The organism is Streptomyces sp. NPDC004539, from assembly GCF_040610055.1.
Taxonomy (GTDB): domain Bacteria; phylum Actinomycetota; class Actinomycetes; order Streptomycetales; family Streptomycetaceae; genus Streptomyces.
In genome coordinates, this window is record NZ_JBEXLS010000010.1 from 57672 (window position 1) to 108267 (window position 50596).

The 50596-nt window shown below is 72.6% G+C and carries 44 protein-coding genes and 1 riboswitch (1 of these 45 running past the window's edge); of the genes, 17 read left to right on the plus strand and 27 right to left on the minus strand.

Annotated elements, in window-relative coordinates; genetic code table 11:
- The 5 genes from ABZX85_RS21635 to ABZX85_RS21655 all read right to left on the minus strand — a co-directional run.
- On the minus strand, positions 1 to 306 hold the start of the coding sequence (locus ABZX85_RS21635; RefSeq protein ID WP_355870846.1) for a DUF3533 domain-containing protein. 957 nt of this gene lie to the left of the window's left edge; the window shows 306 of its 1263 coding nt (coding positions 1-306); it begins with the start codon at positions 304 to 306; the stop codon falls past the left edge of the window.
- Positions 307 to 619: 313 nt separating this feature from the next.
- Positions 620 to 1741, minus strand: a complete 1122-nt coding sequence (locus tag ABZX85_RS21640) for an extracellular solute-binding protein (RefSeq protein ID WP_355870849.1) — start codon at positions 1739 to 1741, stop codon at positions 620 to 622.
- Between the two features lie 170 nt (positions 1742 to 1911).
- Entirely contained in the window at positions 1912 to 2406 is a 495-nt protein-coding gene (locus tag ABZX85_RS21645) for a MarR family transcriptional regulator (protein ID WP_355870851.1), read from the minus strand.
- Between the two features lie 56 nt (positions 2407 to 2462).
- The gene (locus ABZX85_RS21650; RefSeq protein WP_355870853.1) at positions 2463 to 3440 is read right to left on the minus strand and encodes a winged helix-turn-helix transcriptional regulator; all 978 of its coding nucleotides are present in this window, start codon (positions 3438 to 3440) and stop codon (positions 2463 to 2465) included.
- Positions 3441 to 3778: 338 nt separating this feature from the next.
- The gene (locus ABZX85_RS21655; protein ID WP_355871435.1) at positions 3779 to 5317 is read right to left on the minus strand and encodes an MFS transporter; all 1539 of its coding nucleotides are present in this window, start codon (positions 5315 to 5317) and stop codon (positions 3779 to 3781) included.
- A 247-nt stretch (positions 5318 to 5564) separates the two neighbouring features.
- Here ABZX85_RS21655 and ABZX85_RS21660 point away from each other — a divergent pair, with 247 nt between their 5' ends.
- On the plus strand, positions 5565 to 8441 hold the full coding sequence (locus tag ABZX85_RS21660; RefSeq protein WP_355870856.1) for an FG-GAP-like repeat-containing protein: 2877 nt from the start codon (positions 5565 to 5567) through the stop codon (positions 8439 to 8441).
- A 43-nt stretch (positions 8442 to 8484) separates the two neighbouring features.
- On the opposite strand, the gene ABZX85_RS21665 is transcribed toward ABZX85_RS21660, so the two are convergent.
- Positions 8485 to 9864 (minus strand): glycoside hydrolase family 43 protein, encoded by a 1380-nt coding sequence (locus ABZX85_RS21665; protein ID WP_355870858.1) that lies wholly within the window; start codon positions 9862 to 9864, stop codon positions 8485 to 8487.
- A 304-nt stretch (positions 9865 to 10168) separates the two neighbouring features.
- Between ABZX85_RS21665 and ABZX85_RS21670 the strand changes: the two genes are divergently transcribed.
- Entirely contained in the window at positions 10169 to 10732 is a 564-nt protein-coding gene (locus tag ABZX85_RS21670) for an EF-hand domain-containing protein (protein WP_355870861.1), read from the plus strand.
- Between the two features lie 663 nt (positions 10733 to 11395).
- Here ABZX85_RS21670 and ABZX85_RS21675 read toward each other — a convergent pair.
- Both ABZX85_RS21675 and ABZX85_RS21680 read right to left on the minus strand, forming a co-directional pair.
- Positions 11396 to 11977, minus strand: a complete 582-nt coding sequence (locus ABZX85_RS21675; protein ID WP_355870864.1) for a hypothetical protein — start codon at positions 11975 to 11977, stop codon at positions 11396 to 11398.
- Between the two features lie 82 nt (positions 11978 to 12059).
- Positions 12060 to 12470: a MarR family winged helix-turn-helix transcriptional regulator gene (locus ABZX85_RS21680; protein WP_355871438.1), complete on the minus strand. Its 411-nt coding sequence runs from the start codon at positions 12468 to 12470 to the stop codon at positions 12060 to 12062.
- A gap of 275 nt (positions 12471 to 12745) precedes the next feature.
- Between ABZX85_RS21680 and ABZX85_RS21685 the strand changes: the two genes are divergently transcribed.
- Complete coding sequence (locus ABZX85_RS21685) at positions 12746 to 13543, plus strand: putative protein N(5)-glutamine methyltransferase (RefSeq protein WP_355870866.1); 798 nt, start codon at positions 12746 to 12748, stop codon at positions 13541 to 13543.
- On the opposite strand, the gene ABZX85_RS21690 is transcribed toward ABZX85_RS21685, so the two are convergent.
- Positions 13526 to 14161, minus strand: coding sequence for a hypothetical protein (locus tag ABZX85_RS21690; RefSeq protein WP_355870869.1), 636 nt, complete (start codon positions 14159 to 14161; stop codon positions 13526 to 13528). The genes ABZX85_RS21685 and ABZX85_RS21690 overlap by 18 nt on opposite strands.
- Before the next feature lie 182 nt (positions 14162 to 14343).
- Here ABZX85_RS21690 and ABZX85_RS21695 point away from each other — a divergent pair, with 182 nt between their 5' ends.
- Entirely contained in the window at positions 14344 to 15216 is an 873-nt protein-coding gene (locus tag ABZX85_RS21695; protein WP_355870872.1) for a hypothetical protein, read from the plus strand.
- Positions 15217 to 15254: 38 nt separating this feature from the next.
- A complete protein-coding gene (locus ABZX85_RS21700; protein ID WP_355870875.1) occupies positions 15255 to 18317 on the plus strand; it encodes a BTAD domain-containing putative transcriptional regulator in 3063 nt (1020 codons plus the stop codon).
- On the opposite strand, the gene ABZX85_RS21705 is transcribed toward ABZX85_RS21700, so the two are convergent.
- Positions 18298 to 19113, minus strand: a complete 816-nt coding sequence (locus tag ABZX85_RS21705; RefSeq protein WP_355870878.1) for an ABC transporter permease — start codon at positions 19111 to 19113, stop codon at positions 18298 to 18300. The two genes, ABZX85_RS21700 and ABZX85_RS21705, sit on opposite strands and share 20 nt — an antisense overlap.
- Positions 19110 to 20135, minus strand: a complete 1026-nt coding sequence (locus ABZX85_RS21710; protein WP_355870881.1) for an ATP-binding cassette domain-containing protein — start codon at positions 20133 to 20135, stop codon at positions 19110 to 19112. The genes ABZX85_RS21705 and ABZX85_RS21710 overlap by 4 nt, the downstream gene beginning before the upstream one ends.
- A 175-nt stretch (positions 20136 to 20310) precedes the next feature.
- On the opposite strand from ABZX85_RS21710, the gene ABZX85_RS21715 reads away from it, so the two are divergent.
- From ABZX85_RS21715 to ABZX85_RS21745, 7 genes are all read left to right on the plus strand, one after another.
- The gene (locus ABZX85_RS21715; RefSeq protein ID WP_355870884.1) at positions 20311 to 20784 is read left to right on the plus strand and encodes a MarR family winged helix-turn-helix transcriptional regulator; all 474 of its coding nucleotides are present in this window, start codon (positions 20311 to 20313) and stop codon (positions 20782 to 20784) included.
- A gap of 203 nt (positions 20785 to 20987) precedes the next feature.
- A complete protein-coding gene (locus tag ABZX85_RS21720; RefSeq protein WP_355870887.1) occupies positions 20988 to 21959 on the plus strand; it encodes a pirin family protein in 972 nt (323 codons plus the stop codon).
- Between the two features lie 167 nt (positions 21960 to 22126).
- A complete protein-coding gene (locus tag ABZX85_RS21725; protein ID WP_355870890.1) occupies positions 22127 to 23203 on the plus strand; it encodes an LLM class flavin-dependent oxidoreductase in 1077 nt (358 codons plus the stop codon).
- Between the two features lie 14 nt (positions 23204 to 23217).
- Positions 23218 to 23634, plus strand: coding sequence for a tetratricopeptide repeat protein (locus ABZX85_RS21730; protein WP_355870893.1), 417 nt, complete (start codon positions 23218 to 23220; stop codon positions 23632 to 23634).
- A 150-nt stretch (positions 23635 to 23784) separates the two neighbouring features.
- A complete protein-coding gene (locus ABZX85_RS21735; protein WP_355870896.1) occupies positions 23785 to 24351 on the plus strand; it encodes a hypothetical protein in 567 nt (188 codons plus the stop codon).
- 136 nt (positions 24352 to 24487) lie between these two features.
- A complete protein-coding gene (locus tag ABZX85_RS21740) occupies positions 24488 to 25645 on the plus strand; it encodes an MFS transporter (RefSeq protein WP_355871440.1) in 1158 nt (385 codons plus the stop codon).
- Positions 25646 to 25983: 338 nt separating this feature from the next.
- Positions 25984 to 26646 (plus strand): DUF1986 domain-containing protein, encoded by a 663-nt coding sequence (locus ABZX85_RS21745; protein WP_355870899.1) that lies wholly within the window; start codon positions 25984 to 25986, stop codon positions 26644 to 26646.
- 51 nt (positions 26647 to 26697) lie between these two features.
- Here ABZX85_RS21745 and ABZX85_RS21750 read toward each other — a convergent pair whose 3' ends face one another.
- The gene (locus ABZX85_RS21750) at positions 26698 to 27453 is read right to left on the minus strand and encodes a class I SAM-dependent methyltransferase (RefSeq protein WP_355870902.1); all 756 of its coding nucleotides are present in this window, start codon (positions 27451 to 27453) and stop codon (positions 26698 to 26700) included.
- Positions 27454 to 27618: 165 nt separating this feature from the next.
- Here ABZX85_RS21750 and ABZX85_RS21755 point away from each other — a divergent pair, with 165 nt between their 5' ends.
- A complete protein-coding gene (locus tag ABZX85_RS21755) occupies positions 27619 to 28338 on the plus strand; it encodes a TetR/AcrR family transcriptional regulator C-terminal domain-containing protein (RefSeq protein WP_355870904.1) in 720 nt (239 codons plus the stop codon).
- A gap of 138 nt (positions 28339 to 28476) precedes the next feature.
- Here ABZX85_RS21755 and ABZX85_RS21760 read toward each other — a convergent pair whose 3' ends face one another.
- The 3 genes from ABZX85_RS21760 to ABZX85_RS21770 all read right to left on the minus strand — a co-directional run bounded on the left by ABZX85_RS21760 (position 28477) and on the right by ABZX85_RS21770 (position 31894).
- Positions 28477 to 28695 carry a hypothetical protein gene (locus ABZX85_RS21760; RefSeq protein ID WP_355870907.1) on the minus strand — a complete coding sequence of 73 codons (219 nt, stop codon included), beginning with the start codon at positions 28693 to 28695 and terminating at the stop codon, positions 28477 to 28479.
- A gap of 32 nt (positions 28696 to 28727) precedes the next feature.
- Complete coding sequence (dacB, locus tag ABZX85_RS21765) at positions 28728 to 30065, minus strand: D-alanyl-D-alanine carboxypeptidase/D-alanyl-D-alanine-endopeptidase (protein WP_355870909.1); 1338 nt, start codon at positions 30063 to 30065, stop codon at positions 28728 to 28730.
- Positions 30066 to 30382: 317 nt separating this feature from the next.
- Positions 30383 to 31894 (minus strand): alpha/beta fold hydrolase, encoded by a 1512-nt coding sequence (locus tag ABZX85_RS21770; protein ID WP_355870912.1) that lies wholly within the window; start codon positions 31892 to 31894, stop codon positions 30383 to 30385.
- Positions 31895 to 32007: 113 nt separating this feature from the next.
- On the opposite strand from ABZX85_RS21770, the gene ABZX85_RS21775 reads away from it, so the two are divergent.
- Positions 32008 to 32493: a hypothetical protein gene (locus ABZX85_RS21775; protein WP_355870914.1), complete on the plus strand. Its 486-nt coding sequence runs from the start codon at positions 32008 to 32010 to the stop codon at positions 32491 to 32493.
- A 134-nt stretch (positions 32494 to 32627) separates the two neighbouring features.
- Here the strand turns inward: ABZX85_RS21775 and ABZX85_RS21780 are convergent, their stop codons facing one another.
- Positions 32628 to 32960, minus strand: a complete 333-nt coding sequence (locus tag ABZX85_RS21780) for an antibiotic biosynthesis monooxygenase (protein WP_355870916.1) — start codon at positions 32958 to 32960, stop codon at positions 32628 to 32630.
- 122 nt (positions 32961 to 33082) lie between these two features.
- Here ABZX85_RS21780 and ABZX85_RS21785 point away from each other — a divergent pair, with 122 nt between their 5' ends.
- Positions 33083 to 35281 (plus strand): MMPL family transporter, encoded by a 2199-nt coding sequence (locus ABZX85_RS21785; RefSeq protein ID WP_355870919.1) that lies wholly within the window; start codon positions 33083 to 33085, stop codon positions 35279 to 35281.
- Here ABZX85_RS21785 and ABZX85_RS21790 read toward each other — a convergent pair.
- Both ABZX85_RS21790 and ABZX85_RS21795 read right to left on the minus strand, forming a co-directional pair.
- Positions 35278 to 36414, minus strand: a complete 1137-nt coding sequence (locus ABZX85_RS21790; protein ID WP_355870921.1) for a hypothetical protein — start codon at positions 36412 to 36414, stop codon at positions 35278 to 35280. The genes ABZX85_RS21785 and ABZX85_RS21790 overlap by 4 nt on opposite strands.
- A 91-nt stretch (positions 36415 to 36505) precedes the next feature.
- Positions 36506 to 37531 (minus strand): ketoacyl-ACP synthase III, encoded by a 1026-nt coding sequence (locus ABZX85_RS21795; RefSeq protein ID WP_355870924.1) that lies wholly within the window; start codon positions 37529 to 37531, stop codon positions 36506 to 36508.
- A gap of 516 nt (positions 37532 to 38047) precedes the next feature.
- On the opposite strand from ABZX85_RS21795, the gene ABZX85_RS21800 reads away from it, so the two are divergent.
- Complete coding sequence (locus tag ABZX85_RS21800) at positions 38048 to 39418, plus strand: AMP-binding protein (protein WP_355870926.1); 1371 nt, start codon at positions 38048 to 38050, stop codon at positions 39416 to 39418.
- On the opposite strand, the gene ABZX85_RS21805 is transcribed toward ABZX85_RS21800, so the two are convergent.
- From ABZX85_RS21805 to ABZX85_RS21845, 9 genes are all read right to left on the minus strand, one after another.
- Complete coding sequence (locus tag ABZX85_RS21805) at positions 39394 to 40992, minus strand: acyl-CoA oxidase (RefSeq protein WP_355870928.1); 1599 nt, start codon at positions 40990 to 40992, stop codon at positions 39394 to 39396. The genes ABZX85_RS21800 and ABZX85_RS21805 overlap by 25 nt on opposite strands.
- Positions 40993 to 41017: 25 nt before the next feature.
- Positions 41018 to 42004: an acyltransferase domain-containing protein gene (locus ABZX85_RS21810; protein ID WP_355870930.1), complete on the minus strand. Its 987-nt coding sequence runs from the start codon at positions 42002 to 42004 to the stop codon at positions 41018 to 41020.
- A gap of 382 nt (positions 42005 to 42386) precedes the next feature.
- Complete coding sequence (locus tag ABZX85_RS21815; RefSeq protein WP_355870933.1) at positions 42387 to 43163, minus strand: ABC transporter ATP-binding protein; 777 nt, start codon at positions 43161 to 43163, stop codon at positions 42387 to 42389.
- A complete protein-coding gene (locus ABZX85_RS21820; protein WP_355870935.1) occupies positions 43160 to 44182 on the minus strand; it encodes an iron chelate uptake ABC transporter family permease subunit in 1023 nt (340 codons plus the stop codon). Before ABZX85_RS21820 ends, ABZX85_RS21815 begins: the two co-directional genes overlap by 4 nt.
- Complete coding sequence (locus tag ABZX85_RS21825; RefSeq protein WP_355870937.1) at positions 44179 to 45195, minus strand: ABC transporter substrate-binding protein; 1017 nt, start codon at positions 45193 to 45195, stop codon at positions 44179 to 44181. Before ABZX85_RS21825 ends, ABZX85_RS21820 begins: the two co-directional genes overlap by 4 nt.
- A gap of 88 nt (positions 45196 to 45283) precedes the next feature.
- Positions 45284 to 45411: riboswitch (cobalamin riboswitch) on the minus strand.
- A gap of 52 nt (positions 45412 to 45463) precedes the next feature.
- Positions 45464 to 46024 (minus strand): GNAT family N-acetyltransferase, encoded by a 561-nt coding sequence (locus ABZX85_RS21830; protein ID WP_355870940.1) that lies wholly within the window; start codon positions 46022 to 46024, stop codon positions 45464 to 45466.
- 35 nt (positions 46025 to 46059) lie between these two features.
- Entirely contained in the window at positions 46060 to 46569 is a 510-nt protein-coding gene (locus ABZX85_RS21835) for a GNAT family N-acetyltransferase (protein WP_355871442.1), read from the minus strand.
- Between the two features lie 17 nt (positions 46570 to 46586).
- The gene (locus ABZX85_RS21840; RefSeq protein WP_355870942.1) at positions 46587 to 47144 is read right to left on the minus strand and encodes a hypothetical protein; all 558 of its coding nucleotides are present in this window, start codon (positions 47142 to 47144) and stop codon (positions 46587 to 46589) included.
- A 17-nt stretch (positions 47145 to 47161) separates the two neighbouring features.
- On the minus strand, positions 47162 to 48280 hold the full coding sequence (locus tag ABZX85_RS21845; RefSeq protein ID WP_355870944.1) for a helix-turn-helix domain-containing protein: 1119 nt from the start codon (positions 48278 to 48280) through the stop codon (positions 47162 to 47164).
- 329 nt (positions 48281 to 48609) lie between these two features.
- Here ABZX85_RS21845 and ABZX85_RS21850 point away from each other — a divergent pair, with 329 nt between their 5' ends.
- On the plus strand, positions 48610 to 50349 hold the full coding sequence (locus tag ABZX85_RS21850) for an FAD-binding dehydrogenase (protein WP_355871444.1): 1740 nt from the start codon (positions 48610 to 48612) through the stop codon (positions 50347 to 50349).
- Positions 50350 to 50596 lie beyond the last annotated feature (247 nt).

Sequence of the window (50596 nt, forward strand, 5' to 3'; positions counted from 1 at the left end):
CAGCTCGTCCTGGGCCTGCGCGCGGGTCAGGACACGCCAGTCGGCCTGGTCGCCGGGGGCCTTCTTGAGCGCGTCGGTGATCTGGGGGCCCAGATCGCCCCGGTCGGAGTCGACCAGGGCGATGGGGAGGTGGTGCAGGTGTTTGTTCGGGCTGACGATGCCGCCCATGTAGAGCAGGGAGAGCAGGAACGCGAGGACCACGGCGAGGAGCGTCGGCAGCAGCCACAGTCTGGGGTGGCGGATCAGGGAGAGGGCGCGGACCTGGGCGGCCGGGGTCGGGGCCGGGGCCGGGGACTCGGGGGTCATGGTTCTCCGTCCGCTCTGCCACGGGGGCCGGCGCGGGCCGCCGGACGCGGCGCGCTGCTACCAGGTCAGCACGGGGGAGGGGACGGCGCACGCCGGGAGGTGGGGACGGGGGATGGGGGTCGGTGGGGGTGCGGGTGAGGCGGGACGGAGAGAGGGCGGGGGCGCGGACGGAGCTGGGCCGGCTGGGCTGGGTGGGGCTGGGCTGGGCTGGGCTGGGTGAGCGTCCCGGCCCCGGCCCGTTCCGGCCCCGCCCCGTCCCGGCTCCCCGCTCCAGTCCGGCCCGTCCCCCAACCCAGCCCGTGTCCCCCCGCCGTCAGCCCTGCGTGCCGCTCTGGCTCACTGGATACAGGCCGAGGACGCCCTTCGGGTCGGAGGGGTTCACGCCCTGGACGTCGCCGACGTACAGGTTGATGCGTGCCTTGTAGCGGTCCAGTGCCGTGCGGTCGCTCATGAACTCACCGAGGCCGAGGGGGTTCATGTTCCGGTACTCGAAGATGCCCTTGCGGCCGGCCGGTGCGGGCACGTCCGTGCGGGCGCTCCAGGTGCCGATGTCGTGGGTCTGGGCGTCCTTCGAGAGCAGCCAGCTCAGGTACAGCTTGGCCGCCGCCTTGTGCGGGGCGTTCTTGAGGATCGCGCCGGTCTGCGGCCACGCCACCCACGGCGACTTCTTCGGGAACGTCATCTGCGAGAGGCCGCTCTCACTGCCGCCGCTGCCGAAGTTGGCGACGTAGTTCCCGGTGCCGACCAGGTCGGAGGAGTCCTGGGTGCCGCGCACGAACTTCGGGTTCTGGGCCATCAGCTTCTTCAGGTAGCCGTAGCCGTACCTGTCGGTCAGCTCCTTGAAGTAGTACAGGACGGCGTCGTCGTCGTTCGGGTAGGTGAAGACCAGCTTGTTCTTGAACTCCGGCTTCAGGAAGTCGGCGGCCTCCACGGGCGCCTTGCCGCCCAGCTTCGTCGCGGTGACGTTGGCGAAGGCGAAGTAGAACAGGCCGGTGTAGTAGCCGTCCTTGTCCTTGATCCGGCTGTCGACCTTGTTCCAGCCGACGGGCCGGTACTTCTCCAGCACACCCTCCTTCTTCCAGCGCGGGAAGTCGTCGACGGTCTGGAGGTGGACGACGTCGGCGACGACGTGCCGTTCGTCGACCTGGTTGTCGACGCGGGCGTCGTGGTTCTTGCTGAAGTCGACGACGACGTCGACCTTCATCTTCGGGAACTTCTTGACGAACGCGTCCTTGAGGTAGTCCGCCTGTCCCGGCTTGTCGCCCCCGGCGTACACGACCAGCCGTCCGCCCTCCGCGACCGCCTCCTTGTACAGCTTCTGCAACGCCGCGTCCTCGGTCGGGTGGTCCGTGGACGCGGTGGCGACGGTCGCGCCGCTCGCGGCGAGGACGCCGAGCGCGAGCGCGCCGGCCCAGGCCGTGCGGGTGAACCTCATGACAGCTCCTTCGAGGGGGGTGGTTGAGCGTTCAACGGTCCCGACTGTAGACGCAAGTATTGCAAAACTGCAAGGTTGGTCGATGGCTCGGCCCCACGAAGACCGAAACACGAAGATCGAAAGGGAACCGAAGAGGGGTTACGACGCCGGCGAGCCCGCCTCCGACGAGGTCAGCGGCGCCAGGGCAGGTCCACCGGCAGCGCCGGCCGCTCCGGACCGGTCAGCCCCGCGAGGACGATCGCGCACGCCTCGCCGAACGCCTGCGCCTGCTCCGGCGTCAGCCGGTCGAACACCGCCGAGCGCACCAGCTCCACATGGCCCGGAGCCGCCTCGGTCAGCGCCGCCGTCCCCGCCTCGGTCAGCACCGCGAGCTGCGCCCGCTTGTCGCCGGGCGAGTCCTCACGCCTCACCCAGCCCTCCTCCTCCATCCGGGCGATGGTGTAGGACAGCCGGGTCCGGGAGATGCGGAGCTTCTCGGCGAGGTCCGTCATCCGCAGCCGCTGCTCTGGCAGCTCGGAGAGGAACACCAGCACCGAGTAGGTGAGGTGACTCATCCCCGAGTCGTGCCGCAACTGCTGGTCGAGGGTGTCCTCCATGACGAGACTCAGATCGGAGAACGAGCGCCAGGTGCGCATCTCCTGCGCGGACAGCCAGCGGGGTTGCATGGGGGGCACCCTAGCAGCGCCGTCCTGCGCCCCTGTTACCGGACTGACCAGCGGGTTCAGCGCATCGGTTCGTAGTTGAGCTGCTTGACCTGGCGCAGCGTCAGCGCCGTCTCCACCGAGTAGACGCCCTCCAGGGCGCCGATCCGCTCGCTCAGGTAGGAGTACAGCGAGGCGCCGCTGCGGTGCTGGGTCGCGGCGACGAGGTTCGCGGAGCCGGTGGTGGCCGCCGCGAAGCTGACCTCGGGGTGTCCGGCGAGGGCCCGGCCCGCCGCGGCGAGGGCGGAGGGGGCGACGGTCAGCCAGAGCATCGCCTCGACGTGGGTGCCGAGCGGCTCGGAGTCGTACTGGACGTCGTAGTAGAGGATGCCCCGGGAGCGGAGCTGGTCCAGGCGGTGCCGGACCACGGACTCGGACTGGGCCGTCGCCGACTGGAGTTCGCCGAGGGAGGCCCGGCCGTCCTTGTACAGGACCGCGAGGAGACGTTCGTCCACGTCGTCGAGTTCGACCGGTTCCGGGGACGGGTCCACCGGCGGCGGGCGCAGCGCGGACTCCTCCTCCGGGGTCAGCGCCTGGATCTTGCTGAGCCAGCCGGAGGCGCCGCCGTAGAACATGTGCAGGATGCAGTGCGCGCTGACCGACAGGATGCGGGGGGTGCGCTGGAGCTGGTGCAGGAGGAGTTCGTCGCGGGCCTCCCGGCTACGCGGGCGCATCGACGTCACGACCTCCGTGCCGCCCGACTCCAGCGCGACGTAACTCGTGTCGGGGCGCCGGGCGAGGGCCTCCGCGAGCCGCTCCGCCGCGTCCGGGGTGCAGCGCAGGCGCACGATCCAGCTCGTACGGCCCACCCGGTTCTGGTCCACCATCCCCAGCACCCGCAGCCGGGTGCCGCCGCCGCACAGCCGGCGGTAGCGGCGGGCCACCGTCTGGTCCGACACCCCGAGGACCTCCGCGATCCGCCGGAAGGGGGCCCGGCCGTCGAGCTGGAGCGCCTGCATCACCTTCCGGTCGAGCGCGTCGAACTCGGTCGGTGCCATGGGGGGTCTCCTGGGGGCGGACGTGCGCGGCCTCATGCCGGGAGCGTACGGGGCTCCGGCACGAGGCCGCGGATGCTGGATCGGGGCGGGTGCGCTGGGGTGGGCCGGGGCTCTCGGGGCGGGCCGAGGCTCTCGGCGTGAGCCGTTCTGGGCCGAGCCGCGTCTCGTGGGGTGGGACGGGACTTCAGAGGTGGGCCGGGGTTCTCGGGGCGGGCCGAGGCTGCTGGTGTGAGCCGAGACGCTTGGAGCGAGCCTGGCCTTTTGGCGTGAGCCGTTCTGGGCCGAGCCGGGGCTCCCGGGGTGAGCCCCGGCACTTCGGGTGAGCCCCGGCCCTCGGGTCAGGCCGGTGTGGAGGATTCCGCCGGTTCGCGGTCCGGGGAGCCCGCGACCTTCGTCGAGGCCGGGCCCGGCCGCGGGCGGCGCAGGAGGACCGCCGCGACCAGCGCCGCGAGCGTCGTCAGGATCGCCGCGATGATCAGGCACAGGTGCAGCCCGTCGAGGAACGCCTCCGACAGCGCGCCCAGCGCCCGCCCCCGCTCGGCCCCCAGGTCCAGGCGGGCGACGGCGCCGAGCCCGCCCTCGTCCACGGCCGCGCCGATCCGCCGCGCGGCGGCCTCGGAGACACCGGCGTCCGCGAGGTGGCCCGGCAGCGCGTTCGCCGCCTTCGTGCTGAGCACCGCCCCCAGCACCGCCGGCCCGAGCGCCCCGCCGACCTGCCGGAACGCGTTGTTGCCGGCCGCCGCCATCCCGGCGAGCCGATGCGGCACCGACGCCACCGCCGTCGCCGTCATCGGCGTGATGACGAACCCGAGACCGGCGCCCAGCAGGAGCAGCCGCCAGGACAGGGAGCCGTACGAGGTGTGCGCGTCGACCGACGTCAGCGTCAGCAGCGAGGCCGCCGTCAGCAGCAGACCGCCCGTGATCAGGACACGCGGCGACCAGCGGTGCATCAGGCGCGACGCCGGCTGGGAGACGAGGATCGCCGCCAGCGTCACCAGGATCATGCGGCCCGCCGACTCCAGCGTCGTCAGCTGCTGGACCATCCCGAAGTACAGGCTCAGTGCGAAGAAGAAGCCGATCAGACCGAGGAAGCTGATCATCGCGACGAGCGTGGTCGCCGTGAACGCCGGGGAGCGGAACAGCTTCAGGTCCAGCATCGGGCTCGCGCTGCGCCGCTCCGAGAACACGAAGACGACCGCGCCGAGCGCCGCCAGCACCAGCGCGACGACCACCTTCGCGTCGGTGAACGAGCCCGCGCCGCCCTCGATGACGCCGTACACCAGCGCCGTGATCGCCACCGCCGCGCTGATCTGGCCCGGCCAGTCCAGCCGCCGGGAGCCGGGGGCCTTCGAGTCGGAGACGAAACGGGCCACCAGGACGAGCGCCAGCAGCGAGGCCGGGACCGGCAGCAGGTAGATCCAGCGCCACGCGAAGTGCTCCAGGATCAGCCCGGCGATCACCGGGCCGAGCGCGAGCGCCCCCATCAGGGACGTCGCCCACAGACCGACGAACTTGCCGCGCTCCCGGTGGTCCGGCACCGCGTGACTGATCAGCGCGAGCGTGGTCGGCAGCAGGGCCGCCGCGCCGGTGCCCGACACCGCCTGTCCCACCCACAGCATCTCTATCGACCGCGCCGACAGTGCGATCGCCGCGCCCGCCGCACTGAACAGCAGACCCGCGAGGAACACCTTCTTGCGGCCGTGCACATCGCCGAACACCCCCGCCGTGAGGATCAGCGCCGCCATCGGCAGGACGAACGCGTCGCTCACCCACGACAGTTCGGCGGTCGACGCGTGCAGCGCCCGCTGGATCGCCGGGAGACTCACCGACACGGTGGTCACCGGCAGATAGGCGACGAACACCCCCACACAAGCCATCACGAGCGTCGCCGCCCGCCGCTCGCGCGGGGTGTCCGTCGTGGTCGAGACGTTCACGGAATCTCTCCTTGCCCTGTTGTCGCTGGGGGCAACTTTCCGCCACGGGAGCGGGAGAGACCGGGTCACAGCGGGCCCGGCGCCGGAAATCCGACATCCGAGGGGGGCTCCGTACGGATCTGCGACACGAACCGGCATGCGGGTCGACATTTCGGTGGACCGTGTCCCCGCACTCGCCTAGCTTCCCCCCATGAAACTCTCAGCCGTCGTCCGCGGTCTGCTGCTGCCGCTGATCGCCGCCGCCGCACTGGTGGCCCCGCCACCCGCCGCCGCGGCGCCCGTCATCACCGCGCAGCCACCCCAACTGCCCAGCCAGACGACCCTGTTCACCTCCAACACGGCCATCAGTGGCCGGACCTACACCTGCTACCGGGTCCCCTCGGTGGTCCGCACCGGAAACGGGACGCTGCTCGCCTTCGCCGAAGCCCGGCTGGGCTCCACCTGCCTGGACACCCAGGAGATGGACATCGTGAGCCGCGCCTCGACGGACGGCGGCGCCACCTGGACCGCGCCCCGGATCATCGCCCGCGGTCTGACCAGCGACCCCGCGAACCCGGGTGTGGCGGCCATCAACGCTCAACCCACCCCGATCGTCGACGCCACCTACAAGAACCCGGCCACGGGACAGGTCGAAGGCCAGGTGGTCCTGCTCTACAGCGTGCGGCTGGTCACCAACGGGGGCATCACGGGCCCGGACGGCCAGCCGAACCGTATCCAGACGTTCGCCATGTACAGCCGTGACAACGGCCAGACCTGGGTGGACCGGACGGACATCACCAGCCAGGTGAACCCCCGGCAGAACAACCAGCCCGCCACCGAGTTGCAGGGCATGCGCTTCCTCCAGCCCGGACCGGGACACGGCATCCAGTTGATGCCGACCTCGGCCGTCCCCGACGGCCGGCTGCTGGCGCCCGCGTACCAGAACGGCAGCATCGCGGACAACGGGACGTGGGCGAACGACGGCCACCACGCCTCCGCCATCTACACCGACGACCACGGAACCACCTGGCATCGAGGAGCCAGAACCAGCAACAGCCTCGTCATCACCGAGAGCAACCCCACACCCCTGTCCGTGGGCGAGGCCAGCATCGCGCAACTGGCCAACGGCAAGCTCTACATGACCTCCCGCGACAACAACGCCGACACCGACGCCGCCGCCACGGCGGGCACCAACCGCACCACGGCCATCAGCGATGACGGCGGCGTGACCTGGAACCCGGCGACCAAGGCCAACCTGCCCGGCGCGACGCTCTTCGCCCCGGTGCTGTCCCTCAACAGCGTCCTGCGCGGGGACAGCTTCAACCAGCTGGTGATCACCGAACCCGTCTACCACGACCCCGCGAAGCCGAGGCTCCACGGCACCCTCAAACTCCGCTCCTCCTTCGACGACGGCGTCACCTGGCAGACACCCGCCCAGGGCCTGACCATCGCCAAGGCGGGAGCCGGCTACTCCGACCTCACCCGCACCGCGTCCGGCGGTCTCGGAGTGATCTACGAGGCCGGGCCCGACCCGTGGCAGAACCCCGCCACCCTGTACGACCGCACCTCGGTCCGCTTCACCGTCGTCTCCGCCGGCCAGACCGTCATCACCGGACCGGTCACCGGCGCCCGCACCCCGGACATCGCCGGAGGCAACGCGGCCGTCCTGCGCGGCAGCGCCCGGCTGACCGCCGGCAAGTTCGGCCGCGCGCTGACCCTCGCCCCGGACACCTCGGCGGGCTTCGTCGACGTCACACCGAGCCCCGCGTACGCCGGTCTCGGCGGGGACTTCACGGCCGCCGCCGACTTCAAGTACAACTCCACCACCGGGCTGCGGGCCATCCTCTGGGGCTTCGGCGTCGGCGCGGGCCTGCCACAGCTCTGGATACGGGCGGAACCCGAACAGAACCGGATCGTGGCCAACGCCACCACGGCCTCCGGCAGCAGGAACCTGACCTCGACGTCCAGTTACAACGACAACGCCTGGCACCACGTGGCCCTCGTCCGGTCCGGCCAGGAGCTGAGCCTGTGGATCGACGGCGCCAAGGTCGACACCGACACCGCGCCGGCAGGCGCCGTCTCCCCGGCCCGCCCCCAGCCGCTGGAGGTCGGCAACCGACTCGACGGCGCGCAGCCCTTCGCCGGTTCGATCGACAGCGTGGTGCTCTACAACCGGGCGCTCAGCTCCCAGGAGATCTCCGCGGCGGCCACCAGCGACACCTACTCCGGCACCGCCCCGCTGCTCCGCCTGCCCTTCGAGACCGGCGAGGCCGACACCCGCGCCTGGGACGACACCGACGGCGACGGGCAGATGGACGTCTTCAACCGCACCAGTGACGGCAACCTCTGGTACTTCGGGGGCTTCGGCGACGCCACCACCGGTGAACGGCGCCTGGAGAACCGCACTTTGATCGGCGGTACCTTCGGCTCGTCCTTCCACCCAGCCCGGGGCGACTTCAACAACGACGGCCTGGGCGACCTCATCGCCATCAACGACCAGGGACAGCTGAACTTCTGGCTCGGGCAGGGCGACGGCATCCTGTCCGCCCCCACGGTCCTGATGTCCGGCACCTCGTTCAGCACCGTCAAGGCGGTCTCCGGCGGCGACTTCAACGCCGACGGCCTCACCGACGTCGTCGGCCTCGGCTTCGACGGCCACCTGTGGTGGTGGCCCGGCAACGGCGACCGGACCTTCGGCGCCCGTCAGGAACTGTTCCCCGGCACGGCGTTCTCCGGCTACTCCGGTGTCCCCACCGGCGACTTCGACAACGACGGCAACACGGATGTCTCCGCCGTCGACGCCAACGGCACCCTGTGGTGGTGGAAGGGCGACGGCAAGGGCGGCCTGGCCGCCGCCCAGCAGTTGGCGTCCGGTACGTCCTTCGCCGCGTACAGCCGCTACTTCACGGGTGACGTGGACTCCGACGGCCGCACCGACTTCGCGGCCGTCGACTCCTCCGGCGCCGCCCGCTGGTGGCCCGGCGACGGCGCCGGCCACGTCTCCGGCACGTCCCGCACGCTGACCGTGCTCTCGCCGCTCGCGGGGACGGCCCCCGCCCCGCTGGACGGAGGCGTCTACACCTGGTGACCTGACCGGTCGGTGAGGCCGCGCGGCCTCACCGACCCGGCTCCTAGTAGCCCACGCGGAACGTCGCGTCCTGCTGTTCCGTCGCCGTCGTGATCGGGTCGATGCGCAGGGCGTAGCTGTAGTGGCGGATGTAGCGGGTGGGGTTGTTGTAGGAACGGAACGACGCCCAGCTCGCGTCGGCGAGGCCGGCCGTGCGGTAGAAGGTGGCGTCCCCGGCGAACGCGGAGGTGCCGTCGTTCACGTCGAGCTGGAGGACGTAGTTGGAGTGGCGCAGGTAGCGGTCCGGGTAGTTGACCGAGCGCAGGGAGACGCCGGAGCTGTCCGCGAGACCCGGGACCAGGGTCCACAGCGAGTCCTTGTACGGCTCGATCGGGTACTCGTCGATCCGGCCCGCGTAGTTCGAGTGGCGCACGTAACGCGCCGGGAAGTTGTACGACTTGAGCCGGTTCCAGGCGGGGGCGCCCCACTTGGCGAGGAGGTTGTCGTACTCGGCCGTCGTGATCGGGACGATGCCGCAGTGCTTGGAGTTGACCGGCTGCGTGTACGTCTTCTGGTCGAGGGCGGTCCAGGTGCCGGTGGCGGGGCTGGTGGACTGCCAGGCGTAGAAGACGCCGTTCGGGGTGTACGTGTCTCCCCAGAGCCACCACAGGCTGCTGCTGGTGAGGGACTTGACGATCGTCGGGGCCTCGGTGCCGCCGTGGGCGACGCCCGCGCTGTACTCGGTGAAGCTGCCCGGGTCCAGGCTGGTCGAGCGGGCGCTCACCAGGGTCTGGTTCTTCTTGAAGTACAGGTAGTTGTAGCCGTTCACGCCGACGGCCATGTCCCCGTCGATCACGTCGTAGCCCGGATCGAAGAAGACCTGCGGGGCGGACGCAGTCACGAAGTCGGTCGTGTAGTTGACCATGATGACGTTGTGGCCGCTGGAGTTGACGGCCGAGTAGATCACCGCGTATTGCTGGCGTCCCGCGTCCCAGAACGCCTCGGGGGCCCAGCTGTGCGTCGTCATGTCGTGCAGCTTCAGCCGCCGGTACCCGGTGAACGTCCGCAGGTCGGGCGAGTCCCAGACGTGGATGTACTGGCTGTTGTAGCTCCAGTCCGTCCCCTTGAGGTCCGTCGCCAGCACCACGAACGCGCCGTTCTGCTTGCGCATGACGAACGGGTCCCGCAGCCCGAGCGCCCCCGCCGTGGGCGTGACGAGGGGGTTGTTCTGGTTGAGCGGCGTCCAGTTCAGCCCGTCCGGGCTGACCGCGAGATGCAGCCCGTAGTCCGTGCCGTCCCCGAGGTTCGTCGACTCGGTGAAGTAGCACATCGCGTACGCCGAGTCCGCGGCGTGTGCCGTACCGCCGCCCAGCATCAGCGCGGCGGGCACGGCCGCTCCCATCGCGAGCAGACCGCGGCGCGAGAGGTGGGGGAGTTCGCTCATCTTTGATCTCCGTGCGGGGGTAGGAGCGTGCGGGAATGGTGCGTTCAGGCAGGGTGATGTCCGAAATCCCGGACATAGTTCGGGAAATCGATCAGAAGGTAGGCCGCACGGCAACGGAGGTCAATGCTTCTGACAGGAACGGGAGTCGCCTGTGGGGGAGTTGTGAGGCGACCCGGGCGTGCGGGCCCGTCGTACACCTGTGTCCCGGGGGTGAAAGTGGGCCGGGGCCCGCGCGCGGAGGGTGCCGGGCGCGTGATCCTGGCAGGGCTCAGCCGCAACGACCGCGTACAGCAAGGGGACTTCGTTGAACGACGACCTGCTCACCGTGAAGATCGCCCGCGGATTCGACCAACTCGACGCCGACGGCGACGGCCGGCTCACCGAACACGACCACGTCCTCATGGGGCGCAGGTCGGCGCGGGCGCTCGGGCACGAGGAGGGGAGCGACGCCGAGCGGGTGATCGTCGACGCGTACGTCGGGATCTGGCGCGACCTCCACCAGCCGTTCGCGGGCGGCGCCGACGCCGTGAGCCGGGACGACTTCATCGCCTCCACCCGCGGCCTCGCCGACGATCCCGAGGCCGCCGCCGCGACCGTGGGCCGGCTCGCCGAGGTGTTCCTCTCGGTGGCCGACGCCGACGGCAACGGCGTCGTCGACCCCGACGAGTTCTTCGCCTTCCACACCGGTCACTTCCCCGGCCTCGACCGCGCCACCGCCGACAACGCCTTCCGCCACCTCGACCGCGACGCCGACGGCACCCTCTCCCCCGAGGAGTTCACCACCGCGGTCCTCGAATACTGGACCAGCCGCGACCCCGAGGCCCCGGGCAACTGGTGGACGGGGGTGCATCCCCTGGACCGGGGGTAGCCGCAGGGGGCCGCCGAGCGCGAGTCCGGCAGAAGGGCCGGGCGCGGGAGGGCGGGGCCGGAGGGGACGTCAGGCACGAGCCCCCGGCACCGGACGGACGGCTGCCCGAGGCGGCCCAGGCCGACGACCGGGGCTCCCGAGCCCCGCCCCGGCGAACACCGGCCACCCGGCCGCGCCGACCCGCGAACAGACCCGCCCGCACCGTTCGAGGAAGCCCCGAGCGAAGCAGCCCGGCCTCCCCGAGCCAGACCCACCCGCCCTGGGCGAAGCTGCCTGGTCTCCCCGGGCCGAGCCCGCCCGCTCTGGGCGAAGCCGCCCGGCCTTCCCGGGCCGAGCCCGTCCGCTCTGGGTGAAGCCGCCCGGCCTTCCCGGGCCGAGCCCGTCCGCTCTGGGTGAAGCTGCCTGGTCTCCCCGAGCCGGACCCGTCCGCTCTGGGTGAAGCCGTCCGGCCTTCCCGGGCCGGGCTCGCCCGCTCTGGGTGAAGCTGCCTGGTCTCCCCGGGCCGAGCCCGTCCGCTCTGGGTGAAGCCGTCCGGCCTTCCCGGGCCGGGCTCGCCCGCTCTGGGTGAAGCCGCCTGGCCTTCCCGAGCCGGGCTCGCCCGCTCTGGGCGAAAAGCTGCCCGGTCTCCCCGTGCCGAGCCCCCGTCCAGGGCCCGTTCTCCCCCTACGTCCGCCACAGATAATGCGACGTCAGCCTCCGGGCCCTCTCCGCGTCCAGGCCCAGTGCCACCCCGACCGTCTCCCAGTCGGGCTCGTCGTCCTTGATGGAGTAGGCGGCCTCGCGGGCGACGGCGTGGGTGAGGCGTTCGAGGTCGCCGATGGCGCGGAGGGCGGCGACGGGGGCCTGGTCGGCGAGGCCCGCGAGCCGGAGATGGAGGCGGTCGATGGCGTCGGAGAGATCGTCGGGGACGGGGATGGCCCGGCGCTCGACGGCGTCGATGTGCTCGCCCCAGTCCTCGTACGCGGCCAGCACGTCCACCTCGGACAGCTCGTCGTAGGACATGCCCGCCCGGTCGACGGGGTACGGCGTCCCGCGCCACCCGCACATGCAGGCGGCCCGGAAACCCGCCGCGAGCGGACGGGACAGCCGCCCGTCGTACGCCCACCACTCCCGGGTCTCGACGATGCTCGCCGCGCTGGAGCCGAAGTCGAGGTAGACCGGCTTGGGCTCACTCCCGTCCGCGAGCACCGCCCCCGCGTACCCTCCGTGGGACTCCCCGAACTCGTCCTGCGTCCACAGGTCCATCTCCGTTCCCCTTCGCTGCGCCGGCCGGGTGCACGTCCTCCGAGCATGCCCCACCCGCCCGCGCGCCGAACGGCACTCCGCGCTACTGCCCCGCCCCGGCCTGATCGTCGGCCTCCGCGGTCGCGTTGTACCGCACCAGATACCCCGCGAACCGCTCCAGATCGGCCTCCTCCCACCCCACGAGCCGTTCCCGGAACGCCCCGCGCCGGCTCTCCGTGACCTGCGCGAGAATCCGCCGCCCGGCGTCGGTGAGATGCAGCCCGTGGACCCGCAGGTCCGCGGGGTCGGGCCGGCGCTCGATCAGCCCGGCCCGCTCCAGCGCCGTCACCTGCCGGCTGATCGTCGACTTGTCGAGCCCGTAGTGCGCGGCGAGATCCGTCGCCCGCCCCCCGTCGCTCTCCTCCAGATGCCCGAGCAGCGTGTACGACACGAGCGTCAGCTCGGGATGCAGCCGCCCGGCACTCGCCCGCGCCCGCCGGGCGAACGCGGTCATCTCCCGCTGGATGGTCTCCACGGCCTCGGAATCCACTGCCGGACCTCCCTCACACCTCTGGTTGCAGAGTACAACCGGATGCCCGGGGCCCGCCCGCGAGGCCCGTGGGGTAGGGTGACGCCCGATCGAGACGGACCCGATCACGAGACCCCGAGGAGGTGGGACCCATCACCGCAGTGTCAGCACGGGTGCTCCCCCTCCGTACCGGCGCGGACCGCCGGCCGTAGGGAACCGTACGAGCGCCCTTCGCCGCCCCGAAAGGCCCTCGGTCCGCCATGACCTCCCCGGATTCCGCCCGCCCCTCCGTCGTCTCCGCGCTGCGCGCCGCCGGCTGCGTCTTCGCCGAGGACGAGGCGGAGCTGATCCTCTCCGCCGCCCGCACCCCCGCCCACCTCACCGCCCTCGTCGCGCGCCGCGCGGCCGGTGAACCCCTCGAAGTCGTCGTCGGCTGGGCCGGTTTCGCCGGACTGCGGATAGCCGTCGCCCCCGGCGTCTTCGTCCCCCGCCGCCGCACCGAGTACCTCGTCGACCGCGCCCTCGACGCCGTCCCGCGCGCCGCGGTCGTCGTCGACCTGTGCTGCGGCTCCGGCGCGGTCGGCGCCGCCCTCGCCGCCGCCCTGTCACCCGCCGAACTGCACGCCGCCGACGTCGACCCGGCCGCCGTGGACTGCGCGCGCGCCAACCTCGCGCCGTACGGCGGACAGGTCCACGCCGGCGACCTGTTCACCGCGCTGCCGGACACGCTGCGCGGGCGCGTCGACATCCTCGCCGCGAACGTGCCGTACGTCCCGAGCGGCGAGGTCGGGCTGCTGCCCGCCGAGGCCCGCGACCACGAACCCCTCGTCGCGCTCGACGGCGGCACCGACGGGCTCGACGTCCTGCGCCGGGTCGCCGCCGAGGCCCGGGAGTGGCTCGCGCCCGGCGGCTGCCTCCTCGTCGAGACCAGCGAACGGCAGGCCCCCGCGGCCGTCGACGCCTTCCGGACCGGCGGCCTCACGACCCGCCTGGAGTACGACGACGACCTGTACGCGCACGTCGTGACCGGGGTACGGCCGTCAGGCGGCGGAGTCTGACCGCACGGGCCCGCCGGACCGGGCGGGGTCCGGGGTGCCGTGGTCCCGGGGCCCGCCGAAGCGGTGCTCCCACTTCTGCGTGAACGAACCCGTCAGCACCCGGTCCGCGGTGCGGGTGTCGCCGTCGCGGGTGCCGACGACGGAGACCGTGTCGCCCTTCTTCGCGCCGTCGGCGTCCTTGACGTCCTTGCCGAGCGTCCACGTCCACGACGTGCCGTCGTCGCTCTTCACCGTCAGTCTGCCGCCGTCCGCCTGCTCGACCGTGCCGCGCTGCCAGACGCGGACGACCCAGTCGGAGCCGTCCTTGACGGTCGCCTCGCCGTGCACGGCGCCGCCGAGGCCGAACCAGCCGAAGCGGAGCCCGTCCCGGTCCTTCGGCGCACCGGAGGGAGCACCGGACGGGGCCGCGCTCGGGGCCGCCGGACGCGAGGAGTCGCCGTTCGTCGCGGCATAGGCGACGGTGCCGCCCAGCGCCAGGACCGCCACCGTCGTACCGGCGATGACCGCCCGGCCGCGGGTCGAGCGGCGGCGCCAGACGCCCGCCAGCCGTGAAGGGGCGCGCTCGGGTCCGCTGCCGAGGATCTCCGGGGGCTGTTCCTGCTCGGGGTCGTGCGTCACGGTCCACCCTCCTCGTACGGAGCCTTGCCGCGATTGTCCGGCGGCGGGCGTAAGGCGCCGGTAACGCGAACCTGTGAGTCGGCCGGAATTCCCCAACTCGCCCTCGTGGATGGGGTGTACACGCCCTTCGCCGTTCGCCACACTGTTCCGCCGAACCCCTCCCTACCCAGGAGTAGCCCCTCATGCCCCTTCGCCCTGCCCGCCGCGTCCGCGCCGCCCTGGTCACCCTCGCCACCGCCGCGGCCGTCGCCCTCTCTGCCGCGCCGCCCGCGTCGGCCGCCGACACCTGGACCGAGGTCGGCTCCGACCGCGCCGACCCGCTGACCGAGAGCCAGGGGCTGACCTCCGTCGAGGTTCCCGCGAACAGCCCCTTCCGCTACACCGGCATCGGCACCATCCCGATCGGCGTCAGCATCCGCGGCTGGAACCACGTCGGTGACCCCGACGCCGCCTACGACGGCACCTACATCGAGCCCTACCAGCAGGACTCGGGCAGCTCCAAGATGTTCCGCGTGCAGTCCCCGAACGGCACCTGGTCCGAGTACGTCCACGCGCTGGGCGCCGGCGAGGCCCTCAACAACTCGTGGGTCGCGATCTCCCCGGACGGGCAGTGGATGCTCGCGGGCGAGTGGGGCACGATGACCCGCTTCCTCGTCTTCCCCACCCCCGGCATCAACCCCGCCACCGCCCCGGGCACGAACCTCCCCTGGGTCACGACCGTCACCCTCGACCGCCCCGTCCGCGACGTCCAGGGCTGCGACTTCTCCGGCCCCACGACCCTCCTGTGCTCCTCGGACGACCCCGCCGGCACCCTCTTCGGCATCACGAAACCCCTCCTCCAGGTCGACCTCGCCGCCAAGCCCAACGGCACCTCCAACGTCTCCGGCCGGGTCACCGCCCTGCGCCAGCTTCCCCTGCGCAGCGGCTGCTCCGGCAGCTTCGAGACCGAGGGCATCGACTACGACCGCCGCACCGGCACCCTCCGCGTGATCGTCATCTCGCCCGGCTTCTGCGTGCTGACCGACAGCAAGACGTACCGCTTCACCAGGAGCTGACCCGCGCGGGCACCCCGGCGGGGCCGTAACCTGCCGGGGTGAGCACCGAGTTGACCCTGCTGAGCCGAGTCTCCTGCCGGGGCCGGGAGATCACCGCGCCCCGGCTGCGCGGACTGCTCGCGCTGCTCGCCGAGGAGCTGTCCGCCGGCTGCGGCACGGGACGGATCGTCGAGGGGCTGTGGCCCGAGGAGCTGCCGGAGCACCCCGCGAAGGCCGTACAGATCCTCGTCTCGCGGCTGCGGGCGCAGGTCGGCGCCGGCACCGTCGTCAGCACCCCGCGCGGCTACCGGCTCGCCTTCGAGGCCGGCCAGGTCGACAGCTCCGTCCTGCTGCTGCACGAGGCGGCGAGCGCGCGGTGCGCGCGGGCCGGGGACCACACGGGGGCGCTGGCGCGGGCCGAGGCGGGGCTCGCGCTGTGGGACGGGGCGGTGGGGGAGAGCGCGGACGATCCGCTGGGCGCCCTGCGCGCCGACCGCGCCCACACCCGCCGGGCCCTGGTCCGCGCACGCGCTCTCGCCCTGGCCCGGCTCGGCCGCCGCGAGGAGGCCCTCGCCCCTCTCGCCGAGGTGCTGCGCGAGGCACCCCGCGACGAGGAGGCGCTCGCCGCCCTCCTGCGCTGCGAGGGCGGCGCCGCCGCGCTCGGCCGCTACGCCACCTACCGGCGCGGCCTGCGCGAGACCCTCGGCACCGAACCCGGCCCCGAACTGCGGGCCGTGCACGAGGAGTTGCTGCGCGCCGACGCGCCCCGCGTCCGGCACGGCGTACCCCACGAACCCAACCCCCTGCTCGGCCGGGACGCCGACGTCACCGCCGTCGCCGGACTGCTGCGCACCGCACGGGTCGTCACCGTCGTAGGACCCGGCGGGCTCGGCAAGACGCGGCTGTCGCACGCCGTGAGCCATGCCGCCGAGCAGCCCGTCGTCCACTTCGTCCCGCTGGCCGGCGTCACCACGGACGACGACGTCGCCGCCGAGGTCGCCACCGTCGTCGGGACGAGCACCGCGGACGGGCTGTACGCGGCGCTCGGGGCGCGGCCCGCGCTGCTCGTGCTCGACAACTGCGAGCACGTCGTCGACGGGGTGGCCGACCTCGTCCGCACGCTCGTCGCGCGCTGCCGGGAGCTGCGGATTCTCGCCACCAGCCGGGCCCCGCTCGGGCTGACCTCGGAGTCCGTGTACGCGCTGCCCGAGCTGACACCGCAGGTCGCCGCCGAACTGTTCGCGCAGCGGGCACGCGCCGCGCGCCCCGGGGTGGAGCTGCCCGCCGCGACGGTCGCCGAGATCTGCGCGCACCTCGACGGACTGCCGCTCGCCGTCGAACTCGCCGCCGCCCGCGTCCGTGTGCTGTCCGTCGCCGACGTCTCCCGCAGGCTGCGCGACCGGTTCGCCCTGCTCTCCGGCGGCGCCCGCGACGCCCCCGAACGCCACCGCACCCTGCGCGCCGTCGTCGACTGGAGCTGGAACCTCCTCGGACCGGACGGCCGCACCGCCCTGCGCGCCCTGTCGGTGTTCCCCGGCGGCTTCGACGCCGAGGCCGCCGGATACCTCCTCGACGGCGCCGACCCCCTCGACCTCCTCGAACAGCTCACCGGACAGTCCTTGCTGAAGGTCGCGGACGGGCCGCTCGGCACCCGGTTCCGGATGCTGGAGACCCTCCGCGAGTTCGGCGCGGGCCGGCGCGCGGAGGCCGGCGAGGAGGCCGCCGTCACCGACCGGTTCCTGCGCTGGGCACGGGACTTCGGCCGCGCCCACCACGACGTCCTGTTCGCCGACGCCCCCGTACCCGCCTGGGACCGCATCCGCGCCGAGCAGGACAACCTCCTCCTCGCCCTGCGCCACGCCCTGGCCCGCTCCGACGGCGCGACGACCGCCGCCACCACCGCCGTCCTGTGCTCCCTGTGGGCCACCGAGTCCCACTACGCCCGCCTCGCCGCCCTCATCGAGGAGACCTCCGGACCCCTCTCCCACCACCACCCCGAAGACCCCGCGGACATCGAGACCCTCCGCAGCGCCTCCGTCGTCGCCACCGGCACCCTCTTCATGGCCCACGGACCGCACGCCGTACGGCAGTTGGTGACCCTGCGCCGGCTGCCGCCCGCCCCGCCGGACAGCGTGCCGCGCGCCCTCGCCGTCGTGCTGCGCGCCGTGCCGGAGATCCACCCGCCCGGCTACGAACGGCTCACGGAGCTGTGCGCCTCGGACGAACCGCTGCTCGCCGGGACCGCGTCGGTGTTCGCCAGCTATGTCTGGGACGCCGCGCAGGACACCTCGCGCGCCCTGCACCACGCCCGCCGCATGCTCGCCGCGTTCGGCCGCTACGCCAACCCCGCCCTCCAGGTCCTCGCCCACGGCCGCATCAGCGAACTCTGCCTGCGCACCGAACGCGGCGCGGAGGCGTACGAGCATCTGCGCGCCGCCCACGACACGCTCGGCGAGTACGGCACCCACAACGACTGGTCCGACCCCGTCGGCGTGCGCTGGGCCCTCGTCCTCGCCTGCCTCCAGCTCGGGCGGGTCGACGAGGCCGAGTACTGGTACGGGCTCGCCGCGCTCGACCGGCAGCCCGAGACCGTCGAGGCGTTCGGCTCCGACCTCGGCGCCCGCGCGGAGATCCTGCTCGCGCGGGGGCGCGTCGAGGCGGGGCTGCGGCTGTGGCGGCGGACGGCCGAGCAGATCCGGACGGCCGATCTCGACGACCCCTTCCTGCTGAAGTGGTCCCTGGAGGTGCGCGCCGGGGCGGTCGCCGCGCACGCCCTGCACGGCCGGCTCGACCAAGTGACCGAGCTGGTCGCGGAGTTGCGCGGACTGCTGGGCGGCCTCGCGCCGGGTGCCTCGTACGGGGCCGTCGTGCTCGCCCTCGCGCTGGCCGGGCTCGCGGAGGGGGACGCCGGGGCGGTGCGGGTGGTGGCGCTCAGCGAACTCGTGCCGGTGGCCCGGGATTTCCCCGCGCTGTCCGCCGCGCGGGCCCGGGAGGCGGCCGAGCGGGTGGACGCGGAGGGGTACGCGGCGGCGCGGGCGGAGTGTGCGGGGTGGGGGCGGGAGGAGGCGCTTCAGCGCTTGGACTCCCTGCTGCTCGGACTCCCTAGTGCTTGGGTTCCCTGACGAACAGCGCCTTCGACCAGAAGTAGCCCAGCACCGACAGGCCCACGCACCACGCCAGTGCCAGCACCGCGTTCGTCGTCCCGATCCGTGTGCCCAGGAGCAGGCCGCGCAGGGTCTCGATGGCCGGGGAGAACGGCTGGTACTCCGCGAACCAGCGGAACCAGCCCGGCATCGAGTCCACCGGGACGAACGCGCTCGACAGCAGCGGCAGCATCATCAGGGGCAGGCCGAGGTTGCTCGCGCCCTCCGGGTTGGGGGAGGCCAGGCCGATGCCGACCGCGAACCAGATCAGCGCGAGGCTCACCAGGGCCAGCAGACCGGCCGCCGCCAGCCACTCCAGGGGGCTCGCGTTCGGGCGGAAGCCGATGGCCACGCCGATCAGCAGCAGGACCGTCAGCGCCGCGAGGGTCTGGAGGACGCTGCCGAGGACGTGTCCGACGAGGACGGAGGCGCGGGAGATCGCCATCGTGCGGAATCTCGCCATGATGCCCTCCGTCATGTCCATCGACACGGAGACCGCCGTGCCGAGCGCGGTGCCGCCGATGGCCATCAGGAGGATGCCGGGGACGATGTAGGCGACGTACGCGGAGCGGTCGGCCGGGCCGCCGGTGATGCCCGCGCTCATCACGTCGCCGAAGAGGTAGACGAAGAGGAGCAGGAGGATGACCGGGGTGAGGAGGATGTTGAGGGTGAGGGAGGGGTAGCGGCGGGCGTGGAGGAGGTTGCGGCGGAGCATGGTGAGGTTGTCGCGGAGGGGGTGGGCGGGGGAGGGGACTGGGGAGGGGGCGGTGGTCATCGGGCGTGCTCCTTGGGGGTGTTCGTGCTCTTGGCGGTGGCGGTGGCGGTGGCGGTGGTGGCCGTGGCGGGGGTCGTGGCGGGGGTCGTGGCCGTAGTCAGGGCGAAGAAGACGTCGTCCAGGTCCGGCGTGTGGACGGAGAGCTCGTCCGCCTCGACGCCGGCGGAGTCCAGCCAGTCCAGGACCGCCCGGAGTTCGCGCTGACTGCCGTCGCTGGGGATCTGGAGGGTGAGCGTGTCGTCGTCGCGGGTGGTCTCGCGCAGGGCGGTCGCGGCGCGCTCGTAGGCCGCCGGATCGGTGAAGCGCAGGCGTACGTGGCCCCCGGGGACCCGGCGTTTCAGCTCCGCCGGGGTGCCCTCGGCGACGATCCGGCCGCCGTCCAGGACGGCGATGCGGTCGGCGAGTTCGTCGGCCTCCTCCAGGTACTGGGTGGTGAGGAAGACGGTCGTACCGTCGGAGACCAGCTCGCGGACGATGCCCCACATGGTGTGCCGGGAGCGGGGGTCGAGGCCGGTCGTCGGCTCGTCGAGGAAGATGATCCGGGGGCCGCCGACCAGGGTCATCGCGAGGTCGAGGCGGCGTTTCATGCCGCCGGAGTAGGTGGAGGCGGGTTTCCTCGCGGCGTCCGTGAGGTCGAAGCGGGCGAGGAGGTCGGCGGCGGCCCTGCGCCCCTCTTGCCTGGGGAGGTGGTGCAGGTCGGCCATCAGGAGCATGTTCTCCTCGCCGGTGATCAGGCCGTCCACCGCCGAGAACTGGCCGGTGACACCGATCGTGGTGCGGACGGCGTGGGCGGCGGCGCGGACGTCGTGACCACCGACCCGCGCGTGGCCGGCGTCCGCCGTGAGGAGGGTGGAGAGGATGCCGACCGCCGTGGTCTTGCCGGCGCCGTTCGGGCCGAGGAGGGAGAACACGGTGCCGGTGGGGACGCGGAGGTCGATGCCGGTCAGGACCTGCTTCTCGCCGTACGCCTTGTGGAGGCCCTCGGCTTCGATCGCGAGGGCGGGGGTGTCGGTCGTCGTCATGGGGAGAGCGTGGGGTGGGGGCGGTTCACCGTGGTTTCAGCGCGGTTTCAGGGGGCCGGGTGGGGTGGCGCGGGGTGAGCCGGGGGGTCATGAGGGCCGGGGCGTCATGGTGGGCGGGGCGTCATGGGGCGGGCGGAGACCGGTTGGTCGGTGAGGTGTCAACTAGACTGGGCCCATGGAGCGAGAGGTGCGGTGGTTGACGCCGGAGGAGCAGCGGGCCTGGCGGAGTTTCATCCGTCTCCACGACCGGCTCCGGGGGCACCTGACGCGCTGCCTCCAGTCCGAGTCGAACGTGTCCCCCGCGGACTTCACGGTGCTCGTCGAGCTGACGGACGTCCCCGACGGGCGGCGGCGCATCCTCGATCTGGCGCGCTCCCTCGAATGGGAGAAGAGCCGGATGTCCCACCACATCGCCCGGATGGTGAAACGGGGACTCGTCGAGCGGGACGAGTGCCTGGAGGACGGGCGGGGCGCGTTCGTCGTCATCACGGACGAGGGACGCGCGATGATCGAGGCCGCCGCGCCCCGGCACGTCGAGTCGGTGCGGGCACTGTTCCTGGACCATGTGACACCGGCGGAGCTGCGGGTGCTGGCGGAGGTGTCCGAGCGGGTGGTGGGGAAGATCGACGAGGGGGACACCGAGGCGTGAGGTGACGGGGTGCGGGGCGGGGGTGAGGGCGTGGGCAGGGGTGTGGTGAGGGGTGTGTGGTGAGGGGTGCGGTGTACGAGGGTGTCGTGCGCGGAGGTGTGTCGTGCGGGGGGTCGTCCTGGGGGCAGGGGTCCGATGGGGTGCGGCGCTGTCCGTGGCATGATCGTTGACGTGACAACCGGATTGTGGGAGAGGTGGTCCCGATGAGCAACGTCGAGAGCGAGCCCGTGGCGCTGAGGTGCGGTGGGGACGAGGGCGGGGCGGCCGTCGAGGTGCTGTCCGCGCGGGAGGTGCCGCTCGGCGGGCCCCGGGCGATGAAGGTGCGCAGGACGTTGCCGCAGCGGGCGCGGACGTTGATCGGCGCCTGGTGCTTCGTCGACCACTACGGCCCGGACGACATCACCGGGCGCGGTGGCATGGACGTCGCCCCGCATCCGCACACCGGCCTCCAGACCGTGAGCTGGTTGTTCAGCGGCGAGATCGAGCACCGGGACAGCCTCGGCAGCCACGCCATGGTCCGGCCCGGCGAGATGAACCTCATGACCGGCGGGCACGGCATCTGCCACTCGGAGGTGTCCACGCCGGCCACCACGATCCTGCACGGCGTCCAGCTCTGGGTCGCGCTGCCCGACGAACACCGCGACACCGCACGGGACTTCCAGCACCACGTCCCCTCACCGGTGTTTCTGGACGGCGCCGAACTCCGCGTCTTCCTCGGCTCCCTCGCCGGCGACACCTCCCCGGTCCGCACCTTCACCCCTCTCCTCGGCGCCGAGATCCTCCTGTCCCCCGGCGCGAGCATCACCCTGGCCGTCGACCCCGCCTTCGAGCACGGCCTCCTCGTCGACTCCGGGAACGTCCGCCTCTCGGACACCCTCCTCGCCCCCTCCGACCTCGGCCACCTCCCCGCCGGCCCCGACACCCTCACCCTCACCAACGAGTCCCCCACCCCCGCCCGCACCGTCCTCCTCGGCGGCACCCCCTTCGACGAGCAGATCGTCATGTGGTGGAACTTCATCGGCCGTACCCACGAGGACATCGCCGAGGCCCGCGAAGCCTGGCAGTCGGCGTCGGCCCGCTTCGGTGAGGTCATCGGCTACCCCGGCCCCCGCCTCCCCGCCCCGGAACTCCCGAACGCGGTGATCCGGCCCCGGGGGAACCCGCCGCGCGGCTGAGGGGACGGGCGCTCGGCCGACGGGAGCGCCGGCTGGTGAGCGGGGGTCGGACGGTGAGCGGGGGCCGGACGGTGAGCGGGGGCCGGACGGCACCCCGGAATAGACCCCGCCCCACCCGTGTTCCCTCATCGAAGTTGATACGTCAACCAGATCGGAGGCCGGGCGCGATGCAGTTCGGGATCTTCACCGTCGGGGATGTGACCACGGACCCGACCACGGGACGCACTCCCACCGAGGGCGAGCGGGTCAAGGCGATGGTCGCGCTCGCACGGAAGGCCGAGGAGGTGGGGCTGGACGTCTTCGCGACCGGCGAGCACCACAACCGCCCCTTCGTGCCGTCCTCACCGACGACCCTGCTCGGGTACATCGCCGCCCGGACGGAGCGGCTCATCCTCTCCACCTCCACCACGCTGATCACCACGAACGACCCGGTGAAGATCGCCGAGGACTACGCGATGCTCCAGCACCTCGCCGACGGCCGCGTCGACCTGATGATGGGACGCGGTAACACCGGCCCGGTCTACCCGTGGTTCGGCAAGGACATCAGGGACGGCATCGACCTCGCGATCGAGAACTACGCCCTGCTGCGCAGACTCTGGCGGGAGGACGTCGTCGACTGGGAGGGCCGGTTCCGGACGCCGCTGAAGGGGTTCACCTCGACACCGCGCCCGCTGGACGGCGTACCCCCCTTCGTCTGGCACGGCTCGATCCGCTCCCCGGAGATCGCGGAGCAGGCCGCCTACTACGGTGACGGCTTCTTCCACAACAACATCTTCTGGCCCGCCGACCACACGAAACGGATGATCGACCTGTACCGGACCCGGTACGCCCACTACGGACACGGCACCGCCGAGCAGGCGATCGTCGGACTCGGCGGCCAGGTGTACATGCGGCCCCGGTCCCAGGACGCCGTCCGCGAGTTCCGCCCCTTCTTCGACCACTCCCCGCTCATGGGCGGGGGCATCTCGATGGAGGAGTACATGGCGCAGACCCCGCTGACGGTCGGCACCCCGGACCAGGTGATCGAGAAGACCCTCGGCTTCCGCCGCTACGCGGGCGACTACCAGCGCCAGCTGTTCATCGTGGACGGCGGCGGGGTCCCCCTGGACTCCGCGCTGGAACAGATCGAACTGCTCGGCGAGAAGGTCGTCCCCGTCCTGCGCGAGGAGTTCGCGGCGGCCCGCCCCGCCGGTGTCCCCGAGGCCCCCATCCACCCCACCCTGCTCGCCGCCCGCGCGCAGTGACGAACGGAGGAACAGTGACCAGCGAGTTCAACGCCTACGCGGCGACCGACGGCGTCTCCCCCGACCGCTGGGCCAGCGCCCTGCACCTCTTCGACGACGGCCCCGGCGCCGCCCGCGAGGAGAGCGTGACGGAGCGCTGGGAGCGGGCGGGCCTGCTCTTCGAGGCGAAGGACTACATCGGCGCCGCGAAGCTCCTCACGGACGTCGTCAAGGAGTTCCCGGAGCAGACCGCGCCCCGCCTGCTGCTGGCCCGCGCCTACTACCACTCGGCCCAACTTGGCCGTGCGGAGCAGCAGTTGCGCCGGATCGTGGAGCGCGACCCGGTCGAGCACTACGCCCACCTGATGCTGGGCCGCACGCTGGAGCGGCAGGGCCGGCACGCGGAGGCGCAGCCCTGGCTGCGGATGGCCGCCGCGTTCGACGGGGAGTGAGTGAGCGGCGCGGGGCGTCCCGGCCGGGCGGTGTGATCCACGGATCACCTCGCCCGAACGGGAATGTCCCGCGCCGCGCGTTGTTGACCTGTCAAGGGAACCCGGAAGAGAGCCGTCGACGGCTCTGAGTGGCCTGAACGGGAGGCTGCCGTGCACACGGTCAACAGCGCGGTCGACACCGCCGACTCCTTCGTCCGGTGGCCCCTGGCCGCCCTCACCCTGTTCTGGCTCGCCCGCCACGACCAGCGCCTCTACGCGCGCGGCGCCGTCGCGCTCCTCCTCACCGGTGCCGGCGGAGTCGCCGTGCTCGTGGCCCGGCAGGGGCTGCCCGGTCACGAGACGTCTCTCGTCCAGGACTACCTGGCGCTCCCCGGTGTCTCCGCCGGCTGGTACGTCCTCATGGCGCTCGCCCTGACGAACGGGACCCCGGCGGGGCACCGGGCGCGGGCTCTCGTCGTGTTGCCGGTCGGTCTCGTCGCCCTGGTGGTTTCCGCCGGGGCGGTGCTGACGGCCGATCAACGGGCGCTCGGGGCACTGCTGGCGGTGGGGGTGCCGCTGGCGGCGTGGTGGATCGCGGGGCAGGTGCCCGGGGCCCGGGAGGTACGGGGCGGTCGAGCCGAGCGGTCCGTCGGGACCGAGCTGGCGGTCGAGGCCGTCGCCGACGTGGTGCCGTTGCGGGCGTCCGCGGAGGGGGCTCCGCTGCGGCGGGCCGGCTGAGGCCGACGTCCGCTGAGGCCGAGGGGCCGCCGGGGCGGGAGAAAACGCGTGTGCCGCACAGGTGATCGTGATGGCATGGGACTCCTCGGTGCTCTCCGGCGCCGGGGTGTCGGCTGTGTGGACGGGGGGACGGCACGTGCCGGTCGGGCTGGTCGCGTTGGCGCTCGGAGGGTTCGGGATCGGGCTGACCGAATTCCTCATCGCGGGGCTGCTGCCCCAGGTGGCGGACAGTTTCGACGTCTCCGAGGCGGTCGCCGGACAGCTCATCTCCGGGTACGCGCTGGCTGTCGCCGTCGGGGCGATCGCCCTCACCGCCGCCACGGCCCGGATGCCCCGCAAGCAGGTACTGGTCGGGCTGGTGGGGCTGTTCGTCATCGGGAACCTCCTGTCGGCCGTCGCACCGGACTACGAGCTGATGATGCTGGGGCGGATCGTCGCCGCCCTGTGTCACGGGTCGTTCTTCGGGATTGGGTCGCTCGTCGCCCGCAGCCTCGTCGCGCCGGAGAAGAAGTCCCGGGCGGTCGCGGTCATGTTCGCCGGACTGACCGTCGCGAACGTCCTCGGGGTGCCGTTCGGCGCGTTCGTCGGAGAGCGGTGGGGGTGGCGGGTCGCCTTCTGGGCGGTGTCCGGGATCGGGGTGGTCGCGCTGGCGGGGATCGCCGTACTGGTTCCGGGGGATCGGGCTCCCTCCTCGGTGAGTGGTCTGCGCGAGCAGTTCCTCGCGTTCCGTTCCTGGCAGGTGTGGCTCACTCTCGTCGCCACCGCGCTGGGCTACGGGGGGATGTTCGGGGCGTTCAGCTATCTCGCCTACACGTTCACCGAGGTCAGCGGCTTCTCCTCCGGTGATGTCGCCTGGCTGTTGATGGTGTACGGCGCCGGCCTGGTCGTCGGGAACGTGGTGGGCGGCCGTGCGGCCGACCGGGACCGGGACCGGGCGCTGGTCCTCGCGCTGGCGGGGCTGGCGGTGACCCTCGCGGCGTACGGGCTGCTGGCGGGGAGCGGGGTGGCCTCGGTCGTGCTGGTGTTCCTGATGGGGGTGACCGGATTCGCGAGCGTGCCGGGGATGATCACCCGGGTCACGGACCAGGCCGGCGGGGCGGCGCTCGCGGCGAGCGCGAACGTGTCGGCTTCCAATGTGGGGAACGCGTTGGGGGCCTGGCTGGGGGGTGTGGCGATCTCGGTGGGGCTGGGGTATCGGTCTCCTCTCTATGTGGGGGCGGGGATCGTGGTGGTGGCGCTCGGGGTGATGGTGGTCGCGGCTCGGATGGAGAGGGGGGTGGTGGTGCGGGGGTGAGAGGGGGAGGGGGGTAGAGGGGTAGGGAGGAGGAGGTGGCGGAGTGTGGGGTGAAGGGGGGAGGGATGCGGAGGGGGTGTCGGCCGGCCCCGCGTCCCTGGATCTGTGGCTTCGGGTTGCGGCCTGCGCCCATTCTCTCCCGCTCCCTGGGCCCGTGTCCTCGGCCGAACGGCCGACCCCGTTCGGGTCAACGAGGGGCAACGAGGGGCCGACCAGGCGTTTTCGGGGCGGGAGTTGTGGCCGAACGGCCGAGGCGGAGGCGGGCGGGATTCCGCGAAGGTTGACGCAGACGGCAGGGCCGCGAGGGCCCAGCCGCGATCGACCGAGGAGCGTCTCCCGTGCGACACCACCAACGGCTCGCCATCGCCGCCGGCATCGGCCTCGCCGCCACCTTCGCCGTCCCCGCCGGCTCAGCGCACGCGATCAGCGGAGGGAAGCCGGCCTCGTCGGCGCCGTGGTCCGTGCAGGTCTACAGCGACGGACGGTTCGCCTGCACGGGGACGATGCTGACGGACCGTTGGGTGCTGACCGCCTACCACTGCTACAACGACGAGCCCGGCAAGATGACGGTTCGCGTGGGAGACACCCGCGTCGGCCACGGCGTGCGCGCCGACGTCGCCCGCATCCACCACCTGACCGACACCAACGGCCTGGACGACGTGGCCCTCTTCCACCTCTCGAAGCCGGTCAAGGCACCCCACGTCCGACTGGCGAGGACGGACCCGCCCAAGGGCGCGGTCGTGGACATCTACGGCTTCGGCAACTTCGGCCCCCACCCCAAGAACCTCCGCAAGGCCACGAACCGGGTGACCGCCGTCAAGCACGACGACATCATCGGCCGGGCGATCTGGACGAAGAAGCTGACGGGGGACAGCGAGCCGGGCGACTCGGGCGGGCCCGCGTTCTACAAGGGCAAGCAGGTGGGGGTGCTGTTCGGGCCGAACGAGTACAGCAGCGTGGCGGCACACCGGAGCTGGATAAGGAGCGTCACCGGGGTGTGATCGTCGGGAGGCCAGGAGGCCAGGAGGCCAGGAGGCCAGGAGGCCGGGAGCTCAGGAGAGGGTGGCGGGCCGGAGGTGGACATGGAAATGGGTGGCGTCGGCGGGGGCGGGTTCGCCGTTCGGGGTGGTGACGGCGGTGACGGTCAGGCCGGCGGTGCCGGCGAGGTGGCCGAAGGTGGCGCGGGGGTACCAGTGCAGGAGCCAGGGGCGGTCGACGGTGTCGGTGTCGGGGCCGTGGTGGCGTTCGTAGCGCAGGAGGGCGGTCTGGGTGCGGGCCTGCTCGTCGCGGCGCTCGGAGACGACGGACACACGGAGTTCGGCGCCGTCGGGGGCGGTGGTGGTGCGGACGTGGCCGATCTGGTCGGCGGGGGTGGGCTCGGGGGTGAAGAGGGGGACGAGGGCGGTGCCGTCGTCGGTGAGGTGGGCGCGGATCGCGCGCAGGGCGGCGAGGGCGGTGGCGTCGTCGGGGAGGAGGGTGAAGGTGGGGCCGGCGAGGAAGATCGACCGGTAGCGGCGGGGCAGGTCGAGGGCCTCCATGCGCTGGTGGAACACGGTGACGGGGAGGCCCTGTTCGTCCGCTCGGTGCCGGAGGCGGGCCAGCATGTCGGGGGAGGAGTCGACGCCGTCGACGTCGAGGCCGCGACGGCGGAGTTCGAGCAGGGGGTCGCCGTCTCCGCAGCCCAGTTCCAGGGCGGGGGTGCCGGTGCTGCGGACGAAGTCCGCGTAGGGTTCCGGGTCCTGGGAGTGGGACTTCAGGGGTCCGTAGATCTCCGCGACGATGCCGGTGTAGAAGTCAGCTGGGTCCACGGCGGTCACCTTAGGCGCACAGGGGTCGCACGTTCACTCGAATATCGGGGTTCGCGGGAGCCCCGCCCCGGCCGGCGTGTGAACGATGTGCGCAAGTTGGGAACGGTGTGCGCATCGCGGGGTATGCTGGGCCGGACCGAGCCACCGGTGAGGAACAGGAGCGTCATGACGGCCAAGCGGAATCCGATCCCCTCGGTGTGGGCCCGCCCCCGGCGCGAACCGGAGCAGCCCGCGCTGAGCCGGGGCGCGATCGTGCGCGAGGCGGTCGCGATGCTGGACGCGGAGGGTGTCGAGGCGCTCAGCATGCGCAAGCTGGGGGCCCGCCTGAACGCGGGTGCGACCTCGCTGTACCGGCACGTGGCCACCAAGGAAGAGCTGATGGAGCTGGCGGCCGACGAGGTCTTCGGCGAGATCTCCGTACCGGCCGACGGGGAGTGGCGGACGGCCGTCACCGGGGCCGCCTTCTCCTTCCGGGCGACGACCCTGCGCCACCCTTGGCTGGCCTCCGTCCTCGGTCAGGCCGGCCTCGCCTACCTCGGCCCCAACCTCATGTCCCGCACGGAGAGCCTCGCCGCCCTCTTCGTCCGCGCCGGCTTCCCCGACCCGGGCAACGCGATCTCGGCCCTCCTGTCCTACGTCACCGGCATGAGCGCCACGGAGGCCGCCTGGCTCAGCACGGTCGCCCGTTCCGGCGACACCGAGACCGAGTTCGTCGCCCGCCTGATGCCGGCGGCGGAACAGGCTGCGGCCGGCTACACCCACCTCGCGGACGGCCACCGCGCACAGGAAGGGCAGAGCCCGGCGGAGGCGCGGGAGTCGAAGTTCCGGTACGGACTCGACGTCGTCCTGGACGGGCTGGCGCTGAGGCTGCCGGACGGGGGGTGAGAGCGCCGGCCGGGCAAATCGCCGTACCGGTCTCGACCTTGACCCGACCTGCCCCCGCCTCAACCTCGACTGCGATCCCGGCCCCCGCCCCGACTCACCTCGCCCCGGCCCCGGTCCCAACCCGCCCTCGCCGGCCGGTCACCCCGACCCCGGCGGCAGCCCGTGCTCGTCCATCCGATGCCGCATCCCGCTGGCCGTCACGGACAGCCAGTCGTGCGGGGTGAGTCCGCTCTCGCCCCGCCACGCGGAATCGGCGACACCGGACAGCAGCCCGCACACCCAGCAGCCCGGGACCGGCACGAAGGCGTTGGACGGAGGCCGCCGGTTCGGTGCGAGGTGTCCGTCCGGACCCTTCATGGCCGGGGTCCCTTCGGGAGCGGTGAATCCGCCTACGCCCAGCAGCCGTTGACAGTCGCCGCGAGCCCGTCGAGCGCGTCCTTCGTGTCGCCCGGCGCGGCCGTCGAGTTGTTCTCGACGAAGGAGAACACCTTCCACCGCCCGTCCTGCGCCTGGGTGAACCCGCTGAGCGCGATCGCCCCGGTGAGCGTGCCGGTCTTGGCCATCACCTTGCCGACGGCGCACGAGGAGTCGGCCGTGTCGAAGCGCCCCCACTCGGGACCGAGCGTGGCCCCGGCCTCACCGGCGACGGGCAGCCCGTCCTTGATGTACTTGAGGGTCTGGCTGTAGCGCGGGTTGGTCGTGAGGTCGAGGATCTGCGCGAGGGTCTGCGCGGGGATCTTGTTCGCCCGGGACAGCCCGCTGCCGTCGTTGATCTCGAAGTTCTCCAGCGAGACGCCGTACCGCCGGCTGAGGACGTCGCGGACGACGGCGGTGCCGTCCTCGAACGTGGCCTGGCGGCCCGCGCCGAGCGCGGTCATCCGCAGCAGGGTCTCGGCGATGTTGTTGTCGCTGACCTTCAGCATGTGCTTGACGATCGTGGACAGCTTCCCCGAGCGGTGCACGGCGACGGGGACGTCCGAGGAGGTCGCGGTGGCGTGCGCGACGGCGCCGTCTACCGTGACGCCCTGGTCGGCGAGGAGCTTCGCGAAGACCTGGCCGGCGTCGAGGGAGGTGTCGGTGACGCCGTGGCCGTCCACGACGAGCGCGCGGACCGGGGCGATGTTGTCGGGGTAGTAGCCGTCGTTCCAGCCGTTGGCGAGCGAGGGCTCGGGGAAGAGACTGTCGTCGACACGGACCTTGACGGTGGTCAGACCCGCCGCCTTGAGACCGTCGACGGCCGTCTTCGCCATCTCCTGGAGGTCGCCCGTCGTCAGCGTGCGGTCGCCGCCGCCGACGAGGGTGAGCGTGCCGTCGCCGTACACGACCTTCGTGGTGAAGCGGTGGTCGGGGCCGAGGACGGTGAGGGCGGCGGTCGACGTGGCGAGCTTGGTGTTGGACGCGGGCATCAGGGCCGTCGCCGCGTCGTGGCCCCAGATCTGCTTGTCGGACTTGGCGTCGATGACGACACCGCTGAACGTGGAGCCGAGCCGGACGTCCTGGACGCGGGTGTTGAGGTTGTCCGCGATCTTCTGCTCGGCCGCGTCGAGCTCCGTCACGCCCGCCTTGGCCGTGTTGACCTTGTCGGCGGCGAACGCGGACTGGCCGGCCAGGATGGTGCCGGCGACCGGCGCCACGGCCGCGACCAGCAGGGCCCGGCGGACCGCCGGGTTCATCGGCCGGGGCTTGCGGTGGCGTCCGCGTGCGCCGGAGAGGGGGGAGCTCGACATGGGGGGTCCTCGGAACAGCCTGTGGGGGAAGGTTCTGGCCGAAAGTTAGCAGCCGAATTCTCTTGTACATTCAAGTAATGGTGAAGGAAATGTGAAGGCGTCGGAGGGGCGTGTGGCGCGGCAGGGGTCGGGCGCGGGGTATAGTTGATCTCACGCCGAAGGGCCCAACTCGGGCCGGACGGCAGTGCGTTGGTGGTCCAAGGAAAGACGCCCCGCTTCCTGCGGGGAGATGTAAGTGCAAGGCTTGCCCAGCGCTCGGAAAAAGAAGGCCCCGCTTCTCAGGAAGCGGGGCCTTCGGCCATGTCGGGCCCGGCGTGTCAGCTCGCCCGGCAGGTCACATCCCCGGCCGGCAGGCGCCCGCTCGACAGATAGGCGCGCACCCCCTCGTCCGCGCAGGAGTTCCCGTACACCCCGAACACCGCGTGCTGCGCCGGCCCGGCCAGGGTGATCAGCCGTGACGACGGCCAGTTCCGGCGCTGGGCGAGGGCGCCCGCGTACGTGGTGCGGGGGTCGCCGGTGGCGTTGACGAGGAGCGCCGGGAAATCGTCCCGGACGGTGGTCGGGGCCTCGCGCGGGGCGTCCCAGAAGGCGCAGGGGCCGATGTTCCGGGTGACCGGCGCGAACAGCGGCTCGACCGACCGGCCCCGCTCGACGTCCCGCCGGTACACCTCGGGATCGCGCGGCGCCGCCACGTCACCGCACAGGATCGCCGACTGCACACTGCCGTACGCCGACTCGTCACCGGTCAGCACGAACCTCAGCGTCTCCGCCAGCGACGCCACCGGCTCGACCGGCACCCCCTGCGCGGCCCGCTTCAAGTCCCGCACCGCGAGGGCCAGTTCGCCGTACGCCTGGTCGTTGTCCTGGGAGAGGCCGGTGAACAGGACGACGGGGACGACGCGTTCGTCGACCTGATACGCACCCACCGTGAGCGGCCCGCGTGTCGCCGCCGCCTGGATGCCGTCGACCGTCTTCAGAACGGCGTCACGGGACGCGCCCAGTCCGTACGCCGCGTGCCGTGCCGCCGCCCAGTCCGCCCAGTCCGTCAGCGCGGCCCGGTTCTCGGACTCCGTCTGCCGCAGGAGACGCGGGGAGTAGCGGGCCGGGTCGATGACGCCGTCCAGGACCATGCGCTCGACGCGGGCGGGGAACATCGTCGCGAACACCTCGCCCAGATAACTCCCGTACGAGTAGCCCAAGTAGGAGATCTTCCGCTCGCCCAGCGCCGCCCGGATCACGTCCATGTCGCGGGCGGTGTTGCGGGTCGTGACGTACGGCAGGACGTCCCCGGCGCCTCGCCGGCACCGCTCGGCGAGGTCCCGTGCGAAGGACGCCGCCCGCTCGAACCGGGTCCCGGCGCCCCAAATGGACGTGCCTGTGGGCCACTTGCAGTCCAGCGGCGTGCTGCGGCCCACGAAGCGGGGGTCCACCCCGACGATGTCGTACCGGCCCGCGACCTCCTTCAGCGCGCCATGTATCCAGGGCGCGTCCCCGATCGTGGAGCCGCCGGGGCCACCGCCGTTGAGGAGCAGGGGGCCGATCCGGTGCGCGGTGTCGGTCGCCCGGATACGGGATATCGCGACGGTGACGGTCCGCCCGCCGGGGTTCGCGTAGTCCAACGGCACGGTCACGTCGGCGCACTTGGCGCCCGCCTGCTCCAACTCCTTCCCGGTCGTGTCGTCCGGCCCGGTCACGCAGCTCTGCCAGTCGAGGCGCTGCTCGTAGAAAGGGGACAGGGGGGAGGAGGCCGAGGCGGCCGGGGTCGTCAGGGGGAGCGCGGCGAGGGCGAGGGCGCCGCAGAGGGCGAGGCGTGTCGAGAGTGCTTTCACACAACGACACGCTAGGCAGGCGCAGTTGGCGGAACACTCCGACAGACCCGCCGACCCGCCCGGGGGCGGGCCCCCTTGCGCGCCGCGCCGGAAGCCGGTAACACCTGGGAGACATGAGGGAGTTGGCGGAACGGGTCGCGCTGCTGGACGCCGCGCTGCGCCCCGTCGCCGAGCGGCCGGTGGACTTCACGAACCCCGAGTGGGCCGCCGAACTCGGCCAGGACCTGGGCCCGTGGGACGACGCCGACGCGCTTCTCGCGGAGATCATCGACCGCTACGACACGGACGACGACGCGACCCGCGCCGCACTGCGCGCCCTGCTCGCCCGCCACCCCTCGTTCCGCTGGGCCACCACCTCGCCCCGCGACCCGACCCCCGAGGGGTTCCGCCGCCGCCTCCTGCACCTCTCCCTCGTCGACCACGGCCACGACACCCGCGACGAACTCCTCACCCTGTGGGATCTGTGCCGGCAGGCGAGGGAGGCCGGAGTGGACCTGACGGCGACACTCCGGGAGGTCGCCGAACTGTCGAGCGGGGACGACAGATACGGGATGGGATCGATGCGGGACATCCTGCGAGGGGCAGCCGCCCAGGCTTGAGCCGACGACACCCCGGAGCCCACAAGCCCAATCCCGCCCCGAGTCCACAAGTCCAAGCCCACCCCGAGCCCACAAGCCCCCTGCCCCCCGAGCCGGAGGCGCCCGCAAGCACCCCCGGCCCCACCTCAAACCCCTTACTCCCCCTTCGGCCCCGCCTGCTGCACCACCTCGAACGACCACAGCGTCGACGCGGAGGACGCCGGCTTCGGGCGCTCGCCCCCGCCCTCACCCCCGCCCCCCTGATGCGCCTGCTTCATCGGCCCCTCCATCCACGCCTGGAAGGACGCCTCGTCCCGCCAGCGCGTGTAGACGAGGTAGGTCTCGGTGCCCTCGACCGGCCGCAGCAGCTCGAACCACTCGAAACCGTCGGAGTTCTCGACCGCGTGGGCCCGCCCGGCGAACCGCTTCTCCAGGGTCTCGCGCTGCTCGGCGGGGACCGTCAGTACGTTGATCTTGACTACGCTCATGCCCCCCATCCTGCCCGCCACGACGAAAGGCGCCGCACACCGGCCCCCGGATCACGACATGCGGCGTCCCGGGGCCTGCCCGACACTGTGAGCCCGGGGGTCGCACGTGAGGAGCGTTCCGCATGGCCTCGATGCTCTACCGGCTCGGCAGATGGTCCTTCCGACGGCGTTGGTACGTGACAGCCCTGTGGGTCCTGATCCTCGTCGGACTCGGCGCGGCCTCGGCGGCGGCCCCGGCGGCCCCCAACACCGCGTTCTCCGCACCCGGCATCGAGGCCCAGCGCGCCTTCGACCTGATGGACAAGCGGTTCCCCGGCGCCCAGGCCAACGGCGCGACCGCCCGCCTGGTCTTCGTCGCCCCCAAGGGGGAGCAGGTCACGTCGGCCGCGAACAAGGCGGCCATCGACAAGGCCGTCACCCAGGCGGCGGGCGGCGCGCAGGTCGCCTCCGCCGTCGGCCCCTTCCAGGCCGGCGCCGTCAGCAAGGACGGCTCGACGGCGTACGCGACGGTCACCTACAAGGTCGCCGCCGACGACCTCACCGACGCCGCGAAGAACACCCTGCGCGGCGCCGCCCAGGGTGCGAGGGACGCGGGCCTGACCGTCGAGGCGGGCGGTACGGCGCTCGCGGAGACGCCGGGCGCGGGCGGGGCGGGTGAGGTCATCGGCATCGTCGTCGCCGCCGTCGTCCTGCTCGTCACCTTCGGCTCGCTGGCCGCCGCCGGTCTCCCGCTGCTCACGGCCGTCCTCGGCGTCGGGGTCAGCATGACCGCGATCACCTCCCTGGCCAGCTCGTTCGGGCTCACCTCGACGACCGGCACGCTCGCCACGATGCTGGGCCTGGCCTGCGGTATCGACTACGCCCTGTTCGTGCTGTCCCGCTACCGCGAGGAGCGCGCCAACGGGCACACGGAGGAGGACGCGGCCGGGCTAGCCGTCGGCACGGCCGGTTCGGCGGTCGTCTTCGCGGGCCTGACCGTCGTCATCGCGCTCGCAGGGCTCTCCGTCGTCGGCATCCCGATGCTCACCAAGATGGGCCTGTGCGCGGCGGGGGCGGTCGTCATCGCCGTGCTGGTCTGTCTGACCCTGGCCCCGGCACTGATCGGGTTCTGGCCGCGCGCCGTGCTCTCGCGGCGCTACCGGCTCACCGGGCGGCGGGTGCAGGGCGTGCTCGGCAACCGGGGCAGCCGGTGGGCGGAGTTCGTGCAGCGCCACCCCTTCCCCGTCCGGTTCACGGCGGTGGCGAGCCTCGTCGTCCTCGCGATCCCGGTCCTGCACCTCCAGCTCGGCATGCCCGGCGACGAGGTCAAGTCGACGTCGACGACCGAACGCCGCGCCTACGACGACCTCGCCAAGGGCTTCGGGCCCGGCTTCAACGGGCCGCTGACGATCGTCGTCGACGCGCAGAAGGCGGGCGACGCGAAGGCGGCCGTCTCGGCGATCGAGGCGAAGATCAAGGCGACGGAGGGCGTCGTCTCGGTCACCCCGGCCCGCTTCAACCAGACCGGGGACACCGCCGTGTTCTCCGCCGTCTCCGCCTGGTCGCCGACCGACAAGAAGACCGAGGACCTCGTCCACTCGATCCGCGACCATCGCAAGGAGACGGTGGCCGGGACGGGCGCGACCTTCGAGGTCACCGGGACGACCGCGCTCAACATCGACGTCGCCCAGAAGGTCCAGCGCGCGCTGATCCCCTACCTGGTCGTCGTGGTCGGGTTCGCGATCATCCTGCTGCTGATGGTGTTCCGGTCGATCTTCATCCCGCTGAAGGCGGCGTTCGGCTTCCTGCTCTCCGTGCTCGCCGCCCTCGGCTGCGTCGTCGCCGTCTTCCAGTGGGGCTGGCTCGCGAGCCTCATCGGCGTCGAGTCGACCGGGCCGATCATGAGCATGATGCCGATCTTCCTCGTCGGCATCGTGTTCGGCCTGGCCATGGACTACGAGGTCTTCCTCGTCTCCCGCATCCGCGAGGCGTACGTCCACGGCCAGGGCGCCGGGGAGGCCATCACCACCGGCTTCCGCTACAGCGCCCGGGTCGTGGCCGCCGCCGCGCTCATCATGATCTCGGTCTTCGCCGGCTTCATCACCGCCTCCGAGTCCATGATCAAGATGATCGGCTTCGGTCTCGCCGTCGCCGTCCTCTTCGACGCGTTCGTCGTCCGCATGGCCTTCGTGCCCGGCGTCCTCGCCCTCCTCGGCGACAAGGTGGCCTGGCTCCCGCGCTGGCTCGACCGCCTCCTGCCGCACCTCGACATCGAGGGCGAGGCCCTCAGCCGCGCCCACCCGGCCCCGACCCCGCAGGCCGGCACCGAACCCGTCGACTAGCAGACGTTCTGCGTACTGTTCACCAGCCGGATGTTGCGGAACGTCGTGTTCGACCCGCACGGGTTCTCGGTGATCCGCGAGTTCGTGACCGTGAGGTTCTGTACGACGATGTCGGCGTTGTTCGGGAATTCGGACCGGGCGGCGAGGCGGATCTCGCCGCCCCCGGTGACGGTCCCGCTCTGCGCCGCGAGGCTGACGTTCGTGCAGTTCTCGATGAGGACGGCGTTGTTGCCGGTGTTCGTCAGGCTGATCCGGTCGATGACCGCGCCGCCGCTCTCCGACACGCAGAACACCCCCCGCCCGCCGCCGCGCGCGACGACCTCGCCGACCCGGATGTTCGTCGGGTAGGCGTTGCCGATCCGCCCGTTGCGGTTGGCCATCCGGAACGCCGCGTACCCGGTCCCGGCGCCCGCGCCGTCCGCGTCGACCTTCGTGACGGTCGCGTTGACGGTCTGGTTGAGCAGCAGCCCCGACTCGCCGACGTTGCGCGCGGTGACCGTCCCGACGGTCAGCCCGTCCACGCCGTACGTCTCGACGGCGTGACTGGACGCCCCGGACACGAACACGTTGTCGATCCGGACGTTGCGGGTCCACTCGGCGGTGTTGCCCCGGTTGTCGATGCGTACCCCGAGGCCGGACGACAGCCGCATGTCGAGCTGGCCGAGGACCACGTTCTGGACGTTGCGCAGGAAGACCCCGTACAGCGGGGAGCCCGTCAGGGTGAGGTGCTGGACCTCGATGTCCCGGGTGCCGCGCGAGTACACCGGCGCCTGGTCGCCCGAGCCGCTGCCGGTGACGTTGATCGTGCCGCACACGTCGAGGACGGTGTAGCTCGGCAGGGAGACCCGGGAACCGGCGCCGATGTTCCCCGAGCCCCGGACGACGACCCGCTCCTTCGAAGTCCGGTTCGCCGTCAGGCTGTTGACGGCCGCCTGCATCGCGGCCCGCATGTCCGTGCCGGTGTAGCTGACCGTACTGCCCCGCCGCGCCGTCCAGGTGGAGCCGTTCAGGACGGCCTCCGCCTGGTAGGAGCCCTCGCCGCAGGCCGCCGCCGAGGCGGTGGGGGAGTGGGTGAACAGGAGGCCGCCGGTGAGCAGGGCCAGGGCGGTCGCGGTGGTGCCGAATCGGCGCATGGTCGTCTCCTGTGGGGTGGGAGAGTGCGGGTGGAAAGCGCTTTCCCGGGAGTGTGGCCAGTGCGCGGGCCTACGTCAAGGGTTCGTAAAATCAGCGCAGTCGGAGCCGCGCGGGCGCCGGTGCGACGCGTACGGCCGGGGCGCCGGTCCAGCGCAGTAGCGTCGACCCCCAGGTCACCCCGCCCCCGAACGCGATGATCACCACCAGATCACCGTCCCGCAGCCGCCCCTCGGACGCCGCCTTCGCCAGCGCGTAAGGGATGTTCGCGGCACCGATGTTGCCCACCTCGTCGCCCACCACGACCAGTTGACGGTCCGTCACCCCCATCTCGCGCGCGGCCCGTTGGAGCAGCACCGGGTTCGGCTGATGGGTGACGACGAGCGCGACGTCGTCCAGCGTCACCCGGCCCCGGCCCAGCGCGTCGGCCAGCATGCGCGGGAACACGTCCAGGATGAAATCGCGAACTCCCTTGCCGTTCATGGTGATCCGCTGGCCCCCGGCACCCACCGGGGCACGGCTGCCGCCCGCCGCGATCATCGCGTGGTCCGCGAACCGCCCGTCCGAACCGAGCGTGAACGCCCCGAACCCCCGCCCCTCGGCGACCGGACCGAGGAGCGTGGCCGCCGCGCCGTCCCCGAACAGGGAGGCGGTGGCCCGGTCGGCGGGGTCCACGAACTTCGAGTACGCCTCGACACCCACCACCGCCGCGTACCGCGCCGACCCGTCCCCGGCCAGCCAGTCGCACGCCACCCGCACCCCGAACAGCCAGCCCGAACACGCCGCCGTCACATCCAGCGCCACCGCGTGCCGCGCCCCCGTCAGCGCCTGCACCCGGCACGCCGTCGCCGGCCCCAGCTCGTCCGGCGTCGAGGTCGCCACCACCAGCAGATCGAGCCGCTCGGCCTCCAGACGGCCCGCCGCGAGCGCCGACTTGAGGGCCGCCGCCCCCAGATCCGACGCCGCCTCGTCCGGCGCCGCCACATGCCGGGCCAGCACCCCCGTCCGCCCGGCGATCCACTCCGCCGACACCCCGGCCGCCGGCCCGACCTCGTCGTTCGTGCGCCGCCGCGCCGGCAGATAGGAACCGGCGCCGACGACGCCTGTCGGTACGTTCATCACGCAGCCTTCCGCAGAGAGGGAACCGGGCCCAGGCGGCGCCGCACGGCCCGCACCGGCCGAGGAGGGGACAGGGAACCGGCGTTCGACAGCCGCCCGGCGCCGCCCTCTCGTTCTCGCACAGCACCACGACGACGGGCGAGGCACACACGAAGCAGTACGGCTCACGCCGCGCTCCGCGCGAGCCGGGGGCGCACCCACGGACACCACGGACGGCCGCCGCCCGTCCGCGCGCGCCGCAATGCCGACCATGCGTCCTTTACAGGCGGCGAACAGGTGGTTTGACTTAGGGCGGGTGGTTTCGACCCAGGGAGGGCACCCTCCGGCGACCCGGCATGCCACCCGGTGACCGCGACCGTGCGCCTCCCCGGCCACCCCGGTCGCCCCTCGGCCGCGCCGACGGACCCGGCCGCCCGTCCCCCCACCTCCGCCGCTCCCCCCCAGCACCCGCCGACTCCGGCCCGCGCACCGTGCGTACGACTGCTGCTTTCTCACCTGGCCGATCACGAAAGGCAGTTGACGTTGAGCATCCTCACGCCCGTCCCGCCCGAGGAACAGGTGGCCGACTACCTCCGTACCCGGGTCGACACCGACGCCGGGCAGCCGGTGCGCCGGCGGGCACTCGCGGACGTGCGGGAGGCGTTCGCGAGTGCCGCGCTCCCGCCCGGCAGCCCGGTCCTCGTCGCCGTCCCCGACGCGCACACCCAGCTCACCGCGTTCCTCGCCGCCCACTACGCGGGCCTCGTCCCCGTCCTGCTGCCCCGCGCCTGCCCCGAGCACCGGCGCCGGATCATCGCGGACGCACTCGGCGCCGCCGCCCTCGCGACCACCGCCCCCGACCTCGTCGTCCGCCGCATCGCCACCACCCACCCCCGCACCTACGAACCCGGGCAGGCCATCGTCATGACCTCCGCGACCTCCGGGACCGCCGGAGGCTGTCTGCACCGGGTCGCCGCCCTGTTCGACAACGCGCGCCGGCACGCGGCGGCGATCGGGCTGCGCGCCGCGGACACCGTCTGGCTCAACCTGCCGCTGCACTACTCCTTCGCGCTCGTCGCCCAGGCCCTCGCCGGGATAGCGACCGGCGCCCGGCTCGTCCTCAGCGGACCCCCCTTCGCGCCCGGCACCTACCGGGAGGGGCTCAGCCGGCACGGCGTGACGGTCTCCTCCCTGTCCCCGTCCCTGGTCCGCTCGTTCCTCGACGACACCTACGAACTCCCCGCCTCCCTGCGCGTGCTGACCGTCGGCGGGGACTCCCTGGAGGCCACCCACGTCAAGGAACTCCTCGCCCGGCACCGGGGCGGCGAGCTCTACCTCACCTACGGGCTCACCGAGGCCGGCCCCCGCGTCTCCACCCTCGCCGCCCACCGCGCACCCCCCGAGCGGTACACCTCCGTCGGCCTCCCGCTGCCGGGCGTCGAAGTCGCCGTGCGCGGCGAACGCCTCAAGGGCGAACTCCTCGTGACGACCCCCAGCGCGATGGTCCGGCGCGTCGGACACGGCGCGGCCGGGCGGCGCGGGCTCGTCGCGGCCGACACGGTCGCCACCGGGGACGTGTTCCGGGTCGACGACAGCGGGCACCTCTTCTTCTGCGGCCGGATAGCCGACTTCGTCGTCATCAACGGCGACCGGGTGTCCCTGCGCTGGGTGCGGGAGCTGGTCGGCGCGCTGCCGGGGGTGCTGCACGTGCGGACCGAGATCGTGCGGTCCGTCGCCGGGCGCGGGGGGATGGGGCGGCAGCGGTACCGGCTCCATGTCACCGCCCGGGGGGCCGGGCACGCCGTCCGCGATCAGGTGACCCGGCGGCTCAAGGAGGTGCTGCTGCGGGTCGAGTTCCCCTGCGACGTGGTCGTACGGGAGCCTCAGGCCAACGAGTTCGCCAAGTGATCCCACAGTGCCTCGGCGTAGTGCGGGGCGCCGAGCGGGGGAGTGGGGTCCGGGCGGGGGTCGAACTGTGCGGCCAGCTCGGGGAGTCGAGGGGCGAGTTCGGCGCAGAGGCGGTCGATCGCCTTCGGGAGGGCGCGTACGGCGTCGGGGGTGAGGACGCCGGTCGCGACGAGGCGGCCGGCGGAGCGGTCGGCCTGGAGGAGGCCGAAGAGGGTGGCGAGGGGGTGTGCGTGCGTGTGTTCGGGTGCGTGTTCGGGTGCGGCCAGGGTGTCGGCCAGGAAGGTCGCCGCCGTCGCCTCGCCGAGTTCCTTGAGGCGGGGGAGGTCGTCGGGGGAGGTGTCGGCCGCGAGACGGAGTGCGTGCGTGCGGGAGACGCTCGGCCACCAGCTCGGGTCGGTCAACTCGCCGGGGACGGCGGGGCCTTGGGTGCCATTTGTGCTGAGCGCTGCCCGTCCCGTATCCAGGAGGATCAGCGCGTTGTCCCCGCCCGCCACGGTGAACGCCTGCGCGGCACCGAGGTACCCCTCCAGCAGGTTGACGTCCAGGAACCCGGCGAGCCCGCAGCGCCGCCGGCACACCTCGACGACCCGTGCCGCCTCCTCCGTCGACACCGCTTTCAGCAGGGCGAGGGAGGCGTCCACGGCCACCCACGGAGACAGCGCCGCCTCCGGGGCGGGCTCACCCGAGGTCTTCGACCGCCACGCCGCGAGCGCCGCGTCCGCCGCCCGGGAGAGCGCGTACACGCCGGACAGCGCTTCCAGCAGGGCCCGTTGGTGGGTGAGATGGGCCAGCAGAGGCTGCCCCGACGGTGTCGTACGGTGCTGCGCGAACCGGAGTGCGGAGGCGGTCGCCCGTGCGGACATCGCGGACATCGCGGAGGGGACCGTCGCCCACAGGGTCTGGCCGACCGACATGGTCCGGCGCAGCCGGGCGCCGGGTGAGCCCGAGGGGTCGGTGAAACGGCCGTCCGTGTCGATCCAGGCCCCGTCGGACAGCCAACGTCCGTACGGGACACGGCAGTTCCGGAACCGGATCAGGCCGTACTCCAGCGGTAGCGCGCTCGCCGTGAGGGGCCCCGAGATCTCCACACCCGGCGCGGCCCGCTCGCCGTCGGTGAGGTCCACGAGGAACGTGAACGTCCCCCGGTCCACGCCCTCGACCACCGCCCGTGCGACGACCGCGCCGAAGGTCGGCACGCCGTCGGGCCGGACGCTGGAGAACTTCACGGCGTCCGCGTCGGGGGTGTCGAGCACGAACTCCTTTGCCGTGGCGTCGAATCGGGCTGTCGTGCGGGCGCCGAGGTGACTGCCGGCCCGTCCGGCCTCCGTCACCAGGAACACCCCCTTGGCCGTCCCCCGCTCCAGCGCCTCCCGGGCCGGTTTCAGGGCGGCGTCGTCGGAGCCGAAGGAGACGACCGCGTTGAGGCAGAGGGTGTAGTGGTTGACCAGCGCCATGTACAGCGCGGGCCGCCGCACCGCCGCCCTCGCCTGGACGTCCGCCAACCGGTCGATGTCCGCCAGGAGTTGACCGGCGTCGCCGAGAACGGCCGCGCAGCGAAGCAGAGCTGACGCCACGTCACCCCCGTCGACCGGGAGAGCCTCATCGCCCATTGGACACCCCCGTCACCCACGCGAACCCGTCCGCCGTGAGCGGAGCCACCGCTGTGACGTCCCGCCCCGCGAACACCTCCCGCGCGCTGCGCGTCAACGCGCTCCCGGTACCGGCCTCCAGGAGCAGCGCCGGACCGCCGCCCACCGCCTGCCGCAGCACCCCCGGCAGCCGGGCCGGCCGGGTCAGACCGTACGACAGGACCTCGCGGACGTCGTCGTCCGGCCGGTACGCCCGCCCCAACAGGGAGGAGTGCACGGGGAGTCGGGCCACGTCCACCCGGACGTCCCGGATGCTCTCGACGAACCGCCGCGCGTCGTCCTCCAGTTCGGGGTGATGGCACAGGAACGGCAGCCTCAGCCGGACGACCGGCAGGGCGAGCCCGAGGAGGAGCTGTTCGGCGAGGGTGACGGTGTCGGACGGGCCGGTGAGGATGACCCGGCGGTCGTCGTTGACGCAGGCCAGGGTCAGGCCGGGGAGGTGCAGGGCGGCGAGGAGGCGGTGGGCCTCGGCCTCCGGGTCGCCGTCCGTCGCCGGGGGCTCGACCAGGAGCATGCCGCCGGGGTGACCGGTCAGCGCGCGGGCCACCAGGCAGGCGATCCGGGTGCCGTCCGCGACGTCCAGCATGCCCGCAGCGACGCAGGCCGCGATGTCGCCGAAGCTCATGCCGACCACCCGGTCCGGGGCGAACCCCGAGCGGCACAGCGCCCGGTGCACGGCCACCGAGCACGCGAACAGCGCGTACTGCGGCGTTCCCACCGGGCCGTCCGCCAGCTCCCGTGAACTCCTCAACTCCCCGCTCAGTAACCGCGACACGACCGGCGCCACCCCGAACTCCCCGGCCACCGCGTCGCCTTCGGCGGCGACCTCCTCCAACGCCTCCTCCACGACGTCCTGCGCGTCCAGCGCCCCGAGCAGCGGCGCCAGCGAGAAATCCCCCTGCCCGGCGAAGGCATGGACCACCAACCGACCGTTCACCACAGCACCTCCCGAACTCGGCCGTCCTCACACGCCGTCGCGTGTCCCTCGACCACAGACCTCAGCACAGGCCGCCCCGGCGTCGGCAGAGCGCGCGGCGGCACAGGGGAGCGACACGGGCGCGTGGCCCTCCGGGCGAGGGCGGGGAGTGGGGCCGGGGCGCCGCGCCGATGTGGGGGAACGCCTCGCGGGCTGCCCGGCGGCCGTGGCGCGTACACCGTCCCGGCCGGCCGTGGCACATCGTGCGGCCCCGGCCTTCGGTGGCGCGCACGCGCTCCCGGCAGCCCGCGGCGCGCACCCGTCCCGGCCGCCGTCCGGCGCGTGCGCCCGGCTCACACGGCCGGACGCCGGGTCTTCACCGGCTCCCGCGTGTGCGCCCCGCTCACACCGGGCCGAGGAAACGGATGTGCGGACGGCCGTCGGCCGCCTCCTCGGGGAAGGTGACCGTGGCGCGTACGCCGTACACGTCCGCCACGAGCGACTCCGTCAGGACCTCGCGGGGGGTGCCGGCCGCGATGACGCGGCCCTGTTTGAGGACGGCCAGGCGGTCGCAGTACATCGCCGCGAGGTTGAGGTCGTGGAGGGCGACGACCGTCGTGATGCCCAGCTCCGTGACCAGGGACATCAGGGCCAACTGGTGCTGGATGTCGAGGTGGTTGGTCGGCTCGTCCAGGAGCAGCTCACGGGGGTCCTGCGCGAGGGCGCGCGCGATGTGCACCCGCTGCCGCTCCCCGCCCGACAGGGAGTGCCAGGGCCGCTCCGCCTTGTCCGCGAGCCCGGTACGCTCCAGCGCCGTCCGCACGGCGTCCTCGTCACCCGGCGCGGCCGGCGCCCACGCCCGCCGGTGCGGGATACGGCCCAGCCGGACGACGTCGACGACCGTCAGCGCGACCTGCGTGTCCGCCTGCTGCTCGACGACGGCGACCCGGCGCGCGACCGCCCGGCGGCCCACCTCCGGCAGCGGGCGGCCGTCGAGGGTGACGGTGCCCGAGTCCGGGGCGAGGACACCCGCGAGGAGCCGCAGCAGCGTGGACTTCCCGGAGCCGTTCGGCCCGAGCAGGCCCGTGACCTCGCCGGGGCGCGGGGTGAGGGTGACGCCGTCGAGGATCAGGGTGCCGCCCGCCGTACGGCGGACCCGGTCCGCGTTCAGCCCGTTCACCGCGCCCCCTTCGTCCGGTACAGCACCGCCACGAACGCCGGCACCCCGATCAGGGACGTCACGACCCCCACCGGGACCTCCTGCGGGGCGAGGACCGTCCGGGCCAGCGTGTCGACCCAGACCAGGAACACCGCGCCCGCCAGCGCCGTCGCCGGGAGCAGCCGGGTGTGGCCGGGGCCGGTGAGGGCGCGGGTCGCGTGCGGCAGGACCAGGCCGACGAAGCCGATCGCACCCGCCGAGCTGACCAGGGCCGCCGTCAGCAGCGCCGTCGTACAGAGCAGGATCAGCCGGGTACGGGCCACGGAGACGCCCAGCGACGTCGCCGCGTCCTGGCCGAACGCGAACGCGTCCAGCGTGCGGGCCTGGCCCACGCAGACCAGCAGCGCCACCGCGAGGATCGCCGCGCCGACCGCGACGTCCGTCCAGTCCGCGCCGCTCAGCGAGCCCAGCAGCCAGAACAGGATGCCCCGCGTGGTCTCCGCGTCGGCGGCCGTCATCACGATGAACGACGTCAGCGCCGAGAACAGCTGCATCGCCGCGACCCCCGCGAGGACCACCCGGTCCGTCGTCCCGCCCAGCGTGTGACTGAGCAGCAGCACCAGCCCGAACGACAGCATCGCCCCGATGAACGCCCCGCCCGACACCGACACGAGCCCGCCGCCCGCGCCGAGGACGACGATGACGACCGCGCCCGTCGACGCGCCCGAGGAGACGCCCAGCACGAACGGGTCCGCGAGGGGGTTGCGCAGCAGCGACTGCATCACCGCCCCGCACACCGCGAGCCCCGCCCCGCACACTGCCGCGAGGAGCGTGCGCGGGAGCCGCAGGTTCCACACGATGCCGTCCCGCAGCGGGCTCAGCTCCGAGTGGCCCCAGCCGAGATGGGACGCCACCGACGCCCACACGTCACCGACGGCGATGTCCGCCGGGCCGATCGTGATCGCCAGGGCGACCGAGAGGGCCAGCAGCGCGAGGCCGCCCGCGCCGAGCAGCAGCCCGCGGGCCGTCGCCCGGGTCATCCCGCGAGGCCGTCCGCGCGCAGCGCCGCCGCGACCTTCTCGATGCCCTCGACCGTACGGATCGTCGGGTTCATGGCCTGACCGGACAGCAGGACGTACCGCTTCTTCTTCACCGCCGTCATGTTCTTCGTGACCGGGTTCGACTCCAGGAACTCGATCTTCTTCGCGGCGGTCTCCGCGGTCTGCTGCTTACGGGTCAGGTCGCCGATCACCAGGACGTCCGGGTCGCGGTCGGCGACCGTCTCCCAACTCACCTGCGGCCACTCGTCCTTCGTGTCTGCGAAGGCGTTCTTCGCGTCCAGCGTGCGGGTGATGACGCCGGGGGCGCCGCAACAGCCCGCCAGGTAGGGGGACTGGGAGTTCGCGAACCAGTACAGCAGCGTGACGTCCTGCGCCTTGAGGCCCGAAGTCGCCGCCGTCACGCGCTTCTTGAGGTCGGCGACCAGTTTCTCGCCGCGTTCCTCGACACCGAAGATCCTTGCCAGGTCCAGGACTTCGCCGTAGATCGTGTCGATCGCGAGGGGCTGGGTGCGGGCGCCGTCGCCGTCCCCGCCGTTGTCCTTGCCGACGCAGTCGGAGGGGGAGAGGTACGTCGGGACGCCCAGCTTCTCGAACTGCTCGCGCGGGGCGACGCCGCCCTTGCCGAGGGTCGAGGCGAACGAGGCGGCCACGAAGTCCGGTTCGGTGTCGAGGACGGTCTCCAGGGAGGGGGCGTTGTCCGCGAGGCGCTTGACCTTCGCGTTCTCCTTCGTCAGGTTCGCGGAGACCGGGTCGGTCCAGGTCGCCGTGCCGACCATGCGGTCCGCGAGACCCAGGGAGAGCATGATCTCGGTCGTGCCCTGGTTGAGGGAGACCGCCCGCTTCGGCGGGGAGCCGACGGTGACCTTCTGCCCGCAGTTCGTGAGCGTCACCGCCTCGGCGGCGCTCTTGGAGTCCTTCTCCGAGGACCCTCCGCACCCGGTCAGCAGGACGGCGGAGACGATGAACAGGGCAGCGGGACGTGCGAGCCGCACAGAGCATCCTTCGGCGTCGAGGGCTCGTACGCGAAGCCCGGTCGTACGGTCGAACCCCCGACCGTCTTCCCGGCCGGTGGCCGCCAGCAGGTCTTCGGACTCGGGATCGTCCGGCCGGAGCGCCTTCCCGGACGAACTCACCCCGTCCAGTGGCCTGTTGCCCCGCCCGTCACCCTCACCGCTGCGCGTCAGCTCCGGATTCCCACCGGATTCCCTGACCCGTGCGCCCACCTGCGCGCACATGGGTTCGACTGGCCCTGGGAAGCTATCACACGCCCTCCGCCCGCCACCGGTCCGCGCGCACCGCGTACACGTACTCACTGCCCCACTCGCCGTCCCCGTCGAGATCGTTCTCCACGAGGTGCGCCTCCCTGGCCATCCCCAGCCGCTCGCACACCCGCACCGACCCGGTGTTCCGGGTGTCCAGCCGGGCGAAGAGCCGGTGGACCCCGAACGCCTCGAAGGCGAGAGCGGCCACCGCCCGCGCCGCCTCCGCCGCGTACCCCTGTCCGCCGTGCGCCGGATGGAACACCCACCCGATCTCCGCCTGCCGCGCCCGCGCGCTCGCCAGCTTCAGCACGATCTCCCCGACGACCCCCGGCTCCTGCGCCCGGCACACCGCGACCACCAGATCGTCGCCGTCCTCGGCCCACCGCGTCCCGGCGGACCGCCGCACCAGCGATTCCGCGCACTTGTCCCTGGTCAGCGGCGGCCGGTACAGGTAGCGGGCCACCTCGGGAATCCCCTGGTAGGCGTGCAGGTCGTCGAGGTCGTCCGGGGTGAAGAGGCGCAGGCGGAGGCGTTCGGTGGAGAGGGGGAGTGTGATCACCGGGTCAAGCTATCCCCGGGAGGGAGCCGTACGCCTCAGGGTTTCCCGGCGTCCGCGAGGCTGAGCCGCCATCGCACCTCGCCCTCCTGCCACTCCCCGGTCGCCGTCAGTCCCGCACTCGCCGCGACGGCGGCCGACGCCCGGTGGTCCGGGTGGACATGGGCGACGACGGTGTCCACCCCCTTCTCGACGAGCCACCCGACCAACCCCCGGGCGGCTTCCCCGGCGATCCCCCGCCCCTGCCACGGGGTCCCCACCACCCACGCCACCCCCGCGACGGCCCTCCGCTCGACCGTCGCCTGAACAGTCCCCACCAGGCACCCTCCCTCACGCAGCCGGACCACCCAGTTCAGCCAGTCCACCCCCGGCTCGGAGGAACCGGCGGCGAGGCGCAGGTAGCGCTCGTGCAGAGCCTCCGGAGTGTCCGGTGCACCACCGATGAAGGCATGGAGCGCAGGATCGGACAGCACGACCGCCATCTCCCCGGCGTGCTCGACGCGCAAGGGCACAAGATCGAGCCGCCCGGTACGGATCGCCTCCGCCATGAGGCCGTGCCTGGCGGTCACTCCCGCGCCTCCTCATACCGGGCCATGATCGCCGCGAGCCGGACGGCCCACTCGCGCTCGGCGACGTCGAGGCCCTGCTCCAGCGTCTCGACGAACGACACCCGGCTCACCGACGCCACGGTCGGCGCCCCCAGCGCCGGACGCCCCTCCTCGTACAACCGACAACCGAGATGCAGCCACTCCCCATCAGGAAACGCGAACGCCCTCACATCGTTGGTGCACTCACCCCAGTCCAGAAACGCCCACCGAGCAAGCGCCTCCCCCACCTCGGGCTCCTCCCCGACCTCGTCGTACGCCCAACTCTCCGCGACGAGAAACGCCTCGACCGGCGAACTGAACCCCACCGGCGCCGCCCCCGCCCCACGGAACCGCGGCAACTCGTCCCCGAGCTTCTTCACCAGCAGCGGCGGATAGAACGCGTTGTCCCACGCGTTCACATGCACCCCGCCCACGAACACATCCACACACAACAACCCCGGGTCCCGCTCGACATGAAACTCCAGCCCGAACCCGTCCCGCGACCCGAACAACCGACCCCCGCCCTCGTACGCCATCCCGCCACCCTACTGACCTACCCCGCGTCCTCGTACGACGACGCCCCCACCGACCGCTCCCCACCGAGCCACGTCGTCAGGGCCCACCACCAGTGGAGGGTCTCCGTGTGGCCGCCCGGGCCGCTGCCCAGGGAGCTGCCGGTGATTTGCTGGAGGCGGGCGAGGCGGTAGCGGACGGTGTTGGGGTGGGTGAAGAGGGCGGCGGCGGTCTGGTCGAGGCGGCGGCCGAGGTCGAGGAAGGTGAGGGCGGTCAGGGCGAGTTGGCGGTGGAAGTCGTCGGTGGGGTCCAGGGAGCCGAGGAGGCGGGTCGTCAGGTAGGTGCCCAGGAGGGGTTGTTCAGCCAGGGCCAACTCTGCTGCGAGGTCAGTTAGTTGGTGCAGGCCGTGGTGGCCGCGGCGGCGGACCAGGTCGACGGCGCGGACGCAGAGGCGGTACAGCTCGGGGAGGTCCGCGAGGGGGGCGGGTGGGGCGACGACGACCAGGGCGCCGGGTTCGAGTTGTTGCGGGGTCGGGGGGAGCGGGGCGATACCGGCGAGCCGGCCGTCCAGGAGGGCCGTCGCGGCGGGGACGCCGGCGAGGGCGGAGCCGTCCGCCGCGAGGCAGTGGTAGAGGCCGTCGGCGCCGGGCCGGATACCGGCACGGGAGAGTTCCGAGGCGGGCGGGACCGCGCCGCCCAGCAGGACCTGCCGCAGAAGTCGCGCGCGGGCGGCCCCCGTTCCGCGCGGGGTCTCGCGCTCGGCGGCCCGGTAGCCGTTGATGACCTGCCGCTCGACGGCGTCGCCGTACTCCTTCAGCCGCAGCACGACGTGGAGTTGGGCCCGGTCGGGGACGCCGGCCGAGCGGCAGCGGTCGACGGTGATCTCGACCGCGCGGGTCAGCGCGGCCTGCACCCCGCGCAGGACGACGGTCATCGGCACGCCCTGGACCGCGCGGTCGGCGCCGAGCAACAGGGCGGCGGTGAAGTCCTGTTCGTCCAGGGAGTCGGGATGCCCGAGCCCCGAGAACCAGGTGCCGGCCGCCCGGAGCATCGCCGTCGCGTGCGAACGGGTCTCCTCCTCGGTGAGCCGGGCCAGTTCGGGGGAGCGCCTGCGGGCCGCCGCGACGAGTTCCCGGCACACGTCCCGGTCGTCGGCCATGCCACGCAGGATTCCGACGACCGGTTCGGGTCCGTGGCGGACGCTCAATGGGTCCCCTTCGCTCGTCCGGACGCTGTGTCCGGGCCACAACGAAGGGGAGTTCCTGTTGCCGCCCGGCCACTACCAGATCACGGTGACGACCTGATTTCCTGTGGGCTACCGACGGTAACAGGCCGGTTCCCACTGCAACACCCTTCCGTACCCCCGCACGTCTCGTGCCCCTTCCGAGAGGCAAGTCCATGGAGAATGTGGAGAGTTCCGCTCCCGACAGCCCCGCCGCCGAGACCCTCGCCGGGGGTCCCGCCGCCGACGTCTCGCGCCGCCGTGTGATGACCGTGGCCGGCGGTGTCCTCGCCGGTGCCGCCCTCGCCCAGTCGTTCGCCGCCCCGTCGTTCGCCGCGGCGGCGCAGGACGCGGACGCCATCGTCGTAGGACACGGTCTGGCCGGGCTCGTCGCCACGTCCGAACTCGTCGCCGCCGGGCGGAAGGTGCTGCTGCTCGACCAGGAGCCCGAGGCGAGCATCGGCGGGCAGGCGTTCTGGTCGTTCGGCGGGCTGTTCTTCGTCGACTCCGACGAACAGCGGCTGATGGGCATCAAGGACAGCCGCGACCTCGCCTGGCAGGACTGGCTCGGCACGGCCGGCTTCGACCGGGGCATCACCGACCCCGCCGGACAGGACTACTGGGCCTACAAGTGGGCCGAGGCGTACGTCAACTTCGCGTCCGGCGAGAAGCGGTCCTGGCTCGCCGGGCTCGGCGTCCAGTGGTTCCCGATCGTCGGCTGGGCCGAGCGCGGGGGCGGCCTCGCGACCGGCCACGGCAACTCCGTACCCCGCTTCCACGTCACGTGGGGGACCGGGCCCGCCGTCGTCGAGCCGTTCGAGAAGAAGGTCCGCGCCGGGGTCTCCGCGGGCAAGGTCACCTTCAAGTTCCGGCACCGCGTGGACGAGCTGATCGTCACGAACGGCACCGTCACCGGCGTCCGGGGCGCTCTCCTCGAACCCTCCAACGCGGCGCGCGGCACGGCGAGTTCACGTACGGTCGTCGGCGATTTCGAACTCCGCGCGCCCGTTGTCGTCGTCACCTCCGGCGGGATCGGCGCCAACCACGATCTCGTACGCGCCAACTGGCCCGCGCGGATGGGGAATCCGCCGAAGTCGATGATCACGGGCGTGCCCGCGCACGTCGACGGCCGCATGCTGGGGATCACGCAGAAGGCGGGCGGGCGGATCGTCAACCCCGACCGGATGTGGCACTACACGGAGGGGCTGCGCAACTACGCGCCCATCTGGCCCGGCCACGGCATCCGCATCCTCCCCGGACCGTCCTCCATGTGGTTCGACGCGAAGGGGAAGCGGTTCGACACGCCCGACATCCCCGGGTACGACACCCTCCACACGCTCAAGACGATCACCGACTCCGGGTACGACTACTCCTGGTTCGTCACCACGCAGAAGATCCTCGCGAAGGAGTTCGCGCTGTCGGGGTCCGAGCAGAACCCCGACCTCACGAACAAGGACGTCTGGAAGCTGCTCTCCCGGATCTGGCAGTCGCCCGAGCCGATCGAGAAGTTCAAGGAGAAGGGGGCGGACTTCGTCGTCGCGTCGTCGCTCTCCGAACTCGTCGCCGGTATGAACAAGCTGACCGGTGAGAACCTCATCGACCTCGCCGACCTGAAGCGGCAGATCGAGGCGCGGGACCGGGAGATCGACAACCCGTACACCAAGGACGTCCAGGTCATGGGTATCCGCAACGCCCTCAGCTACCCCGGCGACAGCCTCAGCCGTACGGCGTCCGCCCACAAGATCCTCGACTCCTCGGCGGGGCCGCTGATCGCCGTCCACCTCAACATCCTGACGCGCAAGACGCTGGGGGGTTTGCAGACGGACCTGTCCGGCCGCGTCCTCAACGCGGCAGGTTCACCGATTCCCGGTCTGTACGCGGCGGGTGAGGTGGCGGGCTTCGGCGGGGGTGGCGTGCACGGGTACCGGTCGCTGGAGGGGACGTTCCTGGGAGGCTGCTTGTTCTCGGGCCGCCAGGCGGGGAAGGCGGCGGGGGCGGCACTGTAGGAGGTCGGCTGCGGGAGCGTCGTGGCTGGTCGCGCAGTTCCCCGCGCCCCTGAAGGACATGGCTGATGCCCGCGTGTGAGCGCACAGCCCCGCGCCCCTGGAAGGGTGGCGGCTTCGCCGCCGATCCTTCCAGGGGCGCGTTGTGCTGAAAAGACGGGCACCAGCCATGTCTTTTCAGGGGCGCGGGGCTGTGCGCTCACAGACGGGCACCAGCCATGTCTTTTCAGGGGCGCGGGGCTGTGCGCTG

Excerpts from the sequence above, each read along its gene's own strand:
- ABZX85_RS21845 (WP_355870944.1), bottom strand. The coding sequence starts at position 48,280 with ATGGCCGACGACCGGGACGTGTGCCGGGAACTCGTCGCGGCGGCCCGC.
- ABZX85_RS21780 (WP_355870916.1), bottom strand. The coding sequence starts at position 32,960 with ATGAGCGTAGTCAAGATCAACGTACTGACGGTCCCCGCCGAGCAGCGC.
- ABZX85_RS21850 (WP_355871444.1), top strand. The coding sequence starts at position 48,610 with ATGACCGTGGCCGGCGGTGTCCTCGCCGGTGCCGCCCTCGCCCAGTCG.
- ABZX85_RS21660 (WP_355870856.1), top strand. The coding sequence starts at position 5,565 with ATGAAACTCTCAGCCGTCGTCCGCGGTCTGCTGCTGCCGCTGATCGCC.
- dacB (WP_355870909.1), bottom strand. The coding sequence starts at position 30,065 with ATGTCGAGCTCCCCCCTCTCCGGCGCACGCGGACGCCACCGCAAGCCC.
- ABZX85_RS21665 (WP_355870858.1), bottom strand. The coding sequence starts at position 9,864 with ATGAGCGAACTCCCCCACCTCTCGCGCCGCGGTCTGCTCGCGATGGGA.
- ABZX85_RS21840 (WP_355870942.1), bottom strand. The coding sequence starts at position 47,144 with ATGGCGTACGAGGGCGGGGGTCGGTTGTTCGGGTCGCGGGACGGGTTC.
- ABZX85_RS21725 (WP_355870890.1), top strand. The coding sequence starts at position 22,127 with ATGCAGTTCGGGATCTTCACCGTCGGGGATGTGACCACGGACCCGACC.
- ABZX85_RS21720 (WP_355870887.1), top strand. The coding sequence starts at position 20,988 with ATGAGCAACGTCGAGAGCGAGCCCGTGGCGCTGAGGTGCGGTGGGGAC.
- ABZX85_RS21680 (WP_355871438.1), bottom strand. The coding sequence starts at position 12,470 with ATGACCGCGTTCGCCCGGCGGGCGCGGGCGAGTGCCGGGCGGCTGCAT.
- ABZX85_RS21785 (WP_355870919.1), top strand. The coding sequence starts at position 33,083 with ATGGCCTCGATGCTCTACCGGCTCGGCAGATGGTCCTTCCGACGGCGT.
- ABZX85_RS21715 (WP_355870884.1), top strand. The coding sequence starts at position 20,311 with ATGGAGCGAGAGGTGCGGTGGTTGACGCCGGAGGAGCAGCGGGCCTGG.
- ABZX85_RS21760 (WP_355870907.1), bottom strand. The coding sequence starts at position 28,695 with ATGAAGGGTCCGGACGGACACCTCGCACCGAACCGGCGGCCTCCGTCC.
- ABZX85_RS21640 (WP_355870849.1), bottom strand. The coding sequence starts at position 1,741 with ATGAGGTTCACCCGCACGGCCTGGGCCGGCGCGCTCGCGCTCGGCGTC.
- ABZX85_RS21645 (WP_355870851.1), bottom strand. The coding sequence starts at position 2,406 with ATGCAACCCCGCTGGCTGTCCGCGCAGGAGATGCGCACCTGGCGCTCG.
- ABZX85_RS21675 (WP_355870864.1), bottom strand. The coding sequence starts at position 11,977 with ATGGACCTGTGGACGCAGGACGAGTTCGGGGAGTCCCACGGAGGGTAC.
- ABZX85_RS21775 (WP_355870914.1), top strand. The coding sequence starts at position 32,008 with ATGAGGGAGTTGGCGGAACGGGTCGCGCTGCTGGACGCCGCGCTGCGC.
- ABZX85_RS21755 (WP_355870904.1), top strand. The coding sequence starts at position 27,619 with ATGACGGCCAAGCGGAATCCGATCCCCTCGGTGTGGGCCCGCCCCCGG.
- ABZX85_RS21790 (WP_355870921.1), bottom strand. The coding sequence starts at position 36,414 with ATGCGCCGATTCGGCACCACCGCGACCGCCCTGGCCCTGCTCACCGGC.
- ABZX85_RS21685 (WP_355870866.1), top strand. The coding sequence starts at position 12,746 with ATGACCTCCCCGGATTCCGCCCGCCCCTCCGTCGTCTCCGCGCTGCGC.
- ABZX85_RS21705 (WP_355870878.1), bottom strand. The coding sequence starts at position 19,113 with ATGACCACCGCCCCCTCCCCAGTCCCCTCCCCCGCCCACCCCCTCCGC.
- ABZX85_RS21650 (WP_355870853.1), bottom strand. The coding sequence starts at position 3,440 with ATGGCACCGACCGAGTTCGACGCGCTCGACCGGAAGGTGATGCAGGCG.
- ABZX85_RS21820 (WP_355870935.1), bottom strand. The coding sequence starts at position 44,182 with ATGACCCGGGCGACGGCCCGCGGGCTGCTGCTCGGCGCGGGCGGCCTC.
- ABZX85_RS21710 (WP_355870881.1), bottom strand. The coding sequence starts at position 20,135 with ATGACGACGACCGACACCCCCGCCCTCGCGATCGAAGCCGAGGGCCTC.
- ABZX85_RS21835 (WP_355871442.1), bottom strand. The coding sequence starts at position 46,569 with ATGGCGGAGGCGATCCGTACCGGGCGGCTCGATCTTGTGCCCTTGCGC.
- ABZX85_RS21795 (WP_355870924.1), bottom strand. The coding sequence starts at position 37,531 with ATGAACGTACCGACAGGCGTCGTCGGCGCCGGTTCCTATCTGCCGGCG.
- ABZX85_RS21695 (WP_355870872.1), top strand. The coding sequence starts at position 14,344 with ATGCCCCTTCGCCCTGCCCGCCGCGTCCGCGCCGCCCTGGTCACCCTC.
- ABZX85_RS21655 (WP_355871435.1), bottom strand. The coding sequence starts at position 5,317 with ATGGCTTGTGTGGGGGTGTTCGTCGCCTATCTGCCGGTGACCACCGTG.